Here is a 56,776-nt window from a genome sequence, read left to right as displayed (position 1 = left end):
TGAAAAGCGATAGGTCGCCGGTTCGACCCCGGCCCCAGCCACCAGCAGTGGGAAAAGGCCCCGATCTTCGGATCGGGGCCTTTTTCATGCTTCGGATCTCATGCCTCGGGGCTCATGCCTCGTACCGGGTGGCCGAAGCGGCCGCCCCGTAGGACGGCCGCCCCCGTACCCGTACCGCGCGTCAGGCCCCCGGCGCGCCCGCCCGGTGCACGCCCGAAGCGAGCGCCCCCACCTCGCGCCCGCCCGGATGCCGGTGCCGCCACGTCCAGAAGACCGCGCAGGAGACCAGCGCCCAGCCCGCCAGCACCAGGAACGGGAAGGCGTGCTGCGAACCGCCGAAGTAGACGGCGGTGTGCTGCGCGTTGACCGAGGCGCCGGGCGGCAGCCAGCGGCCGATGTGCCCGAGGACGGACGGCAGCAGCGGCCAGGAGACCGCGCCGCCCGAGGACGGGTTGCCCAGCAGCACCATCAGGCCCCATGTCGGGATCATCGCCCAGCGCCCGATCAGGGTGTTGAACATCGTGAAGACCATGCCGGACGTGAACATCGTCAGCGCCAGGATCAGCCAGGACTCCACGAAGGGCAGGTCGAGCGCGCCCAGCAGCCAGTCCACGACCGCGGCGATCGCAAAGGCGCCCAGCAGCGCGTACAGCACGGTGAAGGCGATCCGTTCCAGCGGATTGAGCCCGCGCGCGTGCACGCTCAGCTGGATCGCGCCGACGAACCCGATGATCACCGCGGCGAGCGAGATGTAGAAGAGGGCGAGCCCGCGCGGGTCGCCCTCCTGTAGCGGCTTGAGGTCCTTGACCTCCACCGGTACGCCGACCGCCTTGCCCACCTTGGGCCCCGCCTGTTCGAGCACCTGCGCCACCTGGGCCCCCGCCGCCCCGGCCACGTCCAGTTCCACGCTCCGCTCCCGCACCCGCAGGATCGCGAAGACCTCCTGTTCGTCGATGCCCTCCTCGGCCTCGGCGTACGAGTCGTACGCGTGCAGTTGGAGGGAGGCGTTCAGGGCCTTCTCCATGCCGCCGACGAACGCCTTGCCGTGCGGGGACTCCGGCGGGCCGACCACGGCGGTCGGGATGTGCCGCGGGGTCGGGTTGGCCATGGTGTAGGTGTACGAGCCCGCGAAGAGGCCGGCGGCAATGGCGAGGATGAAGACCAGCACGGTGGCGGGCAGGAACGGCGACTTCTTGAACGCGGCCCATCTCTCGGCCTTGGTGGGAGGCCGTCCATGGGCGCCGTGCGGTTGGGGAAGGTCACCGTGCTGATCATCCATAAGGCCACGCTAAAGCACCTATCCCGGACATTCCCCTGGTGGTCGGCCCACGGTGTGGGGGATGGGCGAAGGGGGTGCGGGGGCTGCGGATGTACGGGTCCGGGCCTGATGGACGCCTCCCGGCCGCGTACCGCGCGCCGCTCCCCCGTCCGCCCCGGCAGCAATTCGTTCGCCACCGTATTCGCGGAGGTGAGATCCTGGGTTGCGTATGTCCAGTCAGCCTGCCTCCGCCCGGCCCGACGGTGCCGCCCCCACCCTGCCCGCTCTCCTGGAGCGGCTGCCCGAGCTGATGCTGCGCGACCAGCAGCGGCTGGGGCGCCGGCTCGACGGCGCGCGCCGGATCCGCAAGCCCGAGGCCCGCGCGGCCGTGCTCGCGGAGATCGCCGACGGGATCGAGGAGGCGGAGCTGCGGGTCGAGCGGCGCCGCGCCGCGGTGCCCGCGATCACATATCCGGAGCAGCTGCCGGTCAGCCAGAAGAAGGACGAGATCCTCGAAGCGATCCGCGACCACCAGGTCGTGATCGTCGCGGGCGAGACCGGCTCCGGCAAGACCACCCAGATCCCCAAGATCTGCCTGGAGCTGGGCCGTGGCGTACGGGGTCTGATCGGGCACACCCAGCCGCGCCGGATCGCGGCCCGTACGGTCGCCGAGCGGGTCGCCGAGGAGCTCAGGACTCCGCTGGGCGAGGCGGTCGGCTGGAAGGTCCGCTTCACCGACCAGGTCGGCTCCGACACCCTCGTGAAGCTGATGACCGACGGCATCCTGCTCGCGGAGATCCAGACCGACCGCGAGCTGCGCCAGTACGACACGATCATCATCGACGAGGCCCATGAGCGCAGCCTCAACATCGACTTCATCCTCGGCTATCTGGCGCAGCTGCTGCCCCGGCGGCCCGACCTGAAGGTCGTCATCACCTCCGCGACCATCGACCCGGAGCGCTTCGCCCGGCACTTCGGCTCCTTCGCCTCCGTACAGGCGCAAGGGGACGGGGACGAGCCCCCGAGCGCGCCGATCGTCGAGGTCTCCGGCCGTACGTACCCGGTCGAGGTCCGCTACCGCCCGCTCCTGGAGGAGGGCGGCACCGACAGCGACCGCGACCAGATCACCGCGATCTGCGACGCGGTGGACGAGCTGCGGGCCGAGGGCCCCGGCGACATCCTGGTGTTCCTCTCCGGCGAGCGCGAAATCCGTGACACCGCGGACGCGCTCAACAAGAAGAACCTGCCGCAGACCGAGGTGCTGCCGCTGTACGCGCGCCTGTCGCACGCCGAGCAGCACCGCGTCTTCCAGCGCCACACCGGCCGCAGGATCGTTCTCGCGACCAACGTCGCGGAGACCTCGCTGACCGTGCCGGGCATCCGGTACGTGATCGACCCCGGCATGGCCCGGATCTCCCGCTACAGCTACCGCACCAAGGTCCAGCGGCTGCCGATCGAGCCGATTTCGCAGGCCAGCGCCAACCAGCGCAAGGGCCGCTGCGGCCGGACCAGCGACGGCATCTGCATCCGGCTGTATTCGGAGGACGACTTCCTCAGCCGCCCGGAATTCACCGACGCCGAGATCCTGCGGACGAACCTGGCCTCCGTCATCCTCCAGATGACCGCGGCCGGCCTCGGCGACATCGAGAAGTTCCCGTTCATCGACCCGCCGGACCGCCGCAACATCAAGGACGGCGTCGACCTGCTCAACGAGCTGGGCGCGCTCGACCCCCAGCAGAAGGACCCCAAAAAGCGGCTCACCCAGATGGGGCGCAAGCTCTCCCAGCTGCCGGTGGACCCGCGGCTGGCCCGGATGGTGCTGGAGGCCGACCGCAACGGCTGCGTACGCGAAGTCATGGTGATCGCGGCGGCGCTGTCGATCCAGGACCCGCGCGAGCGGCCCGCCGACAAACAGCAGCAGGCCGACCAGCAGCACGCCCGCTTCAAGGACGAGACCAGCGACTTCCTGGCGTATCTGAACCTGTGGCGGTACGTCCGCGAACAGCAGAAGGCTTTGTCGTCCTCGGCCTTCCGCCGGATGTGCCGCAACGAGTACCTGAATTACCTGCGTATACGCGAGTGGCAGGACATCTACTCGCAGCTGCGCACGGTCGCCAAGACGATGGGCGTCCACCTCAGCGAGCAGGACGCGGCACCCGACCCCATTCACACCTCCCTCCTCTCCGGTTTGCTTTCGCACATCGGATTGAAGGACACGGACGCCAAGAACGAATACCTCGGCGCCCGCAGCGCGAAATTCGCGGTCTTCCCCGGCTCGGCGCTCTTCAAGAAGCCGCCGCGCTGGATCATGTCGGCGGAGCTGGTCGAAACGTCCCGCCTGTGGGCGCGGGTGAACGCCAGGATCGAGCCGGAGTGGATCGAGCCGCTGGCCCAGCACCTGGTGAAGCGGACGTACAGCGAGCCGCACTGGGAACAGAAGATGGCCGCGGTGATGGCGTACGAGCGGGTGACGCTGTACGGCGTACCGATCGTCGCCCAGCGCAAGGTGAACTACGGGCGGATCGACCCGGAGACCTCCCGGGACCTGTTCATCCGCAACGCCCTGGTCGAGGGCGACTGGCGCACCCACCACCAGTTCTTCCACGACAACCGCAAACTGCTCGGCGAGGTCGAGGAGCTGGAGCACCGCGCGCGCCGGCGCGACATCCTGGTGGACGACGAGACGCTCTTCGACTTCTACGATCAGCGACTGCCCGAACACGTCGTATCCGGTGCGCACTTCGACTCGTGGTGGAAGAAGAAGCGCCACGACGAACCGGAGTTGCTCAACTTCGAGCACTCCATGCTCATCAACGAGTCCGCCGAAGCGGTCACCAAGGACGACTACCCGGACTCCTGGCGGCAGGGGAAGCTCAAGTTCCGCGTCACGTACCAGTTCGAGCCGGGCGCGGACGCGGACGGCGTGACCGTCCACATCCCCCTCCAGGTGCTCAACCAGGTCACTTCCGAAGGCTTCGACTGGCAGATCCCGGGCCTGCGTGAGCAATTGGTGACCGAACTGATCCGTTCGCTGCCCAAGCCGATCCGCCGCAACTACGTACCGGCACCGAACTTCGCCGCCCGCTTCCTGGATTCGACGGTGCCCCTCCAGGGCTCGCTGACCACCGCCCTGGCGGCCGGGCTCCAGCGGATGGTCGGCGTCCCGGTCGACCCGGCCGACTTCGACCTGGCCAAGGTCCCGGACCATCTGAAGATCACCTTCCGGGTGGTCGACGAGCGGCGCCGCAAGCTGGCCGAGGCCAAGGACCTCGAAGCGCTGCGGCTGAAGCTCAAGCCGAAGACGCAGGCGGCGCTCACCAAGGCGTTCGCGCAGGCCGCCGAGCGGCCCGCCAAGGAGGGCAAGGGCAGCGAGGCCGGGGCGCCCACCGCCCTGGAGCAGCGCACCGGCCTGACGTCCTGGACGCTCGGCACGCTGCCGCGCACCTTCGAGACGCGGCGCGGCGGTCAGCCCCTGAAGGCGTACCCGGCGCTGGTGGACGAGGGCGCGAGCGTCGCCGTACGCCTCTTCGACACCGAGGCGGAGCAGCAGGCCGCGATGTGGGTCGGCACCCGCCGTCTGATTCTGCTGAATATTCCGAGCAACCCAGCCAAGTTCGCGCAGGGAAAGCTCACCAATCAACAGAAGCTCGCACTCTCGGCCAACCCCCATGGCTCCATCCAGGCCCTCTTCGAGGACTGTGTGACGGCCGCCACGGACCGGCTGATCGCCGCGCACGGCGGACCGGCCTGGGACGAGGAGTCCTTCCGCAAGCTCTTCGACGCGGTGCGCGCCGACCTGGTGGACGCGACGATGCGCACGGTCCAGCAGACCCGGGAGGTGCTGGCGGCCTGGCAGGCGTGTGAGCGCCGTCTCAAAGCCACCACCTTCCCCTCCCTGCTCCCCTCCCTCACCGACATCAAGGAGCAGCTGGCCGCCCTGATCAAGCCCGGATTCGTGACCGCGCACGGCACGAAGCGGCTGCCGGACCTGATGCGCTACCTGGTCGCCGTCGACCGCCGGCTCCAGCAGCTCCCGAACAACGCCGAGCGGGACCGCTCCCGCATGGCGAAGGTCAAGGAGATGCAGGACGAGTACGCCTGGCTGCTGGAGCAGTTCCCGCCGGGCCGGCCGGTGCCCGCCGAGGCCCGGGAGATCCGCTGGATGATCGAGGAGCTGCGGGTCAGCTACTTCGCGCACGCGCTCGGCACGGCGTACCCGGTCTCCGACAAGCGGATCGTGAAGGCCGTGGACGCGGCGGTGCCATTGCCCTCGGACTGGGTGTCCGTGGGTGATGCGACAACGCCGCGAGGTGCCGTGCCAGGCGTCGCGGGCCCAGGATGATCCGAAAGACACGCCCTAGGCATGACCGGTCCCGGCGGCCCCTCCCGTACGGGCCGCCGGGACCGAGTTCGACCGCACCCCCTGACCTGCTGTAGAGTCTTGCTTCGCAGCACCGCGCAAGCGGAAGCGGCACCAAGGTCCTGTGGAGCAGTTTGGAGTGCTCGCCACCCTGTCAAGGTGGAGGCCGCGGGTTCAAATCCCGTCAGGACCGCATCGATCGGCCCGCATCCTCGGGGATGCGGGCCGTTTGCGTTGCCCTCCGGCCGGGGAGTGTGGACGGGAGTGCCGCGTCCCCGTGGCCTGAAGGCCGGGGGCGCACGGGCCGGGGGCCGTTCCGCGTATTGACCGAGGCGTGCACCGCCGGTAGTCACGAGGCAGAGCGCGGGGCCGGGAGGAGTTGCGATGCCGACAGCCGCCAGGCACGAGATCAGAGCGCTGCTGCGGGCCCATCTCTCGGCCGCCACGGGCTATCGCCACCTGACCCGCCACTGCCCCGTGTGCGCCCGCCTGCTGCGGCTCGCCATGGAGCCCCGTAGCCGCACCGACGGCGCCCCTGCCGCCGACTCCGCCGCTCGACCGGGCGAACGGCCCGCCACGGGCCCTTCCGCGGCCTCTGGCGCCCCACCGCACACGGACCCGGTGTCCCCCGAAGCGGACCACGCGCCGCCGGCCGCGGCGGCGGAGGACGAAAGTCCCGCCGTGCGGTGACCAACGGCGCCTTTCCCACCGCCCCTGCGGTGGGAGGCTGTTGAGGAAAGAGGAGCGCGCGGGCCCTTTATCGCAGCGGCGTCGAGGCCACAAGCGTCCGCGCCTGTGACGGGTGTCACCGGACGACTTTCGGGAACCGGGAAGCTTACGGCCGCCCTACACCCGGTCAATTTAATATGTGCAATTGCACTGCCCACCCGGCAGTCCGCGGACTGGACCGGAGAACGGCGGGGGCCCGCTCCCGGCGGCCCCCGCGGGCGGTGCCCAGCCGGCCGGGCCGGCTCCGGGCCCGGTTCGGCGCGCACAAAAAAAATCGCGCTGGACCCGGCGGAGTCCAGCGCGATCGATGACGTACCCAGATGGTGCGGGTGTGGCGCCTGTTGGGGCAGACACCGCGTCATATGGAGCTTTGTGGTGCTAGATGGTGCTGAGCGGAGCCGGCTGGGGCTCCATGGGCCGGGATCGGGTTGGGGGGCCCGAAAACAGCCCGGTCATGCGGTTGTTCAGGATTCGCTGCGCTGCTGCGGAATGCCCGCGAGCAGTGCGCGAACCTCGGCCTCGCGGTAGCGCCGGTGTCCTCCGAGCGTGCGGATGGACGTGAGCTTGCCTGCCTTGGCCCAGCGGGTCACCGTCTTCGGGTCCACGCGGAACATCGTGGCGACCTCGGCGGGGGTAAGCAGCGGCTCGGCGTCAGGGGTGCGAGCGGTCATGAGCGGCCTCCTCGGGAGAACCGAACCATCACGGTTCTTTCCTCTAAATTCTGCACCTTGACCCGCGTTGCCCGAAATGGCGGACGCGGGCCGAGTCGGTTATAGGACGAACGGCTTGTCCTCGGCACTACAACTACACCATCTGTCCAGCCACGTCGGCCAAACCGATGGAATTGCCCTCTCAGGTGTTCAACCTCGGCGGAAGCCGATGGACCATGCCATAGCGGACAGTCACCCCACCGTGACGATCAGTCACACAGTGACCACCCGCCATCAGACCCACCAAGGAGCGCAATACCGAACTATCCGCCCTTACTAGGGCGGAAGGAACCCTTGTCGGGCTCCTTGTCCTATTTTGGCACGAGGGTATGGCTTGGCCGCAAGGCCCGAAGTCAGTGCTTTAGGTCACGCTTGAGGTAATCGTCCGGATCGGGACCTACGTCCTTCACCTTCGTCTCAGTAGTGTGCACGAACCTCGTCGGCTGCTGATCATTTTGTCGTTCCGCGGGAACGGCGAGGGCCGGCCGGAGCCCGTACGGGCCACGTCGGGACACCTACGAACCGCATCGCAAGACCGTACGCAGCGCAGCGGCCCCGCGCACCCCTCCCGCACCCGCCGTCTCAGCTGGCGAACTGCCGCTCGCGCACCTCACGCCACCGGTCCGACAGCTTCTCGTACGCCTCGCCGGCCCGGTCGCTGTCGCCCTCGCGCAGCGCCGCCAGCCCGTCCGCCACCTCGGCGGCCGACCGGTCCTCGGCCAGCTGCCCCTCGGGCACCGCGTGCACCAGCCCGCCGTAGTCCAGTTCCACCAGCGCCCGCGGATGGAACTCCTCCAGCCACCGGCCCACGTCCACCAGGCCGTCGATCAGCGGGCCCTCCTCCAGGGAGTCGCGCAGCGTCCGCAGCCCCCGCGCCACCCGGCGCCGCGCCTGCACCATGGGCGTGCGGTAGCGCAGCACCGGGCCCTGCTCGCTCTTGGTGTACTCCCGCTCGTCGTCGCCGAACAGCGCGAACCAGCGCACCGGTACGTGCCAGGTGGCGGTACGGATCCACGGCCGGGCGTCCGGATTGCGCTCCAGCCACTCCTCGTAGTCCGCGGCCGCCTGGCGCCGTACCACCGGCGGCAGCGCCGCGTCCAGCACCGGCGCCGGCAGCAGTTCGGACAGCTCCTCCAGGGCCTGCCAGCCGCGCAGCCGCGTCCGCCACGGACAGACGCACGTCACGCCGTCCACGACCGCGACGAAGGCGTCGCGGCTCTCGTGAACCGGCACCGGAACGGGCGGAGTGGGCAGCAAATCGGCCAGAGACCGCCGAAGTTCGTCCTGAACCGTAGGGGTCTCGGTACGCCGGGCGTAGCGCGCCCAGTAGGAGCGCTCCGGCTCGGGGAACGCTGCCAGCGGCTCGTAGACCCGTAGATATGCCGCGTACGGGACCATCACCGACGACGCCAGGGCCACGCCCGCTCCTTCGATTCCTTCACGATGCCGCCCACGGAAACAACAGCAAAGAATGGCAAAGAGGTGCAAAGTGCCGGGAGTTGGCTCACGCCGCCCGGCCCGAGGTACGGCAAATCGTCCCACGCCCGTCCCCCAGGAGAGGGTGATCCTTCGCACTGCACCGATCAGCGCCCCCTTCAGGTCTTACTCTCTTCCCGACCGGCCCTCCCGCCCTCCCCCCTGCCACAAGTAAGTGGGAGCCACCGGAGGGCGTCCTCCGCGACTTATGGGAGTCACCACCGTGACCGACGTACGTCTTCCCGTCAGCGCCGACGGCGGCGTCCTGCATACCCTCTTCCGTTCCGAGCAAGGTGGCCACGAGCAAGTCGTCCTGTGCCAGGACCGCGCCAGCGGTCTGCGGGCCGTCATCGCCATCCACGACACCGCCCTGGGCCCGGCCCTCGGCGGCACCCGCTTCCATGCGTACGCCTCCGAAGACGAGGCCGTGCTGGACGCCCTGAACCTCTCCCGTGGCATGTCGTACAAGAACGCCCTCGCCGGCCTCGACCACGGTGGCGGCAAGGCCGTGATCATCGGCGACCCCGATCTGATCAAGACTGAGGAACTCCTGCTCGCATACGGCCGGTTCGTGGCCTCTCTCGGGGGCCGTTACGTGACCGCGTGCGACGTCGGCACCTACGTCGCGGACATGGACGTCGTCGCCCGTGCGAACCGGTGGACCACCGGCCGCTCCCCCGAGAACGGCGGCGCCGGCGACTCCTCGGTCCTGACCGCCTTCGGCGTCTTCCAGGGAATGCGTGCTTCCGCGCAGCACCTGTGGGGCGACCCGACCCTGCGCGGCCGCAAGGTCGGCGTCGCGGGCGTCGGCAAGGTGGGCCACCACCTCGTCGAGCACCTCCTCCAGGACGGCGCTGAGGTCGTGATCACCGATGTGCGCGCCGAGTCGATCGAGCGCGTCCGCTCCCGGCACCCGCAGGTCACCGTGGCCGCGGACACCGGCGCGCTGATCCGTACGGAGGGCCTGGACCTGTACGCGCCGTGTGCCCTCGGCGGCGCCCTGAACGACGAGACGGTGCCGGCGCTGACCGCGAAGGTGGTCTGCGGCGCCGCCAACAACCAGCTGGCGCACCCGGGCGTCGAGAAGGACCTCGCCGACCGCGGCATCCTCTACGCGCCGGATTACGTCGTGAACGCCGGTGGGGTGATCCAGGTCGCCGATGAGCTGAACGGTTTCGACTTCGACCGCTGCAGGACCAAGGCGGCAAAGATCTTCGACACCACGCTGGCGATATTCGCTCGTGCGAAGGAGGACGGCATTCCGCCGGCCGCCGCGGCGGACCGGCTGGCCGAGCAGCGCATGGCGGACGCCCGGCGGTCCTGACCGTACGCCCGGCCGGCGGACGGCAGCGCCCGTCGGCACGGAGCGTCGAATTCAGGCCATTTCTCCGGCCGGTCGAGCGCGCGATGCCGACCGGTTCCGACCACCAATGTCCCTCAATGCTCGGGTCCGACCGAAGCTGATCGCGATCCGATCATGCTGTCGGGCGGCCCCGGGACGGCTCATATGCCCCTGCGAACGCGGCGCCGGTCACGGACCGTACCGGGCCGCGTCACGGAGGGTGTGGGGAGCGGAGGCGAGGCCGGTCGCGTAACGATCTCTGAGCGCTGCGTAAGGGATCACGGGTCGTGAAGGAGACATCCCTCACCACCCGTCGGCGGGTCGCCGGACCGAACAGGTTAAAATCGCAGCTGACCAGCGGGGACGGGGCGTCCCGCCGGTCGTGCCGAGCGGTCGGTGGTGCGGGCGACGTACCGTATGGCCGCGGAAGCAGGTACCGTTAAAGCCCTACGGGCCGGTCTCTCCGTCGAGAGTCCGCTCTGAATCATGAACGCGTGTCAAGACTCTGGGGCCGTCGAGCCCCGTCGTTGAGGGGGTCGAGCCATGGGGCGCGGCCGGGCCAAGGCCAAGCAGACGAAGGTCGCCCGCCAGCTGAAGTACAACAGCGGTGGGACTGATCTCTCACGCCTGGCCGAAGAGCTGGGTGCATCGCCGCAACAGCCGGCACAGCAGCAGCCGCCGAACGGCGAGCCGTTCGAGGATGACGAGGACGACGACCCGTACGCGCGGTACGCCGACCTTTACAACCGAGACGACGATGACGAGGACGAGGGCAACTCGTCCCAGCAGCGTCGTCGCGCCTGACGTACGGCGGCTCCTGAGTCGTACGTGCACGGTGTGCACAGCATTTCCACGGACCCGGTCCGGGGTGGCGACCTCGGACCGGGTTCTGTGCTGCCCTGAGGGCGGGCACCTCAGGCAGGGTGGTCACCGGTCAGGGTCACGGCCTCGGTGTGCGCGCCGCGCTCGACGATCTCACCGCTGACCCAGGCGTCCACACCGCGGTCCGCGAGGGTGGCCAGCGCCACGTCCACCGACTCCGGCGGCACGACGGCGATCATGCCGACGCCCATGTTCAGGGTCTTCTCCAGTTCCAGCCGCTCCACCTGGCCTGCCGTGCCGACCAGGTCGAAGACCGCGCCCGGCGTCCAGGTGGACCGGTCGACCGTGGCGTGCAGGTGGTCCGGGATGACCCGGGCCAGGTTGTTGGCCAGGCCGCCGCCGGTGATGTGCGAGAAGGCGTGCACGTCGGTGGTGCGGGTCAGCGCCAGGCAGTCCAGCGAGTAGATCTTGGTGGGCTCCAGCAGCTCCTCGCCGACGGTGCGGCCGAGCTCCTCGACCCGCTGGTCCAGGGACATCCCGGCCCGGTCGAACAGCACATGGCGAACGAGTGAGTACCCGTTCGAGTGAAGCCCGGAGGACGCCATCGCGAGGACGACGTCACCCGTACGGATACGATCCGCGCCCAGCACCCGGTCCGCCTCGACGACACCCGTACCGGCGCCCGCCACATCGAAGTCGTCCGCCCCGAGCAGCCCCGGGTGCTCGGCGGTCTCCCCGCCGACCAGCGCGCAGCCGGCCAGCACACAGCCCTCGGCGATGCCCTTGACGATCGCCGCGACCCGCTCCGGGTAGACCTTGCCGACGCAGATGTAGTCGGTCATGAACAGCGGCTCGGCACCGCAGACGACCAGGTCGTCCACGACCATGCCGACCAGGTCGTGGCCGATGGTGTCGTAGACGCCCATCCGGCGGGCGATGTCGACCTTGGTGCCGACGCCGTCGGTGGCCGAGGCGAGCAGCGGCCGCTCGTACCTCTTGAGGGCCGAGGCGTCGAAGAGGCCGGCGAACCCGCCAAGGCCGCCGACGACCTCGGGGCGGGTGGCCTTCTTGACCCACTGCTTCATCAGGTCGACGGCGCGGTCGCCCGCTTCGATGTCCACGCCCGCTGCTGCGTAGCTGGCGCTGGTGCCCTCCTGCGGGGCACGCTCAAAAGACTCGGCAGACATGGCGTTGAGATCTTTCCTGTCGGTGGGTACGAGCTCTACGGGCGGCGCAGCGCGTCGGCGCCGCCGACCCCGGCCGTCAGCGTCTCGACGCCGTCCAGGTCCGGCTTGGACCGGCCCGCGGTCTCCGATTCCAGGAGGTGCTTGCCCAGCAGCTCCGGGTCGGGCAGCTCGATCGGGTACTGGCCGTCGAAGCACGCGCGGCACAGGTTCGGCTTGGCGATCGTGGTCGACTCGATCATGCCGTCGATCGAGATGTACGCCAGGGAGTCGGCGCCCAGCGAGGTGCCGATCTCGTCCACGGTCAGCCCGTTGGCGATCAGCTCGGCGCGGGTGGCGAAGTCGATGCCGTAGAAGCACGGCCACTTGATCGGCGGCGAGGAGATCCGGATGTGGACCTCGGCGGCACCGGCCTCGCGCAGCATCCGGACCAGGGCGCGCTGGGTGTTGCCGCGGACGATCGAGTCGTCGACGACCACCAGGCGCTTGCCGCGGATGACTTCCCTGAGCGGGTTGAGCTTGAGGCGGATGCCCAGCTGGCGGATGGTCTGCGAGGGCTGGATGAAGGTCCGGCCGACGTAGGAGTTCTTGACCAGGCCGACGCCGTACGGGATGCCGCTGGCCTCCGCGTAGCCGACCGCGGCCGGGGTGCCGGACTCCGGCGTCGCTATGACGAGGTCGGCGTCGGCGGGGGCCTCGGCGGCCAGCTTGCGGCCCATCTCCACCCGGGAGAGGTACACGTTGCGGCCCGCGATGTCGGTGTCCGGTCGCGCCAGGTAGACGTACTCGAAGACACAGCCCTTGGGCTTTGCCTCGGCGAAGCGGGAGCTGCGCAGGCCGTTCTCGTCGACGGCGATCATCTCGCCCGGCTCGATCTCGCGGATGAAGCTGGCGCCGCAGATGTCCAGGGCGGCCGTCTCCGAGGCCACCACCCAGCCGCGCTCCAGGCGGCCGAGGACCAGCGGGCGGATGCCCTGCGGGTCACGGGCGGCGTACAGGGTGTGCTCGTCCATGAAGCACAGCGAGAAGGCGCCCATGACCTTGGGCAGGACGCGCGGCGCGGCCTCCTCGACGGTCAGCGGCTTGCCGTCCTCGTCGACCTGCCCGGCCAGCAGGGCCGTCACCAGGTCGGTGTCGTTGGTGGCCGCCACCTGGGTCGCGCGGCCGTTCTCCCGGGGAAGCGCGGCGACCATCTCGGCCAGCTCGGCGGTGTTGACCAGGTTGCCGTTGTGGCCCAGGGCTATCGAGCCGTGCGCGGTGGCACGGAACGTCGGCTGAGCGTTCTCCCACACCGAGGCGCCGGTGGTGGAGTAGCGGGCGTGGCCCACGGCGATGTGGCCCTGAAGAGAGCCGAGGGAAGTTTCGTCGAAGACCTGGGAAACCAGGCCCATGTCCTTGAAGACCAGGATCTGGGAGCCGTTGCTCACTGCGATGCCCGCGGACTCCTGTCCGCGGTGTTGCAGGGCATACAGCCCGAAATAGGTGAGTTTGGCGACCTCTTCACCCGGAGCCCAGACACCGAAGACGCCACATGCGTCCTGGGGGCCCTTCTCGCCGGGGAGCAGGTCGTGGCTGAGTCGTCCGTCACCACGTGGCACGACACCGAGTCTAGGGCAGGTCCGCGATTCATCCGAACCGGGGATCGAACCCGGGTGGGCGCCGGGGGCCCTGGTCCGGGTGGCGGAATGCCGGGCGTGAGCGCCCGCTCACGGGCTGAATCGCGCGCCGTGGTGGGCTCGCGGCCACGCTCTCCGCGCCCGGGACCCGCCCGATTCGGGCCCGGAGCCGGTCCTCGCCGCCTCCGCTCCGCCCGGTGCCGTACACCCCGCCGTACGGGGCCGGGGTGAGATGCGCCACTCGCATGTCGGCGCGCGGCGCTCAGGTGAACGCTTCTGGTGATTCCCGGACGTATCGGGCTGGCCTTGTCGCGCTCACTCTTCGCGAGATGACCGGTGTCCGGCCTGCCGATTGCCTGCCGGAATCAGCCCATAAGGGGCAAGTACGGTGCGAGGTCGGCCCGTTCGCCGCTGGCGCTGACCGCCGCGTCCTCGACCGCCGTCGGCCACGTCGTACGTCCGGTGGCCAGGCGCAGCCAGGTGAGCGGGTCGGTTTCGACGACGTTCGGCGGCGTACCCCTGGTGTGCCGGGGGCCCTCGACGCACTGGACGACGGCGAACGGCGGCACCCGGACCTCGACCGAGCCGCCCGGCGCCTTGGCCGCGAGGGCGTCGGCGAGCAGCCGGGTGGCGGTGGCCAGGGCCTGGCGGTCGTACGGGATCTCCAGACCGGTGGCGGCGGCCAGATCGTCGGTGTGCACGACCAGTTCGACGCAGCGGACCACCAGGAAGTCGGCCAGCCGCATCGCGCCGATACGGGCGGCCAGCAGCCGGTCGTCGGGCGCCATGGGGACGGCTTCGGCATAGCGGGCCGCGGCGCGGTCCATGAGGTCCGTCGGCGCGGCCCCGGCCGCCGTCGCGCGGGCGATCTCGTCGACCTTCCCGGCCAGCGCGCGGGTCGCGGACGGCCAGGTGGCGAGAGTGACCTCCTGGGCGGGCGGCGCCGGCTGCGCCAGCGCCGCCGGGACCTGCTCGACGGCCATGGCCAGATGGGCGACCAGTTCGCGGACCGTCCAGTCGCCGAGGCGGGTGGGCAGCGCGAGTTGCTCGGGAGTCAGACGCTCCACGGCGACGCGTACGTGACCGAACTGCGCGACGACCGCGGCACGGGTCTTGGCGGAGTCGTAGCTGCGGGCGCGGGACTTGCCGGACGGCTTGCGGGCACTGGGCATGGCGTCGAGGCTACTCGGCGGGGCGCGTGGCGTAGCCCCCCAGACCGCGCTCCACCAGCTCGAAGGCGCGGTGCGCGGCGGCGACCGCGTCCGGGTACACGGCGTCGGCGGTCTCGCCTTCCAGCAGCCTGCGGTGGTTCTCGTTGATGAGCGCGTTACGGGCGGCCATTATCTGGCCCGCGGCCACCTGGGCGTCCATCCGGTCGCCGCCGGCCTCCTCCTCCAGTACCTCGGCGAGCCGCTGGAGGCCGTGCATCCGATTGGCGTACGCGCGAAGCAGCAGGGCCGGGGTCTCCACGATCAGCCGGCGGATGCTGAGCACTTCCGCCTGATCGCACAGGCCGACGGACGGGTCCCGCAGCTCCAGCATCTCGACGAACTGGCGGCAGACCGCGGCGACCGCCGACTCGCCCCGCAGGCGGTCGCGGACGGCCCGGGCCGCGTCCCCGGCGTGGTGCTCCATCGGCTTGAGGACCAGGTCCTCCTTGGAGCCGTAGTAGTTGAAGACGGTCATCTTGGAGACATCCGCGGCCGCGGCGATCTCCTGCACGGAGACCTTCTCGAAGCCCCGCTCCAGGAAGAGTTCGAGGGCGGTCCGCCAGACGCGCCGCTCGGTCTGCAGTTTCTTGCGCTCGCGCAGCCCCAGCTCCTCAACCATGGCACCACTGTACCAGGGCAAAAAATAATACCGGGCTAAACATTGACTCGGTCCACACTTGCCGGGCATGGTGCAGCCATGACCCTTTCCACCACGTCTTCGCGGACTTCCCCGGGCGGTGCGGCCGCCGCCGGCGGGCCGTCCTCCCCCGCCGCGCCCGGCGGCATGACGCCGGCCCGGCTCCGCATCGGCTTCGTCGTCTGCCTCGTGACGATGCTGCTCACCGTCCTCGACACGAACATCGTCTCGGCCGCGACGGTCCCGATCGTCCGCGAGCTGGACCCGCTGCACGGCGTCGACCGCATCCCCTGGCTCATCAGCGCGTTCTCGCTCGCCGCCACCGCGGCGCTGCCCCTGTACGGCAAGCTCTGCGACTCCCTGGGCGCCAAGAAGGTCTTCCTCGGGGCCGTCGCCACCTTCCTGCTGGGCTCGGCGCTGTGCGGGGCCGCGCAGTCGATGGAGCAGCTCATCGTCTTCCGTGCGGTGCAGGGGCTGGGCGGCGGCGGACTGATGAGCGTCACCATGGTCGTCCTCGCCCAGCTCAAGGGGCCGGGCCAGAAGGGCACGCGGAAGGGCGCCGGAACAGGCGGGCTGGTCGCGGGGGCCGGCATGGCCCTGGGACCGGTGGTCGGCGGTCTGCTCGCCGACCACGCGGACTGGCGCTGGATCTTCTACGTCAACCTGCCGGTCGGCATCGCCGTGCTCGTCGTCTCCGCGCTCGCCCTCAAGCTCCCGCACCACGGCGAGCGGCACCGCATCGACTTCCTCGGCGCGGCGCTGGCGGCGGCCTTCTCCACCGCGTTGCTGCTGGTGACGGAGTGGGGCGGCCGGGATTACGGCTGGGGCTCGCCGGTGATCCTCGGGCTGTTCGGTGGCGCCGTCGCGCTGCTCGCCCTGTTCCTGTGGCGGCAGGCCACCGCCGCCGAGCCACTGCTCCCGCTGACCATGTTCCGCATCCCCGCGCTGCGTACCGGCTTCGCCGTGCAGGGCCTGGTCGGCGTGGCCATGATGGGCTCGCTGGTCTACGTGATGATCTATCTCCAGCTGGCCCGCGGCATCGCCCCCACCTCCGCGAGCCTGTTCATGATTCCCGTAGCGCTCGGCATAGCCGTCTCGGGCCTGCTGACGGGCCGGCTCGCCGCCCGCGGGTGGTCGGAGAAGGCGTCCGTGATCAGCGGCACGGCCTGCGCCGCCGTGGCCGCCCTGCTGCTCTCCGCCAACGGCGCCGACACCGGCCTGTGGGCCGTACGGGCCGAACTCCTCCTGCTCGGCGCCGGATTCGGCCAGACGCTGGGCCAGCTGATCGTGCTGGTGCAGCAGTCCGCGCCGCGCCACCAGCTTGGGGTGGCGACGACCGGCGTCCGCTTCTTCCAGACCCTGGGCAGCTCCCTGGGCACGGCCTTCTTCGGTACGGTGCTCGCCCGCGTCTACGCCGACCGCGGCCCCGGCGGCTCCACCAGCGCCATACCGGCCCTGAAGGGCGAGGCCCACACCCGCGCGGTGGACGCCTTCAGCTCATCCATAGGCGTGGTCTTCCTCTGCTCGGCGGGCGTGCTGGTGCTGGCACTGCTCCTGGCCTCGCGCATACGGGCCGATGCGCCGGCGGGCGCCGGGCGGAAATCCGTACGGCCGCCCGACGACGCGGTGGCCCGCCCCCGGGAAGGGACGGACCACCACACGACCGGACCGGCTCGGCCGGACCCGGCCGGAATCAGCCGAACAGCGCCGGGATCGCCGCCTCATGAGCTTCCCTGAGGTCGCTCAGCGGGATGGTGAACTGGCCCTGGACGTCGAGGACATCGCCGTCGATGACGCCGATGCGGGTGGCCGGCAGGCCCCGCGCGCCGCACATGTCGGAGAACCGCAGCTCCTCGCTGCGCGGCACCGCGACGACGGCACGGCCCGCCGACTCGGAGAAGAGCAGGACGAAGGGGTCCAGACCGTCGGGGACGACGATGCGGGCGCCCTTGCCGCCCTTGAGGCACGACTCGACCAGGGCCTGCACCAGGCCGCCGTCGGACAGGTCGTGCGCGGCGTCGATCATGCCGTCGCGGGAGGCCGAGATCAGGATCTCGGCGAGCAGCTTCTCCCGCCCCAGGTCCACCGTGGGCGGCAGGCCCCCCAGGTGGTCGTGGACGACCTGCGACCAGGCCGACCCGCCCAGCTCCTCCTTGGTGTCGCCGAGGAGGTAGATGAGGTGGCCCTCGTCGGCGAACGCGACCGGGGTGCGGCGCCGCACGTCATCGATCACACCGAGGACCGCGACGACGGGGGTGGGGTGGATGGCGGCCTCGCCGGTCTGGTTGTACAGCGAGACGTTGCCGCCGGTGACCGGCGTGCCCAGCTCCAGACACCCGTCGGCCAGGCCGCGGACGGCCTCGGCGAACTGCCACATCACCGCCGGGTCCTCCGGCGAGCCGAAGTTCAGGCAGTCGGAGACCGCCAGGGGCTTCGCGCCGGTGGCCGCGACATTGCGGTAGGACTCGGCCAGCGCCAGCTGCGCGCCGTGGTACGGGTCCAGCTTGGCGTACCGGCCGTTGCCGTCGGTGGCGATGGCCACGCCCAGGCCGGAGGCCGGGTCGATGCGGATCATGCCGGCGTCCTCGGGCTGCGCCAGCACCGTGTTGCCCTGCACGAAGTGGTCGTACTGGCTGGTGATCCAGGACTTGGACGCCTGGTTGGGCGAGCCGACCAGCTTCAGGACCTGCTCGCGCAGCTCCGCGCCGTTCGCCGGCCGCGCCAGCTTGTTGGCGTCGTCGGCCTGCAGCGCGTCCTGCCACGCGGGGCGGGCGTACGGGCGCTCGTAGACCGGGCCCTCGTGCGCGACCGTCTTCGGGTCGACGTCGACGATCTTCTCGCCGTGCCAGTAGATCTCCAGCCGGTCGCCGTCGGTGACCTCGCCGATGACGGTGGCGGTGACGTCCCACTTCTCACAGATCGCCAGGAACCGTTCGACCTTGTCCGGCTCCACGACGGCGCACATGCGCTCCTGCGACTCGCTCATGAGGATCTCCTCCGGCGAGAGCGTCGAGTCGCGCAGCGGTACGTCGTCCAGCTCCACGCGCATACCGCCGGAGCCGTTGGACGCCAGCTCGCTGGTGGCGCAGGACAGGCCGGCCGCGCCCAGGTCCTGGATGCCCACGACCAGCTTCTCGGCGAACGCCTCCAGGGTGCACTCGATGAGCAGCTTCTCCTGGAAGGGGTCGCCGACCTGGACGGCGGGCCGCTTGCTCGGCTTTGCGTCGTCGAAGGTCTCCGAGGCCAGGATGGAGGCGCCGCCGATGCCGTCGCCGCCGGTCCGGGCCCCGTAGAGGATGACCTTGTTGCCGGCGCCGGAGGCTTTGGCCAGGTGGATGTCCTCGTGCCGCATCACGCCGATGGCGCCGGCGTTGACCAGCGGGTTGCCCTGGTAGCAGGCGTCGAAGACGACCTCGCCGCCGATGTTGGGCAGGCCCAGGCAGTTGCCGTAGCCGCCGATGCCCGCGACCACACCCGGCAGGACGCGCTTGGTGTCGGGGTGGTCGGCGGCGCCGAAGCGCAGCGGGTCCACCACCGCGACCGGGCGGGCGCCCATGGCGATGATGTCGCGCACGATCCCGCCGACGCCGGTGGCGGCGCCCTGATACGGCTCGACGTAGGAGGGGTGGTTGTGCGATTCGACCTTGAAGGTGACCGCGAAGCCCTGGCCCACGTCCACGACACCGGCGTTCTCGCCGATGCCCACGAGCATCGCGTCGTTCTCGGGCACCTTCTGCCCGAACTGCCGCAAATGGACCTTGCTGCTCTTGTACGAGCAGTGCTCCGACCACATCACCGAATACATCGCGAGTTCCGCGCCGGTGGGACGGCGGCCCAGGATCTCGCGGACGCGCTCGTACTCGTCCTGCTTCAGGCCGAGTTCGGCCCACGGCTGGTCGGTGTCCGGCGTCTCGGCTGCGTGCTTGACCGTGTCGAGCGTCATGCGTTGACCAATTTCTTCAGGATCGAGGTGAAGAATCCGAGTCCGTCCGTGCGGCCGGTGCCGATCAGCGGCTCGACGGCGTGCTCGGGATGCGGCATGAGGCCGACGACGTTGCCCGCCTCGTTGGTGATGCCGGCGATGTCGCGCAGCGAGCCGTTGGGGTTGCCGTAGCCGTCGGCGGGCTCGCCCTCGGTCAGGTAGCGGAAGGCGACCCGGCCCTCGGCCTCCAGCATGTCGAGGGTGCGCTCGTCGGCGACGTACCGGCCGTCGATGTTCTTCAGCGGTACGGAGATCTCCTGGCCGGCCGTGTAGTCGGTGGTCCAGGCGGTGCCGGCGTTCTCCACCCGCAGCTTCTGGTCGCGGCAGACGAAGTGGAGGCTCTCGTTGCGCAGCATGGCGCCGGGCAGCAGGTGCGTCTCGGTCAGGACCTGGAAGCCGTTGCAGATGCCCAGCACCGGCATACCGGCCCTGGCCTGCTCGATCACGGCCTCCATCACCGGCGAGAAGCGCGAGATGGCACCCGCCCGCAGATAGTCGCCGTAGGAGAAACCGCCGGGCAGCACCACGGCGTCGACCTGCTTGAGGTCCTTGTCACGGTGCCACAGCGGCACCGCCTCGGCCCCGGCGAGCCGGACGGCGCGCTGGGTGTCGCGGTCGTCGAGCGTGCCGGGGAAGGTGATGACTCCGATGCGCGCCGTCACGATGCGGCCCGGTCTTCTACATGGACGGTGAAGTCTTCGATGACCGTGTTCGCGAGGAAGGTCTCGGCCATCTCGTGGATACGGGCGAGGGCGGCGTCGTCGACCGGGCCCTCCACCTCAAGTTCGAAACGCTTGCCCTGACGGACGTCGCGGATCCCCTCGAATCCCAGGCGTGGCAGTGCACGCTGCACCGCCTGCCCCTGCGGGTCGAGGATCTCCGGCTTGAGCATGACGTCGACTACGACGCGTGCCACTGGCACTCCCGATGGTGTGGTGCGTAAGGCGGTGCCCTCACAGTACCGTGTTCGAAAATCTACGCGCATAGATATCGTGACGGTGTGATCACGTTGCGGCATCGGCTTCGGTGAGCGGTGGGGAAAATCTCAGAAAAGACCTAGGGTCCGCATTGCGGAAGGACACGCTGAGGAAATTAACTGGGCTTCACCTTGCAATGCCTGTCGCTGTACAAATGAAAATGCATTGATCCCAATCAGCCGGATCTGCAGCATCCCTCCATGTCAGGACGGGATTGCTGCTCGAAAGGACCGATATCCGTGGCGCAGCGCGTAGTAGTCACGCTCTCCGATGACATCGAAGGCGGAGAAGCCGCAGAGACGGTCACCTTCGGTTTGGACGGTAAGTGGTACGAGATCGACCTCAATCCCGCCAATGCGAAGAAACTGCGCGGCGCCCTCGCCCCGTTCGTGGAGGCCGGCCGCAAGCGGTCGAAGTCCGGCAAGGCGTACCACCACACCTCCGTGACGCCGGACCCCGCGGCGGTGCGCGCCTGGGCCCGCTCCCACCACATGGACGTGCCCCCGCGCGGCCGGATCCCGAAGAAGGTCTACGAAGCCTTCGACGCGGCCAACAGCTGACCCGGGCCGTCCGGCGTCCGGCCGCGGGCCGGCGGACGGACGCCGGACGGACACCGGACGGACGGCGGCGGGGCGGTGGCGGGCGGGCCGGTTCGCACTGCCCAGCAGCCGAGTTGCGCAGCACCCCTGTTGATCAGCTAGAGTCTGGAGCACGCCGAGGGGCGAGGCCGAAAGGCCGAACCCCAAGGAGTCACGCGGGTGTAGCTCAGTAGTAGAGCGCCCTCTTTCCAAGAGGGAGGCGCAGTGTGCAATCCCTGTCACCCGCTCTGACAGCATCGACCGGATCTTCGGACCCGGTGGATGGTGGTCATGCGGGTGTAGCTCAGTAGTAGAGCGCCCCCTTTCCAAGGGGGAGGCGCAGTGTGCAATCCCTGTCACCCGCTCTGACAGTACCGACCGGTCTTGTGGATCAGGTAGAGTAGCTGTCGCGCCGCCCGGTGAAAGCCGGTCGGATGCCTGCGGACGTAGCTCAGTTGGTAGAGCGCAACCTTGCCAAGGTTGAGGTCGCGAGTTCGAGCCTCGTCGTCCGCTCAGGGAAAAGGCCCCGGTCATCGCGACCGGGGCCTTTCGCGTGCGCCCACGCCGTCCCGCCCGCAGGGGCGGCCACCTCCCCGCCCCACCTGACATTTGTCATCTGGGCTGATGACAAGCCGCACTGCCCCGGGCCGGATCCGGGCGGGAGCCTTGAACCATGAACATCGGGGACTTCGGCGCGAACGTGATTGACGTCACGGGTCTGCGCAGGCGGTACGGGCCGTCCGGGGGCGGCCGGAAGAACAAGAAGGGCAATGCGGGCTACGAAGCGGTGCGGGGCATAGATTTCTCCGTCGCCCGCGGCGAGCTCTTCGCCCTGCTCGGGACCAACGGGGCGGGCAAGACCTCCACCGTCGAGCTGCTCGAAGGGCTGGCCGCGCCGACCGGCGGCAAGGTGCGTGTGCTGGGCCACGATCCGTACGCGGAGCGGGCCCAGGTCCGGCCGCGGGTCGGCGTGATGCTCCAGGAGGGCGGCTTCCCCTCGGACCTGACGGCGGCCGAGGCCGTACGGATGTGGGCGGGCACCACCAGTGGCGCCCGGCCGGTCGACGAGGCACTGGACATGGTCGGTCTGGCCCGGCGCCGGGACGTCCGGATCAAGATGCTCTCCGGTGGCGAGCGGCGGCGGCTGGACCTGGCCATGGCCACGCTCGGGCGGCCCGAGGTGCTGTTCCTCGACGAGCCGACCACCGGCCTGGACACCGAAGCCCGCCACACGACCTGGGAGTTGATACGCGGGCTGCGGGCGGACGGCACGACCGTCGTGCTGACCACCCACTACCTGGAAGAGGCCGAGGGACTGGCCGACCGCCTCGCGATCATGCACCGGGGCCGGATAGCGACGACCGGCACAGTAGCGGAGGTGGTGGCCAGCCACCCCGCGCAGATCTCCTTCGAGCTGCCCGACGGCTTCCTGGCCGGCGACCTGCCGCCGTTCCCCGAACTGGGCGTCGACGGACACGAGACGACGGGCCGCACGATCCGGCTGTTCACCTCCGACCTGCAGCGGGCCGCCACCGGCGTGCTGCTGTGGGCGCGGGACAAGGGCATCGAGCTGCGGGGGCTGGACGCCCGCTCGGCGTCGCTGGAGGAGGCGTTCCTGCGGATCGCCAAGGGTTTGGAGGACAAGTGAGCGCCACCGGTATCGAGACGAGGCCCGGGGCTGCCGCCCGTACGGGCACGCGCGACCGGCTGACGGCCCTGGCCCGCGCGGAACTGACCCTGCTGGGCCGGAACAAGACCACTTTGTTCATGGCCCTGCTGATGCCCCTGATCATGGCCTTCGCCATGCACCGGGCGGTCGCCGAAATGCCGCTGGAGAAGAACGGCCTGTCGGTCGGCACGGCCCTGCTGCCGGGGACCATCGGCTTCGTGCTGATCTTCGCGGTGTACGGCACCGTCACGGGCGCGCTGGTGACCCGGCGCCAGGAACTGGTGCTCAAGCGGCTGCGCTGCGGTGAGCTGACGGACCGGGAGATATTGGCCGGGACGGCCCTGCCGACGGTGCTCATCGGGCTGGCGCAGTGCGTCCTGCTGGTGATCTGCGGCGGGCTGGCTCTGAAGGTGGACCTGCCCCGGGCCCCGCATCTGTTGGTGCTGGGAGTGCTCCTCGGCATGGTGATCGTGGTCGCGATGGCCGCGGCCTCCACGGCCATCACCAAGAGCGCCGAGGCGGCCTCGCTGACCACGCTGCCGTTCGTCTTCGTCTCCATGGCCGGCTCCGGCATGGTCGCGCCGCTGGACATCTTCCCCGACCGGGTCGCCGCGGTCCTGGAGCTGCTGCCCCTGTCGCCGGTGATGGGCCTGGTACGGGACGGCTGGCTCGGCGAGGGCGACCTCACCGACACACTGAAGCGGCTGGTCATCGCGTTGGCCTGGGCCGGGCTCGCGGTGTTTGCTGTACGTCGGTGGTTCCGCTGGGAGCCACGGCACTAAGGATGTACGGCGCTGAGGACGACGGGGGTGCGGAGCCGGTGTTCCAGGAGCAGCTGCTCAAGTTGCGGGGGCGGGGCAGGGTCGCGCAGGTCTTCCTGTGGGCGCGGTGGACGCTGTATGTCACGCCATGGCTGATGTACTGCGGCTGGCTGGTCGCACCGCTCGTCGCCACGGCGGCCCCGTCACAGCATTCCCTGCTGCCGCTCCTGCCGGTCACGCTGCTGGGGCTGGTGCAGTGCGGTGTCTACCTCCCCGGCGTACGGCGCGGGCTCTCGCACTACGTCTACGGCACCCCCGCGCCGTGGCGGCTGATCGCCGTGTCCGGGGTGCTGGCGGCCGCGTCGATGGCTCTGCTCACGAAGCTGATGACCGATGGCGGGCTGTCGACGACGAACCTGCAGTCCTGGTCGACGATGACGCTCTTCCCGACCCTGCCCATCGGCTGTCTCCTGTCCCTCGTGATCAAGAAGCGCTGGCAGGCGCTGGTGTACGTGGGGGTCACGGCGGTGACCATGACGGCGATGTCCCTCGCGGGCGTACCGCTCGTATGCGTGGCGGGACTGCCGATCACCCTCGCCTTCGCCACGGTCTTCGCCGCGCTGACGTGCCGCAGCTGGGGCTGGATCCTCGCCGCGATGCGGGAGCTGGACGAGGCCAAGGGCGCGCAGGCGCGGCTCGCCGTGGCCGAGGAGCGGCTGCGGTTCGCGCGGGACATGCACGACGTCGTCGGCCGGAACCTGGCCGTGATCGCGCTCAAGAGCGAGCTGGCGGTGCGGCTGTCGCGCAAGGGCCGGCCGGAGGCCGCCGACCAGATGTCGGAGGTGCAGCAGATGGCCCAGGACTCCCAGCGGGAGGTACGGGACGTGGTCCGCGCCTACCGGGAGGCGGACCTGGACGTGGAGATGGCGGGAGCGCGGGCGGTGCTCCAGGCGGCCGGGGTGCAGTGCCTGATGGACCAGGAGGACAGCACCGGGCTGCCGCAGCAGGTGCAGTCGGTGCTGGCCTGGGTCGTACGGGAAGGCACCACGAACGTACTGCGCCACGCCAACGCGTCCACCTGCTGGCTGACGCTGCGGGTGACGTCCGACGGCACGCCCGGCGGCGACCGGACGCGCGGCGCGGAGCCGGGACGGGCGGGCGCCGGGGCGGACACGGCGGCCCGGCCCGAACCGGCGGTGATCTTCACGATGGAGAACGACGGCGTCGTACCGGACGTGATCCGGCGCAGCGCCGGCAGCGGCATCGCCGGCCTGCGGGAACGCCTGGCCGCCCTGGACGGCACGCTGGTCGTCGGCCCCCGCCCGGACGGCCGCTTCTGGCTGCGGGCACATGTCCCGCTGGAGGAGGGTCAGGTGGCGCAGGGGGACGCGTCCGGGCTCGCCGCGAGCGGGTGGCCCGCTCGGACGTAGGAGCCCGTGCGGGTACGTACGGGCAAAGTCGGCGGCGGGCGGAATCGGCGGCGGGCCGTACTGGGCGGGCGACGATGGCCCGTGTGTGGCCGGCCGGGCACCCGGCCGGAGGGACAGAGCGACGTGAGGGAAGCGGAGACCATGGCGGAGGAGCGGCGAGCGGGAGAGCAGCGAGCGGAGGAGTGGGGGCGGAGGCCCGAGCCGGGGCGGATGTCCGAGCCGGGGCGGGAGTCCCGAGAGGTGCCGGGGTCCGGCGCGATGCCGGGGTCCGGCGCGATGCCGACGTCCGGCGCGGTGCCGACGTCCGGCCGGCAGCCCGATACGGAGGCACCTGCGGTTCCGGTGGCGGACCCTTCGAGAACCCCACCGACACCCCCGCAGCCTCCGACGACCGCGCCTTCGCAGCCCACGCCCGCGCCCTCGCCGGAACCCCAGGCCCCCCTACGCATCCTGCTCGCCGACGACGAGCACCTGATCCGGGGGGCGCTGGCCGCGCTGCTGGCGCTGGAGGATGATCTTCAGGTGGTGGCCGAGGCGGGGTCGGGGCCGGAGGCGTTGGCGATGGCGTTGGCTCATCGGCCCGATGTCGCCGTACTGGATCTTCAGATGCCGGGGGCGGACGGTGTGGCAGTGGCCACATCTCTGCGCAGCCGGCTGCCCAGCTGCCGGACCATGATCGTGACCAGTCACGGGCGTCCCGGCCACTTGAAGCGGGCCCTGGAGGCGGGGGTGCGGGGGTTCGTGCCGAAGACCGTATCGGCGCAGCGGCTGGCCGAGATCATCCGTTCGGTGCACGCCGGAAACCGGTATGTGGACCCGGAGTTGGCGGCCGACGCCATCAGCGCCGGGGACTCGCCGCTGACCGTACGGGAGGCGGAAGTACTGGAGTACGCGGAGAACGGCGCGCCCGTCGCGGAGATCGCGGAGCGGGCCGCGCTGTCGCCGGGGACGGTGCGCAACTACCTCTCCTCGGCCACCGCGAAGCTCTCCGCCGAGAACCGTCACGCTGCAGCGCGCATCGCCCGCGCGCGAGGTTGGCTATAGTGGAGCCCGCACCGCGCCGCTGAGCGCGGGGCAGGCGGACGTAGCTCAGTTGGTAGAGCGCAACCTTGCCAAGGTTGAGGTCGCGAGTTCGAGCCTCGTCGTCCGCTCAGGGAAAAGGCCCCGGTCCTCGTGACCGGGGCCTTCTTCGTCGGGACCGGCCCCAGTACGCAGGGCCGGCCCCCGTACGCAAGGACCGGCGCCCATGAGGCCCGGGTACGCGCCCATGGGGCCGGGGCGCACCCGGCCCCACTCCGCCCTACCCCCAGGTCAGCCCCGTCAGCCGCTCGTACGCCTCGATGTACTTGGCGCGCGTGCGGTCGACGGTTTCCTGGGGCAGGGGCGGGGGCGGCTGCTCGCTCCTGCGGTCCCAGCCGGAGGCCGGCGAGGTGAGCCAGTCGCGGACGAACTGCTTGTCGAAGGAGGGCTGGGCCCGGCCCGGCTCCCAGGTGTCCGCGGGCCAGAAGCGGGACGAGTCCGGGGTGAGGACCTCGTCCGCCAGCGTCAGCTGCTCCGCCCCGTCGAAGCCGAACTCGAACTTGGTGTCCGCCAGGACGATGCCGCGCTCGCGGGCGATGTCGCGGGCCCGCCCGTACACGGCGAGGGTGGCCTGCCGCAGCTGGGCGGCGGTCTCGGCGCCGATCTGGCGGGCGACCTCCTCGTACGGGACGTTCTCGTCGTGCTCGCCGACGGCGGCCTTGGTGGCGGGGGTGAAGATCGCGGCGGGCAGTTCCGAGCCGTCGGTCAGGCCCTCGGGCAGCGCCAGCCCGCAGACCGTACGGGTCTGCTGGTACTCGACGAGGCCGGAGCCCGTGAGGTAGCCGCGGGCGACGCACTCCACCGGGATCATCGCCAGCGACTTGCAGACCGTCGTACGGCCTTCCCAGTCCGCGGGGGCGCCGGGCGGCAGCTCCGTGGACAGGACATGGTTGGGGATGAGGTCGGCCAACTGGTCGAACCACCACAGCGAGAGCTGGGTGAGCACCCGCCCCTTGTCCGGGATCTCGGTGGGCAGCACCCAGTCGAAAGCCGACATGCGGTCGCTCGCCACCATGATCAGGTCACCGGCGGCGTTCTGGTAGAGGTCGCGCACCTTGCCGGTGTGGAGGTGGGTGAGCCCCGGTACCTCCACTGCCTCGGGCTTTTCTACAAAACCGGACACGCTGCCTCCGCGTAGGTTGATCCAGGCGTCGGTCCGATTCTCCCGTATGCGGGGACGGGACGGCGTCCCAGGGTCGCGGGGGGCCGCATGTGCGGGACCGGCGCCCGGTACGGGCCCGGCGGACCGTCTCCGGCCGGGCCCAGTCGGTGCCGATCGAGCCCGGTCAGAGCCGTTCACGGTGCGCCGCGCGGGCGACCGCCCCGAGAGTGAGGACGGCCAGCAGTGCCGCGGCGGCGAGGATGGCCTGCGGGGACCACAGCGCGCTGAGCAGGGTGACGCCGTACGGGGCGAAGAAGCCCAGGTAGGCGAGGGTCCAGAAGCGGGCGGTGAGCCGGGCCAGCCGGTGCGGCGGCGCCAGCGCGGCGACCTCGGTCAGGCCGTACGCCACGCACAGCCCGTATCCGGCGCCGAGCACCACCGCGGCGGCCAGCGCCACGGCGGGCTGCACGGCCATGACGGCGAGGGCGCCGACGAGGAGGCCGAGCGCGACGGCGGCCAGCCCGGCGACGGCGGTGGCCAGGCGGTGCCGGGCGGCGAGCCGGCGGGCGAGCGGCGCCACCAGCAGCCCGGCGCCGGGAGTCACGGCGGTGGCGACACCCGCGTACACCGTCTGCCAGCCGTCGAGGCGCGCGCCGACGAGCCCCGGAAGGGTCACGAAGGCGATGGTCGGCGCGGCGAAGACCCAGGGGGCCACCGGGGCGATCAGCCGCCCGAAGGAGGCGCCGCCGGCGCCCCGCGGCGCGTGATCATGTGCGGTCGGGCGCGCCTCATGGGCGGCCGGACGGTGCGCGGCCCCGGCCCGGACCGTCTCGGGCGCCCGGCCCGCGGCCACCGCGGCCACCGCGGACAGCACCAGGTGCGGCACATACGCCGTGATCATCGGATACGGCGCCCACTGGGCGATCAGCGCGGCGGCCAGCCCGCCGGAGGCGAAACCGGCCGAGAGGAAGAGGCCGGAGCGGCGGGCGGCCGTGCCGGGGGCGGTGGACGGGTCGTGCGGGGCGGACGAGAGCTCCTTGATCCAGACGCTGCCCGCGGTGAGCAGGGCGCCCGCGCCGAGGCCGGTCAGGAAGCGGCCGGGCCACAGCAGCCAGGCGGCGGCCGGGCCCGCCATCAGGAGGCAGGTCGCCACAGCGGCGGTGGCGAGCGCGGCATAGACCACGGGGCGTCGGCCGCGCCGGTCGGCCAGCGGGCCGCCCAGCAGCAGCCCCGGGATCAGACCGAGCACGTACACCGCGAAGAGTGCGGTGGTGGTGGCCGTGGTCAGGCCCAGGTCGCCGCGGTAGGCGCCGAGCAGGGCGGAGAACTGGTTGGCGCTCCAGCCGGAGGCCGTCATCATCCAGCCCGCGCGCAGCCAGTGGCGGGGCCGGGCGGAACCGCCGGCGGCACGGCCTGGCGTACGGGGCGCGGGTCGCGGCAGTACGGGGGCCGCCCCGGCGCCGGGCCCGTCCGTACGACAGACGGAGGCAGCGGAGGTGGTGCGGCGTTCGGTGGGGGACGTGCTCATGGAAGCCGTTGTACGAGGCCGGAGGGGGTCGGCGCCGCCTCCGTTCAGGAATCGTGAACGGCCCCCGGAACCGGACCCGCGTCCGATTTATCGTGGCACCTATGGACCTGCGACGGCTGTCTTCCTTCCTGGCGGTGGTCGAGGAAGGACACTTCGGGCGGGCCGCGTCCCGGCTCTTCCTGTCGCCGGCCGCGGTCACCCAGCACGTACAGCAGTTGGAGCGCGAGCTCGGCGCCCGGCTGCTGGACCGCGGCAACGGCCCCGTACGGCCGACCGCCGCCGGACAGCGGCTGGCCTCCCACGCCCGTACGCTGCTGGCCGCCGCGAACGCCGCCGTGGAGGACGTGACCGAGGCGGCGGAACGCGCCTCGGCGGCCTCGTCCCGGGCGGCGCGCGGGCTGCGGGTCGGTGTGATGGGGCACGGCTCTGCCGAGGTGACGCCGGCGGCCGTCAACGCCTTCCGCCGGGCCCGCCCGGAGATCCCGCTGAAGCTGGTCCAGCTCAACTTCACCGAGCACTGCAGCGCGCTGCGCGAGGACCGGGTGGACGTCGCGTTCGTACGGCCGGCGATCCGGAGCGAGGGCATCGAGGTGGACGTCCTGACCACCGAGCAGCGGATCGTCGCGGTCCCGGCGGCCTCGCCGCTCGCGGACGCCGCGGCGACGGGCGTACGGGTCGCGGACGTCATCGACCTGCCGTACCTGCGGCTGCCCCGGCACACACCGCGGCCGTTCACCGACTACCTGTACTTCGACGAGGGCGAGCGCCGCGCCCCGGACTGCGCGCTGACCCCGCAGGACGTGCTGACCAGCGTCGCGGCGGGCCGCGGCGCGGGCTCCGGGCTGAAGTCCTTCGCCCGCTACTACCCGTGGCCCGGGACGGTGTACGTGCCGGTGCTGGACGCGCCGTACGCGCACAGCGTGCTCGCGACGCGGGCGGGCGACCCGAATCCGGAGGTACGGATCTTCCGGGCGCTGACGGTGGCGCTGGCGCGGGAACTGGGGACGGCCGCGGGGCGTTAGGGCGCTTCTGACAGATCTCCGCGGCCTCGCGACGCCCGGCACGCACCCTCGCCGCACGGCGCAAAGGGACAGGTGGCTCCGCCACATGACCCTTCACGCCGCACGCCGAGCGCACGCACCGAACACCGCTCCGTCTTCCACGGAGATCCATCAGAAACGCCCTAGCCCCCGAGGCCGAGCCGACCCGCCTCAGTCCCGCTTGCAGATGCGGTCGAGCAGGTTGGCCGTGGCGCGCTGGACGCGCTCGTCCACGTGTCCCGGGCGGTCCAGGGCCGGGGACCAGGCGAAGGTGCCGGAGGCGAAGACCAGGGCGCCGCTGAGGGCGCGGTAGAGCGAGCTCTCCTGGTGGCGGCGGGTGCCCTCGCTGTCCTCGTACGGGGAGTGGGCCAGCAGGATGCGGTGGCTGTGCTCCGGCAGGGGCGTACGGGGGAAGTAGCGGTCGGCCTCGCCGGCGACCAGGCCGGGCAACTCGTCGCCCTCATGGGCGCCGGTGGCCTCCCACATCCAGTGGTCGGCGTTGCGGACGACCAGGGGCGCGGGCTCCGGAACCCGGCCGGCGTACTGGATGCCCATCAGCAGCTGCTCCGGGTCGCCGGCCTCGCGCCACAGGGCGGGCTTGCCGGGGCCCTGGCGCTTGCGGCAGCTGAGCAGGGAGTCCGGTCCCGCGGGCGAGGGGGCCAGTTCGACCTGCCAGTACATGGTGTTGGCGGACAGGAAGACGAGCGAGGTGCCGCTGTCGCGGGCCAGTTCGGCGGTCCGCCGCATGGACTGGGACCAGTACTCGTCGTGGCCGGGGAAGACCAGGCCGCGGTAGCGGGACGGATCGACCAGGCCGGCGTGCAGATCGCGGGCGTCGGCGTAGGCGAGGTCGTAGCCGTACCGCTCGGCCCAGCGGATGAAGTCGTAGGCGTGGCCGACGTGGAGCGGGAGGCCGGCGCCGGCGTAGGGGCGGTCGAAGGAGACGGTGGTGGCGGCGTCGGGCTCGCCGAGCAGCGAACCGTCCGCGTCCCAGGCGTGGTACAGGCTGGCGCCGGTGCGCCCGTCCTCCGGGTAGAGGTTGTACGCCTGCCAGGTGATGTCGGGCAGGAGCAGCAGGAGGTCGGCGGGGTGGGTGTCGCGGACCGTGAAGGGGACGTGGCTGCGGTGGCCGTCGGCGGTGGTCAGGACGGCTACGTAGGCGCCCAGTTTCCAGTACGTGGGGACCTGGAGGCGCCAGGACAGCCACCAGTGGTGGCAGGAGACCGTACGGTCGGCGGCGAGCGGCGCGGGCTGCACGATGCCGGCCAGCCGCGGGCTCGTGGTGATCTTGGCGGCGCCGGTGCCCGCGTAGTGGCCGATGCGGTAGATGTCGATGCTGAAGGGCTGGGGCGGGTCGACCGAGACACGGAAGTCGATGGCCTCGCCGGGGGCCACCGCGCCGGTGCTCACGAAGCCCTTGATCTGCTGGCGGACATCATCGGCGGTGCGGGGTCCCGCGCTGGAGCGGGGGGAGGGCAGGCGCTTCTCGCCGGGGGCGACCGCCGGGTCCACGTACCAGGGGACCACCTGACCGGAGTCGAAGTAGTTCTCGCTGCCGCGCAGCCAGGGCAGCGGGCCCTGTCCGAACGGATCCGTGACCGCGTGCGCAAGCGCTCCCGACTCCCAGCGCCGGATCTGCTCCGTCCCCACCTCGTACTCCCCTCCCTGCGTCCCCCCGCCGACTGAGCAGGCCGCCGCGGCACTCAGATTTCGTGCTCGATTGAACGACCGGGGCCAGTCCCAGCACATCACATTACGCACTTGCTCCGTCACCCTTCGTCGTGAATTCGCAAGGGTTCCGGCCATGAACGCCGTACTGGAGGGGAACATTCAGCCCGGTCGTGCGGGTGGTGCGGAACGCACGTCCACAACAGGCGCACTCGGCTTCTTCATGCCCCCGAATGCGCCCCCATACGCTCCTCGTGCGCCGTCGGCGCCCCTCACACGAGCCGGACCGGTTTCTCGGGCCGTACGCCGACCTCGCCGAGCCACTCGCCGAGCGGCCCCGCGTCGCCGTCGTCGACCAGCCGGAGCACCGGGTGGCCCAGATCCGAGCGGCGTACGCCGTCCACGAGCAGGATCGGCCCGTCCAGCCAGTCCAGGCCGGGGGCCGCGCCGGCGGTGTCCACGGCGGCGCAGCAGACCATCGCGGTCACATGGTCGGCGAGCAGCTCGCGGCCCGTGCGCGGGGGCTGCATCGGGAACAGCGGCAGTCCGTCCGCGAGCCCGTCGCCCCAGGTCACGCCCGCGTCCGGACCGTCGGCCGCCGGTTCGCGGGCCGCCTGGCGCGCCGCCTCCGCGCGCTCCTCGCGCGCCAGCTCGCCGCCGAGGCGCGCGGCGACGAGATCGCTCGCCCGCTCGCCGGCCGTCAGGCGCTCGATGACCCGTATCAGCGTGGGGCCGGAGCTCTCCGGACCGGCCGAGGGCTCACCGGCGACCAGGCCCTCGGCGACTGCCGGACCGTACGCGGCGGCCGGGCCCGACGGGTCCGCCGCACCGCCCGCGGCGACCAGCCCGTCCGGCTCCCCCGCGGTGCCCGGCCCTTCCGGGCTCTCCGGCTCCGCACGCCCGGGGCGGCCACCGTCCGTGACCGGCGGAAGAGCGTCCAGGACGCGGTGCAGTCGCGCCGCCTCCAGGCGCCACTTGCGGTCCACGACCTCCTCCGGATACTGCTGCCAGCCCACCGGGGACCAGTCCGGCCCCGGCTCGGCCGGGCCGCCGTGGAAAAGACGGGCGGCGAGGAGGGAGGCGGCGCGGTCCACGGCGCCGGGCTCCTCCAGGAGGTCGCACGCGGGGCGCTCGCCCAGGCGCGAGGTGAAACCTTCGGCCAGACGGTCGCGGCGGGAGAGCTCGGTGAGCGCGGAGACCACACCGGCGTCCAGCCGGGAGGGCCAGCGGCCCAGGCGCCAGGCGGGCAGCGCGACCCTGGTCAGCAGCCGGTCCCAGCCCGCGTACGCCAGGCCGACCTGCTCCTGGGCGACGATCCGCAGGCCGTAGTCCACGTTCTGGGCGCGCTCGGAGGCGGCGGCGGCCACGCAGCGCTCCATCTCCATGGCGTGCTCGCGGCAGGCCCGCAGCAGCAGACGCGCGACCCAGCCGACGAACGCGGGCGCCGGTGCGCTCAGGGGGCTCCTGGAGCGCGCGGAGACCGCCACCGCGGCGTCCAGACCGCGGACGAAGCGGCGGGCCGCGGCTATGTCCGGGTTGGCGGACGGGCCGGTGCCGGCCACGACGGGCGCCAGCAGCGCCCGCAGCTCGGCGACCCGCATCCACCACATGAACGGCGAGCCGATCACCAGGACCGGCGCCTGCACGACGCGTGCGCCACCGCGCGCTCCGGCGCCCGCACCACCCGCCGCCTTGCCGCGCGGCGGGCCGTGCGCACGGTGCGTACGGTCCTCCAGCCAGCTGTCGCAGTCGGGCGTCAGGGCTATCGCGGACGGGGCCGGGACCTCCAGGCGGTCGGCCAGGTCCCGTACGAGGCGGTACAGATCGGGGGCGGACTCCTCCGCTATGGGGACCGACGGGCTCAGCGCGGGCCGGGCCCGTACGACGACGGTCGTCACCAGCGCCGCCAGCAGCAGCACGACCAGCGCGAGGCCGGTGACCACCCAGCGCGCGGCGTCCCAGCCGGTGGAACTCGTGACGGGGTCGGCGCGGCCGATACGGCCGGTCAGTCCGCCGACGAGCAGCACCACGGCCACCGCGGCGGGCACCAGGGCCACGCCCAGCGCCGCGCCGCGTATCCGCAGCACCGCGAGCGCGCGGGCGCGCGCCGCCTCTGCTCCTGCTTCCGGACCTGCCACCAGCCTGTACACCCCCTGCTGCCCTGATCAACCGGACAAAGAGAACACGGGACGACAAGAGCGGGGCAACGGTGCCGGGGTCGCGAACGGCCTCCGACGGCGTTGCTCACTCTCCACCACTGTGGCACCGGCCACTGACATCGCAATGCCGGTGAGCCACTTGCCGGACGCCGCCGCGACGCCCGTGCCGACGGGCGGCACGGGCGCCACACGACGCATGCGGGGAACCCTAGTTGGGGCGTCCCGCCCCGTCAGCCGGATAGCGGCGCGGTCACTCGATGGAATGGCTTTGGGTAAAGCCGGGAGCCCCATCCCGGCCAAAATCCTCCGGGGTGTCCGGGAGCGGGGCGCAACGGGCAGGACGCACGCGGTTGCGGGCATGCCCGGAGCCTGCCAGGGGCGCCCGCGTGAACGGGCCAGGGCGCCCCGGCACAGGCCAGGTACGTGCCGCGAACGTCCCGGGAAGGTAAGCCCGCGGGCACCAGCGGGCCAGGTCAGCGGCGCATCAGGCACACCTCAGAGAAGCGCCGAGCACCCGCCGCGGGCACAGACCGGGCACCGGGGCGGGAGCAGGGCGCGGCGCGCGCCCTGGTCGCAAGCCGCTCAGCTCTCCCCCGCCGCCCGCGCCGCGATGTCCGTACGGTGGTGCGAGCCGTCCAGCGTGAGCCGGCCGACCGCGCGGTAGGCGCGCTCCCGGGCCGCGGCCAGGTCGCCGCCGGTGGCCGTCACGGACAGCACCCGGCCGCCCGCGCTGACGACCTCGCCGGTGGCGTCGTCCTTCTTCGTCCCCGCGTGCAGGACGTACGCGCCGGGGGCGTCCTTCTCGGCGACCTCGGTCAGGCCGCGGATCGGGTCGCCGGTACGCGGCGTACCCGGGTAGTTGTGCGCGGCGACGACGACCGTCACCGCCGCGTCGTCGCTCCAGCGCAGCGGCGGCAGGGACGCGAGCGTGCCGGTCGCGGCGGCGCGCAGCAGCGCGGACAGCGGCGTACGGAGCCGGGCCAGCACGACCTGGGTCTCCGGGTCGCCGAAGCGCGCGTTGAACTCGATGACGCGCACGCCGCGCGAGGTGATCGCCAGGCCCGCGTACAGCAGACCGGAGAACGGCGTGCCACGGCGGCGCAGCTCGTCGACGGTCGGCTGGAGCACGGTCCGCATGACCTCGTCGACCAGCTTGGGGTCGGCCCACGGCAGCGGGCTGTACGCGCCCATGCCGCCGGTGTTCGGGCCCTGGTCGGCGTCGTGGGCGCGCTTGAAGTCCTGTGCGGGCTGGAGCGGTACGACGGTCTCGCCGTCGGTGACCGCGAACAGCGAGACCTCGGGGCCGTCGAGGAACTCCTCGATGACCACGCGGTCGCAGGCCAGCGCGTGCGCGCGGGCCGCCTCGACGTCCTCGGTGACGACGACGCCCTTGCCGGCCGCCAGGCCGTCGTCCTTGACCACGTACGGGGCGCCGAACGCGTCCAGCGCCTCGTCGATCTCCGCGGGCGTGGTGCACAGGTAGCTGCGGGCGGTGGGCACCCCGGCGGCGGCCATCACATCCTTGGCGAACGCCTTGGAGCCCTCCAGCTCGGCCGCGCGCGCGGACGGCCCGAAGACCGGGATGCCCCGCTCGCGGACGGCGTCGGCGACCCCGGCGACCAGGGGCGCTTCGGGGCCGACCACCACCAGGTCCGCTTCCAGGCGCTGCGCCAGGCCGGCCACGGCCGCGCCGTCGAGGGCATCGACGGTGTGCAGCTCGGCCACCTCGGCGATGCCGGCGTTGCCGGGGGCGCAGTGCAGCGCGGTGACGTCGGGGTCGAGGGACAGTGAGCGGCACAGGGCGTGTTCGCGGGCGCCGCCGCCGATGACGAGGACCTTCACATGCGCAGCCTAGTCGCCGCGGGCGCGGGCCAGGGGCGGCGCCCCCGCGGCCCCTGTACGAGGGCGGGCCGGAGGCGCGGGCGGGACCGCGGGCGGGCCGGGGGACGAGACGGGCGCAAGGCGTGGAAACCGGTCGAGGCCGGGCAGTGACAACTCTTTCGAGTGAGAGGGGGCATGACCTTATACCTGATGCAGCACCACTTCCGGGCGGAAATAAAGCGATCTTGGGGGCGAGGCCAACCGTTCGGCGGTAGGAAGGAGGTTGCGCACCGGCCGTCTCGTACGTACCGCGCGCACCGCACGTATCTGCTTGAGGGAGTGCACGGGTGAGTCAGCCGGAGATGCAGCCCGAGGGGCCCCCTCGGGAGGAGCGCGGGCCGGGCGGCGACGACGGTCGCCGCGATCTGGGAGGCCGCGCCTTCCCGCTCGGGGACTGGGGCGAACCGGCTGAGCGCCTCGACGAGCTGTATCACTGGGTCGAGGCGGGCGCCTTGCAGGCCGCCTCCTGGTATCTGCACGACCGGGTGGCCAAGCGGCGCGGCGCGCGGGCGCTGCGGCTGGGCGCCGCCGCCGGTGTCGCGGTCGGCGGCCTGCTGCCGCTGCTGGACCTGACCGGGGTGGCTCCCGGCGGCGCGAAGTGGGGGTATCTGGCGCTGCTGCTGGCGGCGGTGTGCGTCGGCAGCGACCGGTTCTTCGGGGTGACGGCCGGCTGGATGCGGGACGTGGCGACCGCGCAGGCGGTGCAACGCCGCCTGGATACGCTCCAGTTCGACTGGGCCTCGGAGAACGTACGCGAAGTCCTCGGCCCGACGGAGGGCACCGCCAGCGAGGCGGCCGAGCGCTGTCTTGGCGTGCTGCGCCGCTTCAACGAGGACATCGCGGAGCTGGTGCGGGCCGAGACCGCCGACTGGATGTCGCAGTTCCGGCCGGGCCCGCTGCCGCCCGGGGCCCGCGCGACGGCGCAGTGGGGGCAGCGGCCGGAACCCGGCGGTCCGCAACCTGGCCGGATCACGCTTCCGCCGGGCACCCGCCCGAACATGCCGCGGCAGCGGCCCCCCGAGCCGCCGCGCTGAGGGGCGCGCCGCCTACGCGCCCGCTCGCACGCCCGCTCGACTCGGCCCCGTGCGCCGCGCCGGGCGCGTCCGGCGGCCGGGCGCGCCCGGGGCAGCCGTCAGCTGAAGACGATCATCGACCCTTGGCCCAGGCTCCGCGTGGCCGCCGCGTGCAGCCCCAGCCACACATGCCGCTCCCGCGCGAACGGACTGTCGTCCAGGGGCACCCCGCTCACCCGCTCCTCCAGGGTGGTGGGCCGGGACGGCGCTTCGGGCGCGGCCGGCGGATTGGCCGGATCGATACCGATGGACGGCGCGACGAGTTCGAGGTCGCGCAGCAGGCCGTGGGCGGAGCCCAGCGGTCCGCCGCCCTCCAGGAGCTCTTCGGTGGCCAGCGGGTGCGGGAAGTCGACCGGAACGTACGCCCCGGCGTGGTCGTAGTGCCACACCAGGTGCGACTCCTGGGCCGTGGTCTCGAACATCTCCAGCAACTGCTCGTAGTCCCCGCCCAGTCCGTCCACCGGCGTCACTTCGAGACCGCAGATCCGCAGCAGGTAGGCGCGCCGCAGGAAGTGCAGCGCGTCGTAGTCGAAGCCCGCGACCGGGGCGACGTCCCCGGACAGGCCCGGCATGTAGCTGAAGACGGGGACGGGCGGCAGTCCCGCTTCCGTGAGGGCCTTGTCGTAGGCGGCGATCTCTTCGGAGAAGGGGTTGTCGGGGCTGTGGCACAGCACATCGACAAGGGGGACCAGCCACAGGTCACATGCCACGTATGAGCTCGCTTCCGGTCGGGTGGGGGGCGGACGGACAGGGTAGTGCTAGCAGGCGCCGCCGACGAGGGCGAGGGAGTGCTCGTTGTATTCGCGCACCAGCCGCTGCGCCTCGGCCAGGTCGTGCCGTACGACGGCGCTGACCAGGTCCCGGTGGCCGTGCCACAGCCGGCCGCGCAGATCCGTCGCGCGGCGCAGCAGCGGCACCGCGAAGACCCAGCTCTGCACCCGTACCCGGTCCAGGAAGTCACTGATGTACGGGTTGCCCACCAGGCTGCCCAGTTCACGCCAGAAGCGCAGGTCGTATCCGATCAGTACGTCCAAGTCGCCCGCCCGCGCGGCCCGTTCCGCCTCCTCGGCGCGGCGCCTGATGGACATCAGCACGGCGGGGGGCGCGGTGCTCAGCGCGCGCTCCGCACGGGTGCGGAAGATGCCCTCGACGATCAGGGTCCGGGCCTCGACCATGGCCCGGTAGTCGGTGGCCGTGAAGGCGTGCACCCTGAAGCCGCGGTGCTGCTCGACGTCCAGGAGCCCCTGGGCGCACAGGTCGAGCAGGGCTTCGCGTACGGGCGTGGCGGAGACCCCGTACTGTTCGGCGATCTCCTTGACCGTGAACTGGTGTCCGCAGGGCAGCCGCCCGGCCAGCACCTCGTCGCGCAGCGCGTCGGCGATCTGCTGGCGCAGGGTGTTGCGCCGTATGACTCCGCTGCCTGGGCCGGCGGGCATCGTGTCCGTCTCCTTCGGCGGCCTCGTGGGCCGGCTGGTGCGTACGACCGCATGCGAGGAGAGCGGCCCTGGCCTTCACGATAGGCGAGGGGGACGGACGGGGCGACGGTGGCGCCTGTGTACGGGGCCGGACGCGGCCCCGTACACAGGCCGGGCACGGGTACGGACCGGCTCAGGCCGTGTGCGCGTCCGCCACCGCCAGCGCCGCGTCCAGGGCGGCCAGGCCCTCCTTGGCCTCGGCCTCGGTGACGGTGCAGGGCGGGACGACGTGGGTGCGGTTCATGTTCACGAAGGGCCACAGGCCGCCGCGCTTGCAGGCCGCCGCGAACTCCGCCATCGGCGCGTTGGCCGTGCCCGACGCGTTGTACGGGACCAGCGGCTCGCGCGTCTCCTTGTCCTTGACCAGCTCCAGCGCCCAGAAGACGCCCAGGCCGCGCACCTCGCCGACCGACGGATGCCGCTCCGCGAGGGCGCGCAGTCCGGGCCCGATGACCTTCTCGCCGATCTCCGCGGCGTTCTCCACGATCTTCTCCTCGGCCATCGCGTTGATCGTGGCGACGGCGGAGGCGCAGGCCAGCGGGTGTCCGGAGTAGGTCAGGCCGCCGGGGTAGGGGCGCTGGTCGAAGGTGGCGGCGATCTCGGCGGAGATGGCGACGCCGCCCAGCGGCACATAGCCGGAGTTGACGCCCTTGGCGAAGGTCAGCAGGTCCGGGGTGACGCCGAAGTGGTCGGCGGCGAACCAGTGCCCCGTACGGCCGAAGCCGGCCATGACCTCGTCCAGGATGAGGACGATGCCGTACCGGTCGCAGATCTCCCGGACGCCGGCCAGGTAGCCGGGCGGGGGAACCATGATCCCGGCGGTGCCGGGGACGGTCTCCAGGATGATCGCGGCGATGGACTGCGGGCCCTCGAAGGCGATCGTGTCCTCCAGGTGTGCGAGGGCGCGCTCGCATTCCTGGGCCTCGTTCTCCGCGTGGAACGGCGAGCGGTACAGGAAGGGGCCCCAGAAGTGCACGACACCGGCCGAGGCGGTGTCGGAGGGCCAGCGGCGCGGGTCGCCGGTGAGGTTGATCGCGGCGGCGGTGGCGCCGTGGTACGAGCGGTAGGCCGACAGGACCTTGGCGCGGCCGGTGTGCAGCCGGGACATGCGGACCGCGTTCTCCACGGCCTCGGCGCCGCCGTTGGTGAAGAAGATCTTGTCGAGGTCGCCCGGGGTGCGCTCGGCGACCAGCCGGGCGGCCTCGGCGCGTACGTCCACGGCGAAGCCCGGCGCGAGCGTGCACAGCTTCCCGGCCTGCTCCTGGATCGCGGCGACGACCTTCGGGTGCTGGTGGCCGATGTTGGTGTTGACCAGCTGGGACGAGAAGTCCAGGTAGCGGTTGCCGGCGTAGTCCCAGAAGTACGAGCCCTCGGCGCCGGCGACCGGCAGCGGGTCGATCAGGCCCTGCGCGGACCAGGAGTGGAAGACGTGCGCACGGTCGGCGGCGTGCACCGCCGCGCCGGCTGCCGGGTCGGGTTGCGTCGTGGTCACGGTCACTACCTCGGATCGCTCGGGCCCGCCCGGGGACACGGTACGGCGGACGCCCTCAGCCTAGGGACCGGCCCTCCGCCGCAGGTACCGACACTGTGTATGGCGCTCACCACGGGCGCGGACAGTGTGTCGGTGGGGCTGTAGGAACCTCCAGGGCGGGCCGGGGCCACCGGAGTCGGCCGTGAGCCTGACGGGGCCCGTCCACACCCGCCTACGCCGCCTCCCGGGGAAACGCCGTCCGCACCGCCCGCCGCCACTGATGCCCCGTCAGGCCCGGCCGCAGCGCAGCCATCGCGCCGCAGTACTTGGTGAACTCGGCGGGGCGCAGCCCGTAGGAGCGCAGCAGCCGGTCCTCCTCCGACAGCGGGCCGGTCACCGCGCTCTTGGTCTCGACGAGGACCAGGCCGCCGTCGGCCCGTACGCTGCGCCCGGTGCCCGCGTCCCGGCAGACCAGCCCGGCGTCACAGGTGACGCGCCGGCCGTCGGCGACGAACGTGGCGCGCCGGTAGTCGGTCACCAGCGACGGGACCAGTTCCCCGGGCGCGGCGATGCCGTACGTACCGTGCAGTACGGAGGCCAGGAAGCCGCGCGGACCGCGCCCCAGCGTCGCCTCGCCGGGCAGCAGCGGCCGCCGCCGCTTGACCGTCTCGCCGCGCCGCCCCTTGAGCTTGATCTCGAACTGCCGCTCACCGGAGTCCTCGTACAGCCGCTCGCGGATCTTGTAGCGGTGCCGGCGCCCCTGCCGGTGGTCGTGGAAGGCCCGCAGGTCGGGCGTGTCGTAGTGGACGGAGTGGTAGCCGAACCAGCGGCGGCCGTTGATGCACAGCGCCTGGAACGGGCCGCCGGGCCGGTGCGGGTCGGTCAGCCGGGCCGCGAAGTCGGCGAAGACCTCGACCGGTACGAGATAGCTGTGGTCGACGCGGGTCATCAGCTCCGCACGGGCCTGGAGTTCGGCGAGGGGTATCGGACGTGCGGCCATGGCGGCGCGGGCGATGGCCCGTAAGGCGGGAATCACACGGTCTCCTCGGACAGGGTGCGGGGCCGCGGGTGCGCGGGGGATCGGTGATCGTGCGGGGACGGCTGCGGTGGCCGCGCTCTGAGGTCGTACGAGCGGGGGTGCGGAAAGGTTCCGGGAGGCGGGGGCGGGCGGGCCAACTCCCTCCGACTTTGCGGGGTGACGCGCGTCCGGCCTGTCCGGACGGCGGAGCCCGCCTTGACGGCGGAAGCCCCCCTCAGCAAATGGGCCATTGACAGCCTCCTGTCGTTACGACAGCATACTGTCATCGGGCACGGCGCCGCGGCACGCGGCACGGCCCGCTCTCCAGGGGAGTCACCATGACCCGTACGACCGCACGGCCCCGCACCACCGTCCACCTCGCCGTCTACGACACCCTCGCCGACTGGGAGTACGGCCACGCCGTGACCCGCCTCCGTACGGGCGACGCCTTCCGCTCCGGCCGGACCGGCTTCGGCATCGTGACCGTCGGCCTCGGGGACGGGCGCCCGGTGACCACCATGGGCGGGCTGCGGATCACGCCCGACCTCGCGCTCGACGCCCTGGACCCCGAGGACAGCGCGCTGCTGATCCTCCCCGGCGCCGTCCTGTGGGACGCGGGCGAGAGCCTCGCCCCGTTCGCCCGCAAGGCCCGCGCGTTCCTGGACGCGGGCGTTCCGGTCGCCGCCATCTGCGGCGCCACCGCCGGACTGGCCCGCGAGGGGCTGCTCGACGGCCGTACGCACACCAGCGGCGCCGCCGACTACCTCGCCGCGCAGGACGGGTACCGGGGCGGCGCCCACTACCGCGACGCGGACGCGGTGCGCGACCGCGGCCTGATCACCGCCGGGCCGACCGAACCGGTCGCCTTCGCCCGGGAGATCCTCGCCGAACTGGACGTGATGGAACCGCAGGTGCTCGACGCGTGGTTCCGCCTCTTCCGCCACTCGGACGCGAGCGCCTTCCCCGTCCTGATGGCGGCCGGGCAGGCGGCGGAGGGCCGGACGACGGAGCCCACGACATGACCGGGCCCGCACCGGAGCCGGGCACCGCACCCGAGGACGCCCCGCCCAGCACGCCGGACCTCCTCAGCCGCACCGCCCTCGGCGTCTTCCGTCTCAACGGCCAGTTCCTCGCCGTGTCGGAGAAGCTGGCCCGCCCGGCCGGGCTGACCACCGCCCGGTGGCAGGTGCTCGGCGCCGTTGCGGGCGGGCCGCTGCCGGTCGCCGGGATCGCGCGGGCGATGGGCATCACCCGGCAGAGCGTGCAGCGGGTCGCGGACCTGGTGGTGGCCGAGGGGCTGGCCGAGTACCGGCCCAACCCCGCCCACCGGCGCGCCAAGTTGCTCGCGCTCACGACTGACGGTCTGTCCGCTTTGCAGCGGATCACCCCGGATCACGGCGAGTTCGCCGCCGAGCTGTCCGAACAGCTGGGCGGACCCGCACAGTTCCGTACGGTCATGGAGGCGGTGGAGACGCTCTCCCGGGCGCTCGATAACCTCGGTTACTGAGGTCTCGTCCCGCGTCCTGCCTGCCGTCCCGAAGTCCCCTCCCGGCCCGCCCGGCCGACCGACCCCTTCCGCCACGCACCACGCGCCACTCTGCCCGACCACGGCCGGTACGGACACCGGGGAACCGAACCGAAACCGGCGGCGTCGTCCAGAACGTTCGCGTCTGCGGCACCGTCCCCGCAGGGAACGTCCGGGAGCACAGGGCGAACAAGGTGAAAGGGCAAGCGGAACGTGAATGAGCGCGCAGAGCGCGGCCGCCTCGGGCAGCTCGGCCCCCAGGACCCGCCGCGGATCGGGGCGTACCGGCTGCTGGGACGGCTGGGCGAGGGCGGGATGGGCCGGGTCTACCTCGCCCGCTCCGACCGGGGCCGCACGGTCGCCGTCAAGCTGGTCAAGACCGAGCTGTCGGGCCAGGACGACTTCCGGGCCCGCTTCCGGCACGAGGTGCAGGCCGCGCGGCGGGTCGGCGGCGAGTGGACGGCGCCGGTGCTGGACGCCGACACCGAGGCCGAGACGCCGTGGGTCGCCACCGGGTACATCGCGGGCCCCTCGCTGCGGCAGGTGATCACCGAAGGCCGTACGCCGCTGCCCGAGCGCTCCGTACGCATCCTCGCCGGCGGCCTGGCGGGCGCGCTGCGCAGCATCCACGCCGCCGGCATCGTGCACCGCGACCTCAAGCCGTCCAACATCCTGCTCACCATCGACGGCCCGAAGGTCATCGACTTCGGCATCGCGCGGGCCCTGGAGGCGGTGACCGTCGGCGGCGGGCTCACCCGCACCAACCAGGCCGTCGGCTCCCCCGGCTTCATGTCGCCCGAGCAGGTGCGCGGCCGGCCGGTCACCCCGGCCACCGACGTCTTCTGCCTCGGCTCGGTGCTGATGTTCGCTGCAACCGGGCGGCTGCCGTTCGGCGGGTCGGACAGCGGTGTCCACGCACTGATGTACCGCATCGCCCAGGAGGACCCCGATCTGACCGGGCTGCCGTACGGGCTGCACAGCCTGGTAGCGGCCTGCCTGGCCAAGGACCCGGCGCAGCGCCCGACGCCGGACCAGCTCATCGCGTACACCAGATCCGACGACGACGCGCACGAGCCCTGGCTGCCGGGCGCGCTGATAGCCGAGCTGGGGCGGCACGCGGTCGAACTCCTCGACGCGGAGAACCCCAACGGGGCGTACGAGGACTCCGGCGCGAGCGACGGGAGCCACCAGGACCACGGCGGGTCCTACGGAGCCCCCGGCCGCTCCTGGGAGAACGGCGAGAGATCCTGGGGCCACCACGACGCGGCCCAGGAACAGACGCCCACGCCCGCCCCCACACCCGCCGCGGCTTTCGCGTCGGCCCCCACCACCGTCCAGGCGGCCCAGCCCGCGTACGCACCGGCCCACGCGCCCTCGCCGGCCGCCTCCGCCGCCACCCCGCCCCCGCGCGGCGGCGCTTCCCACGCCCACGCCCACCGCCGCAAGAGCCCCGCCGGCCGCGGCGGCACGGGCCGCTCCGGCCGCACCAGCCGCACCCGCGCCGCCGGTCTGGCCGCCGCCGTCGGCCTCGGCCTGGCCACCGCCGGCATCGGCATCGCCTATGTCCTGTTCAGCCCCGACGACGAAGAGGCGCCCGCGAAGGCCGACGGCAGTACGGTGGCCGCGGACGGCAAGGTCGGCAAGGCGGCCGGCAAGGAGCCCGGCAGCATCCCGCAGAAGTTCCTGGGCGAGTGGGAGTCCAAGAGCGTCAAGGGCAGCCCCGCCTACCGCTTCACCCTCACCCAGGGCGGGACCGGCGACACCGTCATGGCCATGGAAGCCAACGGCGCCACCTTCCACTGCGAGTTCAAGGCCATCCTCATGAACGCCGGCCCGCCGCTGCGCCTCGGCCCGACCACGGTCGTGGCGGGCCCGGCGACCGCCTGCCAGCCGGGCTCCCCCAGCACCCTGCGCATCCACTCCGACGGCAAGCTCCGCCGCGTCTTCGACAACGGCAAGGCGACGCTGACGTACACGAAGAAGAGCTGAGCCCACCGCGCACGCGAAAGCCGCGTCCCCGCTCCGGAGCGGAGCGGGGACGCGGCCTGCGACCGTCGGTCCGGTCCCGTCAGTCCACGAACGAGTTGATCTGGATCGTCTCGTCCCGGCCGGGGCCGACGCCGATCGCGGAGATCGGGGCGCCCGACATCTCCTCCAGCGCCTTGACGTACGCCTGCGCGTTCTTCGGCAGCTCGGCGAAGGTCTTGGCCTTGGTGATGTCCTCGGACCAGCCCGGCAGCGTCTCGTAGATCGGCTTCGCGTGGTGGAAGTCGGTCTGCGAGTAGGGCAGTTCCTCGACGCGCTTGCCGTCGATCTCGTAGGCGACGCAGACCGGGATCTGCTCCCAGCCGGTGAGCACGTCCAGCTTGGTGAGGAAGAAGTCGGTCAGGCCGTTGACGCGGGTCGCGTAGCGGGCGATGACCGCGTCGAACCAGCCGCAGCGCCGGTCGCGGCCGGTGGTGACACCGCGCTCACCGCCGATGGTGCGCAGCGCCTCGCCGTCCGCGTCGAACAGTTCGGTCGGGAACGGACCGGCGCCGACCCGGGTCGTGTACGCCTTGAGGATGCCGATGACCCGGCTGATCTTCGTGGGGCCGACCCCCGCACCGGTGCAGGCGCCGCCCGCGGTCGGGTTGGAGGAGGTCACGAACGGGTAGGTGCCGTGGTCCACGTCGAGCAGCGTGCCCTGGCCGCCCTCGAAGAGGACGACCTTGCCGTCGTCGATCGCGTTGTTCAGCAGGAGGGTGGTGTCGGCCACGTAGCCACGGATCTGGTCCGCGTAGCCGAGCATCTCCTCGACGACCTGCTCGGCGACCACCGCGCGGTGGTTGTAGAGCTTGGCCAGCACCTGGTTCTTGAAGTCGAGGGCCGCCTCGACCTTCTGGTGCAGGATCGACTCGTCGAAGAGGTCCTGCACCCGGATGCCGGTGCGGTTGATCTTGTCGGCGTAGGTCGGGCCGATGCCCCGGCCGGTCGTACCGATCTTCCGCTTACCGAGGAAACGTTCCGTGACCTTGTCGACGGTGATGTTGTACGGGGTGATCAGATGCGCGTTACCGCTGATCACCAGCTTGGACGTGTCGACGCCGCGCTCGTTGAGTCCGCTCAGCTCGGAGAGCAGGACCGCCGGGTCGACGACGACACCGTTGCCGATCACCGGGGTGCACCCCGGCGAGAGGATTCCGGAAGGGAGAAGGTGCAGCGCATATTTCTGGTCGCCTACGACAACCGTGTGACCGGCGTTGTTGCCGCCCTGGTAACGCACCACATAGTCGACGGACCCACCGAGCAGATCGGTGGCCTTTCCCTTGCCCTCATCACCCCACTGAGCACCGAGCAGCACAAGTGCGGGCACAGGCGTACACCCCTTCCGGGCGGGGCATGTCCAACGTGCGCGAGGCCGTATGCGTGCGGATGCATGCGTACGACACCGCTGAAGCCGTCGAACCGGTGCCCCGGAATAGACGAAGCCCCTGGCGCAATCGCGCAAGGGGCTCTTGCACCGAGATGCTACCTGAGGAAGGACCGAGGTGTCGGCGCAGCCATCTGGGCACTGCTTTCCGGACGGGGTCCGGGGGCGCCCCCTGCTCGTGGTCATCGACCCGGTCGCCCGCAGAACGGACGGGGAATCCGTACGCATCGCCAAGGACGTCCTGTGCGCGGGCGCGGCCGCGAAGATCTGCCTTCCGGACGGCCCCGAGGAGTACGCGCGGGCGCTGGCCCGCCGCGGCCATCGCCGCCCCGTGGTGATCGGGGACGACCGTGCCCTGCTCCGGGCGGTGGCGTTGCTGCACAAGGAGCGCGATCTGGCGGGGGTGGCCCTCGCGGTCGTGCCGGTCGGCGCGCCGGGCGCGGTGGCGCTGTCGCGCGCGCTGGGCGTGCCGACCGACACCGTCGCGGCGGCGCGGACGGTCCTGGACGGTACGGAACAGAGCCTGCACCTGCTCACGGACGACAGTGACGGCATCGTGCTGGGCGGCCTGGACATTCCGTCCGGGACGGAGGAGGACAGGCGGCCCCGCCGCCGCAAGCGCTCCGGTGTGGTGCGGCTGCCGGGCCCTCGGGAAGGGCCGGACGAGGCGGCTCAGGACATGTCACACGAGTCGGGCGAGGCCGTGACGCCAGGAGCGGGACCTGTTCCGCCGGAAGAAGGGCCGGGGGCCGACGCCCGCCCGGACGCTTCCGCCGCGTGGTGGCGGGCACCGCTCCGTATGGCCCGCGCGGCCCTGGCGCTGCTGACCGCACGAACCCGCCCGGCGGCCGGCGGCCCGACGGCCACGCCCGGCCACCGGCTGCGGGTCGAGGCGGACGGCGTGGTGCTGGCCGACCTGGACCGGCCGGTGCGGTGGGTGTCGGTGACACCGGGCGACGGCGCGGACGGCAGCGGGCTGGCCGAGGTCGTCGTCCACTGGCAGGCGGCCGAGCCGCCGGTACGGGCCCGCGCGCGGTCGGTGACCGTGTCCGGCGCGGACTTCCGCTACCGGGCGGACGTGGTGGTCGGCGGCCCGGTCAGGACCCGTACGTGGACGGTGCAGCCGGACGCCTGGCGGCTGACGCTGCCGCACGGCTGAGGCGGGGGGGGCGGCGCCGTGCGGCGGCCGTGCCTCAGCCTTCCTCCGCCAGCCGCTGCGCCCGGTGCTCGCGCCAGCGTTCCAGCAGTACGTCCAGCTCGCCCTGCATGAACTCGAAGAACTCGACGGTCTCGGCGACCCGGGCGCCGGCCGGCGTGTCCGGTCCGAGGGTCTTCGCGCCCTCCCGCAGCACTTCCTCCCAGCGGGTCAGCACCTTCTCGCGGTTGCCCAGGGTCTCGTACCAGAGCTCGTTGTAGAGCCGGTAGCGGTCCCGCCGGGTGCCCGGTTCGCGCTCGCGGCGGACCATGTTGACCTGCGTCAGGTAGCGGACCGCGCCGGAGACGGCGGCGGGGCTGATCTGCAGCTGTTCGGCCAGTTCGGCCGAGGTCAGGGTGCCGGAGTCGGACGCGAGCAGCGCCGCGAAGACCCGGGAGGCCATCCGCTGCATGCCCGCCTCGGTCAGCTCCGCCGCGAAGCGTTCCACGAAGCGGGAGACCGCCTCCTCGTCCCGCCCGGTGTTCCGGCCCTGCTGCTGCTCTGCCTGCTCGCTCACCGTCTCATCCTCTCCCCTGCTCCCCCGGCCCGGAACGTTCCCTCAACTTTATACGGTTCCTTAACTTCACAATTTTGTGAAAGAAGCGTACGTTCAGAACCATGACGAAGGCAATCACGGTGTCCGGCCTCCGCAAGGCATTCGGCCGGACCCAGGCGCTGGACGGTCTCGACCTCGACGTCGAGGCCGGCGAGGTGCACGGCTTCCTCGGGCCCAACGGCGCGGGCAAGTCCACGACCATCCGCGTTCTGCTCGGCCTGCTGCGCGCCGACGGGGGTGGCGCGCAACTGCTCGGCAAGGACCCGTGGCGCGACGCCGTCGCGCTGCACCGCCGCATCGCGTACGTCCCCGGGGACGTCACGCTGTGGCGCAACCTCTCCGGCGGCGAGGTCATCGATCTGTACGGACGGCTGCGCGGCGGCCTGGACCCGGCCCGCCGTGCCGACCTCCTGGAGCGCTTCGAGCTGGACCCCACCAAGAAGGGCCGGACGTACTCCAAGGGCAACCGCCAGAAGGTCGCCCTGGTCGCCGCGTTCGCCTCCGACGTGGACCTGCTCATCCTCGACGAGCCCACCTCCGGGCTGGATCCGCTGATGGAGGAGGTCTTCCAGGACTGCGTCGAGGAGGAGCGCGACCGCGGCCGTACGGTGCTCCTCTCCAGCCATGTGCTGTCCGAGGTCGAGGCGCTGTGCGACCGCGTCAGCATCATCCGCAAGGGCCGCACCGTCGAGTCCGGCTCCCTCGCCGACCTGCGGCACCTCACCCGCACGAGCGTGTCCGCCGAACTGGCCGGCGCGCCCGACGGCCTCTCGCGCCTGCCCGGCGTCCACGATCTCGACATACAGGGCCACCGGGTCCGGCTCCAGGTGGACACCGACAAGCTGGACGCGGTGCTGCGCTCGCTCAGCCGGTCCGGCGTCCGCAGCCTGACCAGCACACCGCCGACGCTGGAGGAGCTGTTCCTGCGGCACTACCAGGACGACACCCGGAGCGACCGGGCCCCGGCATCCGCCTCCTCCGTTCCCGAGAAGGCGGCCCTGCGATGACCGCCGTGACGCTTCCCGCGACCGCCCGCACCGGCGGCTCCCGCGACCTGGCCGGCACCGGCACCCTGTTGCGCCTGGCGCTGCGCCGCGACCGGCTGATGATCCCGGCCTGGGTGGTGCTGCTCGGACTGACCGTCGTCAGCATGAGCGGCGCCCTCAAGAAGCTCTACGACACGCCCGCCGAGCGCGCCGACGTGGCGAGTTCGATGACCGGCAACGGCTCCCTGCGCGCCATCTACGGTCCGGTGTTCGGCGACTCCCTCGGCGGCCTGACCGCCTGGCGCATCGGCGGCATCGCCGCGCTGCTGGCCGGCGTGATGAGCCTGCTGATCGTCGTGCGCCACACCCGCGAGGAGGAGGAGACCGGCCGCCAGGAACTGCTCTCGGCGGCCATGGTCGGCCGGCGTGCCCCGCTCACCGCCGCCCTGCTCGCCGCGCTCGTCGCCGACGCCGCGCTGGCCCTGCTCATCGCGGCCGGCCTGGCCGGGTCCGGGCAGCCGGCCGGCGGCGCGCTGGCCCTCGGCCTCGCCGTCGGCGGCACCGGCCTGGTCTTCGCGGGCCTGGCGGCGATCACCGCCCAGCTCACCGAGAGCGCCCGGGCCGCCAAGGGGCTGGCCGGGGCCGTCCTGGGCGCGGCCTTCGTCCTGCGGGCCGCGGGCGACGCCGCCACCGAGGACGCCTCCTCCCCGCTGACCTGGGCCTCGCCGGTCGGCTGGGCCGAGCAGCTGCGCGCGTTCGCCGACGAGCGCTGGTGGGTCCTGCTGCTCTTCCTCACCGCTACGGCCGTCACGGTCGGCGCGGCGTACGCGCTCACCGCCCGCCGCGACCTCGGCATGAGCTTCCTGCCCGCCCGGCCGGGCCCGGCCCGCGCACCCGCCTCCCTGAACGGCGCCACCGGCCTGGCCTGGCGGCTCCAGCGGACCACCCTGTTCGGCTGGTCGGCCGGCTTCCTGGCCGCCGGTGCCGTCTTCGGCGGCATCATCGACGGCGCGTCCGACCTGGTCGGCGACAACGAGCAGGCCCGGCAGATATTCGAGCGGATGGGCGGCCGGCAGGGCCTCTCCGAGGCTTTCATGTCCGCCCTGACCGGCATGCTCGGCATGGTCGCGGCGATCTATGCGGCGGGGGCGGTGCTCCGGCTGCGCGGCGAGGAGACCGGCGACCGCGCCGAACCGGTGCTGGCCGGCGCCGTCGGGCGGCTGCGCTGGGCCGCCGGGCACCTGGCCGTCGCCTTCGTCGGTACGGCCCTCATCCTGCTCCTGGGCGGCCTGGGCCTCGGCCTCGCGTACGGCCTGACGACCGGCGACGTGAGCGGGCAGCTCGGCCCCGCGGTGGGCGCGGCACTGGCCCAGGTCCCGGCGGTCTGGACGCTCACCGGCCTGGCGGTGCTGCTGGTCGGCGCGCTGCCCAAGGCCGCGGTCGGCACCTGGGCCGTGGTCGGCGGCTGCCTCGGCATCGGCTGGACAGGCCCGGCCGTACAGCTCCCCCAGTGGGTGATGAACCTGTCCCCGTTCAGCCACCTGCCGAAGCTGCCGGGCGGCGAGGCCACCGCGGCACCGTTCCTGTGGCTGCTCGCCCTGACGGCGGTGTTCGTGACGGTGGGCCTGACCGCCCTGCGCCGCCGCGACATCGGCTGACCCACGGGGCCCTGGCTCTCGACACCGCAGAGCTTCACGGCCGTAAAACCCGCCCGCCCCTCCTACGTGCGGCGCCGGAGCTGTAGCGGACTCCGGCGCCGCACTTCCCCGTACGGCACCGATGCGTCGTACGGCGGGAGCGATCCCCGCCCGGGGGCGTACGCCCGCCCGGCGCCCGCGCTCCCGCCCCGCTCCAACTGGTAAAGACCTCCTGCCGCCACCGCTGCTCCCCAAGCGCCCGGAAAAGACCAGAGGAGCGAGAGTGGAACATTCCGCGCCCATGTGCTCCGCACCACGCCACCGGACGCGGTTGTCCACGTTTCCCCTTGGGCACAACCCCCGCGAGCGGCGATGGCGGCGCTTATCCGGCCGGCACGCCGCGGTTTCACGCCTAGGGGCGGGCGGAGGTATCCGTGAATCGAATGGGATCACGCAAGGCGATTTGGGTACTGCAAAATCTGGGGGTTGTCCTGGCGGCCGGAGCGGCTTGTGTGCTGCTGAGCCTGATCATGACGATGGTGCCCGGACTGCGCACCCCGGGCAGTGGGAACGCGGGCCAGGCTTATGGCGCCGCGGCGTCCTCCACTGCCGTACTGGTGCTGTTCTACATGGCGAGGACGCTGCGCCTGCAGCGTGACGAGACCTCGCTGCAACGCCAGGAACTGGAACTGCAACGCGCGGAAATGCGGCTGCAACGCACCGAACTGGAGCTCCAGCGGGACGAGATGCGCCGGTCGGCGGGCGAACTGCATCGCAGCGCCGAGGCCGGTCTGCGGCGCCTGCACATGGACCTGCTCAAGATGAGCATCGCCGACCCGGAGCTGGCCGAGGTCTGGCCCAAGTTCGCCCCGGACCTGACGGTGAAGGAGAACCGCCAGTATCTGTACGCGAATTTGATCTACTGCCACACCATGCTCGCGCACAAGCTGGAGATGGCGAACGACCGGGAGGCCCTCGGCCATCTGCGGTACATCGTCACCTCGCCGGCTTTCCGCGGCTACTGGGAATCGGCCCGCTTCATGCGTGCCGAAATGGACCCCGACTCGCACGAGAGCCGCTTCGCCACCCTCGTCGACGAGGCGCTGATCCAGACGAACGGACAAGCACCACACGCACCGAACCTGCGTTTGATCGAGGGTCAACACACCGAGCAGTGAAACGCTCACAGGTGTAACCGTCTGCGCCGAAAGGAAAAACTTCCGCAATTCGGCTGGCGCCGCCGCACACCGCCGAGGTATTCCGGCCCGGTGACAGCACCAGAGATTTCCCGACGGTTGGGCGCCACCCCTCAGGAGCGCGGCAGCATGGGCAACGGAAGCTGCCCCGACCTCTTCGAGCTGAGCGACGGCCGCTTCGCCGTCATCGGCACCGACATGACAGCCGACCTGGACCCGAAGCTGCCGGGCGACGCGAGCCGCGGCGACCACGAGAGAATCGTGGTGATCACCCGCGACACCCTGCTGCGGGCCCGGGCCGACATCGCCGCGCTGTGACCCGGCGGCCCGGCCCGCGGCTCCTCAGCCGCCCGGCGTGACCAGCCGGGCCTCGTACGCGAAGACCGCCGCCTGGGTGCGGTCGCGCAGTCCCAGCTTCACCAGAATCCGGCTGACGTGCGTCTTCACCGTCGACTCGGCCACGACCAGATGCTCGGCGATCTCACCGTTGGACAGGCCCTGGGCCACCAGCACCAGGACCTCGGTCTCCCGCTCGGTGAGGTCGCCGACGCGCTCCTGCGTCGGCGCCCGCGGCGTACCGAGCTTGGAGAACTCCGAGATCAGCCGCTTGGTGACGGCCGGCGCGAGCAGCGCCTCGCCGTTCGCCACGATCCGCACCCCCTCCGCGAGCTGCCCCGCCGAGGCGTCCTTGAGCAGGAAGCCGCTGGCCCCGGCCCGCAGCGCCTGGTACACGTACTCGTCGAGGTCGAAGGTGGTCAGCACCAGCACCTTGGCGTCCGCGTCCGCCGCGACGATCTCGCGGGTCGCCTCCAGGCCGTTCATCTGCGGCATCCGGATGTCCATCAGCACCACGTCCGGGCGCAGCTCGGCGACCTTGGCGACCGCCTGCCGCCCGTCCACCGCCTCGCCGATGACCTCGATGTCCGGCATCGCGCCGAGCAGCACCGAGAAGCCCTCGCGGACCATGACCTGGTCGTCCACGATCAGTACGCGGATCATCCCGCCGTCTCCCCCTTCGCGCCCGGCGTCGCCGGAACCGGTATGAACGCCGCGACCTCGAACCCGCCGTCCTCGGTGTGGTCCGCGGTGATCTCGCCACCCAGCATCTGCACCCGCTCCCGCATGCCCAGGACACCGTGCCCGGCCCCCGGCGACGGCTTGGCCAGCCGGCTCGGCACCCCGTTGACGATACGCAGTCCGAGCCCGCCGAGCACGTACGAGATCTCCACCCGCGCCTCGGCGCCCGGCGCGTGCCGCAGCGTGTTGCTCAGCGCCTCCTGGACGATGCGGTACGCGGACAGCTCGACGCCCTGCGGCAGCGGCCGCGCCGAGCCGGTGATCACGGCCTCGACGACCAGTCCCGCGCTGCGCACGCTCTCCAGCAGCGCATCGAGGCTGGCCAGCGTCGGCTGCGGCGCCTCGGGGTCGGCGTCGGCGAAGGCGTCCGGGTCCTCGGACCGTACGACGCCGAGGATGCGGCGCAGCTCGGTCAGCGCGGCCACCGCGTTCTCCCGGATGGTCGAGAAGGAGGTGGCCAGCTCGGGCGGGGTGTCCTTGACGCGGTACGGGGCGGCCTCCGCCTGGATGGCGATGACCGACATATGGTGCGCGACCACGTCGTGCAGCTCCCGGGCGATCAGGGCACGCTCCTCCAGCAGCGTGCGCCGCGAGCGCTCCTCGGCGGTGGCGGTCCGCGTCTCGACGACGTTCTGCCGCTCCTCGCGCCAGGCGCGGATGGCGGCGGCGGGCACCAGCACGAACACCGACACCACCGCGAACGGCGCGACGGTCGAGACCGCCCGGGGCATCAGCAGCGTCAGCACCCCGGCCCCGGCCATGGTGAGCAGCCACATCTCCAGGGCGAGCCGCGGCCGAGTGCGCAGCACGACCAGCGCCATCACCGCGAGGTGCGCGACCAGGCTGATCTCGAACCACTCGTGCCCGGCCCCGGCCACGGCACCGGCCAGCATCGCGAACAGGAGCGACCCGACCGAGATCCAGAACGCGCCGACCGGCCGGAAGAGCGTCAGGGCGATCGGCGTGGCGGTCAGGAAGCAGTAGGCCACCGCGATGAAGGACTCGATCGGCCCGCCGCCCGTCGTCTGCGCGACGATCACGAGGAACACGAAGGCGGCGATCCCGCCGAGCGCCAGGTGCGGTGCCCAGCGCACGTAGCGCCGCAGCCGCTGCGGGAACCACGCCCATCCGGACACCCGGGCGTCGTCCAGGGGCAGCATCGGGCGGAAGGCGAAGGCGTCCACGATCAGGTCCTGGCGCAGCCGGTGCAGCGCGCCGCGGACGAGCCGGGCTTCCGAGCGCAGGTCGTCGCGCCGCGGGTGAGTCGTCTGGTTCACGCACACCACCGTAAGCAGCGCGGGGCCCGCGGGCGTCCCCTCCTGAGCGGATCTCCTGGCCTCCTCCTCAAGTACTACGGAGGGTGGCCAGGAGGACGCGGAAGGCGGCGGTGCTGGGGGTGACGGGCGCGTAGTGCCCCGTTCCGGCCCGTTCGCGCAGCTCCGGTACGACGCCGCCGGCGGCCTCGGCGGCCCGTACATAGCGCCGGGACAGCTCCACGGGCACCTCGGCGTCCTCGGTGCCGTGCAGCACCGTCACCGGCACCGCGCCCGGCAGTCGCCGTACCGGGTCGGCGGCGGCGAGCCGGTCCGCCCACCCGGGCCCGGCGCCCAGGAACTCCGCCACCGCGCCGTCGCTCAGCCCCAGCTCATGGGCGCGCGCGAGGTCGGCGACAGGGGCCAGGGCGACGATCCGCCGCGGCGCGTACGAGGCGCGGCGGTCCGCCAGGAGCAGCGCGAGGTGCCCGCCCGCGGAGTGCCCGACCGCGAGCACGGGCCGCTCCAGAGCGGCCACCGCCGCCGTCACATCCTCGTACGTCCGCGGCCAGCCTCCGCCCGCCCCCGCCCGTCGGTACTCGGCGAGGGCGACCGGCAGCCCGTGCCGCGCCAGCTCGGCCGCGAGCGGCGACAGGTGCGTACGGTCGTACGCCGCGCGCCAGAAGCCGCCGTGCAGCAACAGCACCACCGGGCCGGCGGCCTCCGGCCCGTACAGGTCGATCACCTGGTCCGGATGCGGCCCGTACGCCAGCGTCGCGTCGGGCGCCACGGGCGCGAGGCCGAACAGCGCCGCCTCCTCGCCCCCGGCGCCCGCACCGCTCACTCCAGGACCTCGCCCAGCACCCGCGCGGCGCGCGCCACGTCCGCGAACGACGTGTAGAGCGGCGTGAAACCGAAGCGCAGCACGTCGGGGTGGCGGAAGTCGCCGATCACCCCGCGCCGGATCAGCTCCGTCATCACCTTGCCCGCGTCCGCGCAGGACAGCGCCACCTGGCTGCCGCGCAGCCGGTGCTCGCGCGGCGTGACGCAGCGCACCCGGCCCTCCGGTACGCACGCCTCCACGCACTCCAGGAAGAAGTCGCCGAGCGCCAGGCTCTTGTCCCGTACGGCCTCGATGCGCACGCCGTCCCAGACCTCCAGGGCCGCTTCCAGGGCGAGCATCGACAGGATGTCCGGGGTGCCGACACGGCCGCGGGTGATGCCGTCGGCCGGGGCGTACGCGGCGTGCATGCCGAAGGGCACCGCGTGCGAGTTCCAGCCGGGCAGCGGCGAGTCGAAGCATGCCTGGAGCTCTTCGCGCACATACAGGTACGCGGGCGCGCCCGGGCCGCCGTTGAGGTACTTGTACGTACAGCCCACCGCGAGGTCCACGCCGTGCGCGTCCAGCCGGACCGGCAGGGCGCCCGCGCTGTGGCACAGGTCCCACACCGCCAGGGCCCCGGCCTCGTGCAGCGCGGCGGTGAGGCCGGGCAGGTCGTTGAGCCGGCCGGTGCGGTAGTCGACGTGGTTGACCAGCGCGAGCGCCGTACGCGGGCCGGCCTCGTCGGGGATCCGCTCGGCCGGCAGGGCGCGCAACGTGCAGCCCGTCATACGGGCCGCGGACTCCGCGATGTAGCCGTCGGTCGGGAACGACGCCTCGTCCGCCAGGATCTCGTCCCGGCCCGCACCGGCCATGCGTACCGCGCCGACCACCGCCTTGAAGATGTTGACGCTGGTCGAGTCGCCGACGACCACCTGCCCCGGAGCGGCGCCCAGCAGCGGGGCGATCCGGTCGCCGACCCGCTCGGGCGCGGCCCACCAGCCCGCCTCCTCCCAGGAGCGGATGCGCAGTTCGCCCCACTCGTGGGCGATCACGTCCGCGACCCGGCCGGGTACCTGGCGGGGCAGGGCTCCGAGGGAATTGCCGTCCAGGTACACGCACCCGTCGAGGACGAACCTCTCCCGTACGGGTGCGAGTTCGTCCCGCGCGTCCAGCGCCGCGGCCCGCTCCGCGGCCGTCTCAGACATGGCTGCGCGCCGTCCACAGCTCGGGAAAAACGTTCTTGCTGGCTCGTTTCTCCAGCCAGGCCACGCCCGCCGAACCACCGGTACCCATCTTGGCCCCCATCGCCCGCCGCGTCGCCACCAGATGATCGTTGCGCCACCGCCACACCAGCTCCGCGACGTCCGTCAACGCCTCGCCCAGCCGCACCAGTTCCCCGTCGCGCGGGCCCGCGTAGATCTCGGCCCACACGGCCTCCACCCGCGCGTCCGGCTCGTACCGTGCCGTCGTCTCGCGCTCCAGAACCTCGGTGGGTATCGCGTAGCCGCGGCGCGCCAGCAGCCGCAGGACCTCGTCCCACAGACTGGGCTCCTGCAACGCCTTCTCCAGCTCCGCGTACTCCCGCGGCGCCCCGCGGTGCGGCACCAGCATCGACGTGGACTTCTCCCCCAACAGGAACTCCAGCCGCCGGTACATCGCCGACTGGAACCCCGAACCCTCGCCCAGCGCCCCCCGGAACGCGTTGAACTGCGCCGGCGTCAGCCGGGCCAGCGGCCGCCAGGCCGCGTTCAACGCCTCCAGCTCATGCGCCGAACGCTCCAGCGCCTCCATCGCCACCGGCAGATCGTCGCGGCGCAGCGCCTGGGCGGCGGTGTGCCACTCGTGCACGATGACGGTGAACCACAACTCCATCACCTGCGTCGTGACCAGGAACGCCATCTCGCCCGGATCGTCCGACAGCGGATGCTGGAGGTGGGTGAGCACGTCCGCGTGGACATAGTCCTCGTACGGAGTCGTGCCCGTGCTGCCGATGCTCAAGTCGGGCCGCCGCGGGCCGGCGGCCTCCGGCTCGGCCGGTTCTTCCTGCGGGGCGGCTTGCTGCGACATGAGGAACTCCTCGATGTGCTGGCTTCCGGGTAGCGGTCCGCTCCTTCCCGTCGGCAAACGGAGCCCCGGTCCCCTCGGGCGCGGACTCTCCCGGCCCATGGGCATCATCCGTGCTCCACGGAAGGCGCGCAAGAGGCCGGCCGCGCGTGCGACGGGCCGGTCGCGCCTGCGCGACCGGCCCGCTGATTCCCCCGGCCCTCAGCCGGAAGCGCAGCTCAGCGCCCTACGAAAGCGTGTCCGCCGCGGTCGGCGACGAGTCACGCAGGAACGTCGTGCAGCGCTCGTACTCCTCCTGCTCACCGATCGCCTGCGCGGCGCGGGCCAGCGCGTGCAGAGCCCGCAGAAAGCCGCGGTTCGGCTCGTGCTCGAACGGCACCGGGCCGTGCCCCTTCCAGCCGGCCCGGCGCAGCGCGTCCAGCCCCCGGTGGTAGCCGGTACGGGCATACGCGTACGACTCGACCGTACGCCCCGCCTGGAACGCGTCATCCGCAAGCTGCGCCCAGGCCAGCGAGGACGTCGGATACTTCGCCGCGACGTCGGTCGGCGCGGCCCCCGAAGCGAGGAGCTCGCGGGGCTCGGGGTCGTCGGGCAGTTCGGTCGGGGGCGGGCCCCCGAGAAGATTTTCGTGAATGGCCATGTGACCAGTATTCCCGGGGGGTCGCCGAAATTGGGCCTGTGGGGTCGCGGCGTAGCCGCGGTGTGGGGGTTCTGGCCCGCGCTTCGCGCGGATACGCATTGGGTTTGTCGTGGGGCGGGGGTGCGCAGGGGGCCATCTCCTCGGCGCCTGGAGCGGCCGAAGTGTATGGACGCAA

General features: G+C 72.1%; 47 protein-coding genes and 6 tRNA genes (1 of these 53 cut by a window edge). 26 read left to right on the top strand and 27 right to left on the bottom strand.

All coding sequences use genetic code 11. The annotated features are described in order from the left end of the window. A tRNA-Phe gene (locus ADK86_RS28540) sits at positions 1 to 44 on the top strand (it extends 33 nt beyond the left edge of the window). 137 nt (positions 45 to 181) lie between these two features. Here ADK86_RS28540 and ADK86_RS28535 read toward each other — a convergent pair. Next, complete coding sequence (locus tag ADK86_RS28535; protein WP_053699189.1) at positions 182 to 1,279, bottom strand: hypothetical protein; 1,098 nt, start codon at positions 1,277 to 1,279, stop codon at positions 182 to 184. A gap of 208 nt (positions 1,280 to 1,487) precedes the next feature. Here ADK86_RS28535 and hrpA point away from each other — a divergent pair, with 208 nt between their 5' ends. The 3 genes from hrpA to ADK86_RS28520 all read left to right on the top strand — a co-directional run bounded on the left by hrpA (position 1,488) and on the right by ADK86_RS28520 (position 6,308). Beyond that, positions 1,488 to 5,600, top strand: a complete 4,113-nt coding sequence (gene hrpA, locus ADK86_RS28530) for an ATP-dependent RNA helicase HrpA (RefSeq protein ID WP_234346073.1) — start codon at positions 1,488 to 1,490, stop codon at positions 5,598 to 5,600. Positions 5,601 to 5,736: 136 nt separating this feature from the next. Then, positions 5,737 to 5,811, top strand: a tRNA-Asp gene (locus ADK86_RS28525). Between the two features lie 191 nt (positions 5,812 to 6,002). After that, positions 6,003 to 6,308 carry a DUF6274 family protein gene (locus tag ADK86_RS28520; protein WP_053699188.1) on the top strand — a complete coding sequence of 102 codons (306 nt, stop codon included), beginning with the start codon at positions 6,003 to 6,005 and terminating at the stop codon, positions 6,306 to 6,308. Between the two features lie 503 nt (positions 6,309 to 6,811). Here the strand turns inward: ADK86_RS28520 and bldC are convergent. After that, positions 6,812 to 7,018 (bottom strand): developmental transcriptional regulator BldC, encoded by a 207-nt coding sequence (gene bldC / locus ADK86_RS28515; RefSeq protein WP_003980577.1) that lies wholly within the window; start codon positions 7,016 to 7,018, stop codon positions 6,812 to 6,814. A gap of 621 nt (positions 7,019 to 7,639) precedes the next feature. Then, positions 7,640 to 8,476: a hypothetical protein gene (locus tag ADK86_RS28510; protein ID WP_030372985.1), complete on the bottom strand. Its 837-nt coding sequence runs from the start codon at positions 8,474 to 8,476 to the stop codon at positions 7,640 to 7,642. Positions 8,477 to 8,741: 265 nt separating this feature from the next. Here ADK86_RS28510 and ADK86_RS28505 point away from each other — a divergent pair, with 265 nt between their 5' ends. Beyond that, positions 8,742 to 9,857 carry a Leu/Phe/Val dehydrogenase gene (locus ADK86_RS28505; RefSeq protein ID WP_053699187.1) on the top strand — a complete coding sequence of 372 codons (1,116 nt, stop codon included), beginning with the start codon at positions 8,742 to 8,744 and terminating at the stop codon, positions 9,855 to 9,857. A 561-nt stretch (positions 9,858 to 10,418) separates the two neighbouring features. Further along, positions 10,419 to 10,679, top strand: coding sequence for a DUF3073 domain-containing protein (locus ADK86_RS28500; RefSeq protein WP_030372983.1), 261 nt, complete (start codon positions 10,419 to 10,421; stop codon positions 10,677 to 10,679). 110 nt (positions 10,680 to 10,789) lie between these two features. Here ADK86_RS28500 and purM read toward each other — a convergent pair whose 3' ends face one another. The 4 genes from purM to ADK86_RS28480 all read right to left on the bottom strand — a co-directional run bounded on the left by purM (position 10,790) and on the right by ADK86_RS28480 (position 15,327). Continuing rightward, entirely contained in the window at positions 10,790 to 11,884 is a 1,095-nt protein-coding gene (gene purM, locus ADK86_RS28495) for a phosphoribosylformylglycinamidine cyclo-ligase (protein WP_053699186.1), read from the bottom strand. 35 nt (positions 11,885 to 11,919) lie between these two features. Next, positions 11,920 to 13,479: an amidophosphoribosyltransferase gene (gene purF, locus ADK86_RS28490; protein WP_003980572.1), complete on the bottom strand. Its 1,560-nt coding sequence runs from the start codon at positions 13,477 to 13,479 to the stop codon at positions 11,920 to 11,922. 383 nt (positions 13,480 to 13,862) lie between these two features. Next, positions 13,863 to 14,669, bottom strand: a complete 807-nt coding sequence (locus ADK86_RS28485) for a maleylpyruvate isomerase family mycothiol-dependent enzyme (RefSeq protein ID WP_053699185.1) — start codon at positions 14,667 to 14,669, stop codon at positions 13,863 to 13,865. 10 nt (positions 14,670 to 14,679) lie between these two features. Beyond that, positions 14,680 to 15,327 carry a TetR/AcrR family transcriptional regulator gene (locus tag ADK86_RS28480; protein ID WP_003980570.1) on the bottom strand — a complete coding sequence of 216 codons (648 nt, stop codon included), beginning with the start codon at positions 15,325 to 15,327 and terminating at the stop codon, positions 14,680 to 14,682. A 165-nt stretch (positions 15,328 to 15,492) separates the two neighbouring features. On the opposite strand from ADK86_RS28480, the gene ADK86_RS28475 reads away from it, so the two are divergent. Further along, the gene (locus ADK86_RS28475) at positions 15,493 to 17,082 is read left to right on the top strand and encodes an MFS transporter (RefSeq protein WP_053699208.1); all 1,590 of its coding nucleotides are present in this window, start codon (positions 15,493 to 15,495) and stop codon (positions 17,080 to 17,082) included. Here ADK86_RS28475 and purL read toward each other — a convergent pair. From purL to purS, 3 genes are read right to left on the bottom strand one after another with little or no spacing between them, the layout of a single operon-like run. Then, entirely contained in the window at positions 17,039 to 19,288 is a 2,250-nt protein-coding gene (purL, locus tag ADK86_RS28470) for a phosphoribosylformylglycinamidine synthase subunit PurL (RefSeq protein WP_033022844.1), read from the bottom strand. The two genes, ADK86_RS28475 and purL, sit on opposite strands and share 44 nt — an antisense overlap. Further along, a complete protein-coding gene (purQ, locus tag ADK86_RS28465) occupies positions 19,285 to 19,989 on the bottom strand; it encodes a phosphoribosylformylglycinamidine synthase subunit PurQ (RefSeq protein WP_053699184.1) in 705 nt (234 codons plus the stop codon). The genes purL and purQ overlap by 4 nt, the downstream gene beginning before the upstream one ends. After that, positions 19,986 to 20,243, bottom strand: a complete 258-nt coding sequence (purS, locus tag ADK86_RS28460) for a phosphoribosylformylglycinamidine synthase subunit PurS (RefSeq protein WP_003980566.1) — start codon at positions 20,241 to 20,243, stop codon at positions 19,986 to 19,988. Before purS ends, purQ begins: the two co-directional genes overlap by 4 nt. 300 nt (positions 20,244 to 20,543) lie before the next feature. On the opposite strand from purS, the gene ADK86_RS28455 reads away from it, so the two are divergent. From ADK86_RS28455 to ADK86_RS28415, 9 genes are all read left to right on the top strand, one after another. Further along, positions 20,544 to 20,864, top strand: a complete 321-nt coding sequence (locus ADK86_RS28455; protein WP_003980565.1) for a histone-like nucleoid-structuring protein Lsr2 — start codon at positions 20,544 to 20,546, stop codon at positions 20,862 to 20,864. 194 nt (positions 20,865 to 21,058) lie between these two features. Beyond that, positions 21,059 to 21,130, top strand: a tRNA-Gly gene (locus tag ADK86_RS28450). A gap of 45 nt (positions 21,131 to 21,175) precedes the next feature. Next, positions 21,176 to 21,247: transfer RNA gene (locus ADK86_RS28445), tRNA-Gly, on the top strand. Between the two features lie 75 nt (positions 21,248 to 21,322). After that, positions 21,323 to 21,395: transfer RNA gene (locus ADK86_RS28440), tRNA-Gly, on the top strand. Positions 21,396 to 21,555: 160 nt separating this feature from the next. Continuing rightward, positions 21,556 to 22,530 carry an ABC transporter ATP-binding protein gene (locus tag ADK86_RS28435; RefSeq protein WP_053699183.1) on the top strand — a complete coding sequence of 325 codons (975 nt, stop codon included), beginning with the start codon at positions 21,556 to 21,558 and terminating at the stop codon, positions 22,528 to 22,530. Next, entirely contained in the window at positions 22,527 to 23,333 is an 807-nt protein-coding gene (locus tag ADK86_RS28430) for an ABC transporter permease (RefSeq protein WP_053699182.1), read from the top strand. Before ADK86_RS28435 ends, ADK86_RS28430 begins: the two co-directional genes overlap by 4 nt. Before the next feature lie 2 nt (positions 23,334 to 23,335). Beyond that, complete coding sequence (locus ADK86_RS28425; RefSeq protein ID WP_053699181.1) at positions 23,336 to 24,742, top strand: sensor histidine kinase; 1,407 nt, start codon at positions 23,336 to 23,338, stop codon at positions 24,740 to 24,742. 447 nt (positions 24,743 to 25,189) lie between these two features. Continuing rightward, a complete protein-coding gene (locus ADK86_RS28420) occupies positions 25,190 to 25,786 on the top strand; it encodes a response regulator transcription factor (RefSeq protein WP_030600749.1) in 597 nt (198 codons plus the stop codon). A gap of 34 nt (positions 25,787 to 25,820) precedes the next feature. Then, a tRNA-Gly gene (locus ADK86_RS28415) sits at positions 25,821 to 25,893 on the top strand. A gap of 149 nt (positions 25,894 to 26,042) precedes the next feature. Here ADK86_RS28415 and ADK86_RS28410 read toward each other — a convergent pair. After that, entirely contained in the window at positions 26,043 to 26,945 is a 903-nt protein-coding gene (locus ADK86_RS28410) for a phosphoribosylaminoimidazolesuccinocarboxamide synthase (RefSeq protein WP_053699180.1), read from the bottom strand. 163 nt (positions 26,946 to 27,108) lie between these two features. Continuing rightward, positions 27,109 to 28,452 (bottom strand): MFS transporter, encoded by a 1,344-nt coding sequence (locus ADK86_RS28405; protein WP_234346072.1) that lies wholly within the window; start codon positions 28,450 to 28,452, stop codon positions 27,109 to 27,111. Between the two features lie 101 nt (positions 28,453 to 28,553). Here ADK86_RS28405 and ADK86_RS28400 point away from each other — a divergent pair, with 101 nt between their 5' ends. Next, the gene (locus ADK86_RS28400) at positions 28,554 to 29,474 is read left to right on the top strand and encodes a LysR family transcriptional regulator (RefSeq protein WP_053699179.1); all 921 of its coding nucleotides are present in this window, start codon (positions 28,554 to 28,556) and stop codon (positions 29,472 to 29,474) included. A gap of 189 nt (positions 29,475 to 29,663) precedes the next feature. On the opposite strand, the gene ADK86_RS28395 is transcribed toward ADK86_RS28400, so the two are convergent. The 3 genes from ADK86_RS28395 to purD all read right to left on the bottom strand — a co-directional run bounded on the left by ADK86_RS28395 (position 29,664) and on the right by purD (position 35,161). Continuing rightward, positions 29,664 to 31,142, bottom strand: coding sequence for a N,N-dimethylformamidase beta subunit family domain-containing protein (locus tag ADK86_RS28395; protein ID WP_053699178.1), 1,479 nt, complete (start codon positions 31,140 to 31,142; stop codon positions 29,664 to 29,666). 290 nt (positions 31,143 to 31,432) lie between these two features. Next, positions 31,433 to 33,301 carry a hypothetical protein gene (locus ADK86_RS28390; protein ID WP_234346076.1) on the bottom strand — a complete coding sequence of 623 codons (1,869 nt, stop codon included), beginning with the start codon at positions 33,299 to 33,301 and terminating at the stop codon, positions 31,433 to 31,435. Positions 33,302 to 33,901: 600 nt separating this feature from the next. Further along, entirely contained in the window at positions 33,902 to 35,161 is a 1,260-nt protein-coding gene (gene purD / locus ADK86_RS28385) for a phosphoribosylamine--glycine ligase (protein ID WP_053699176.1), read from the bottom strand. Positions 35,162 to 35,487: 326 nt separating this feature from the next. On the opposite strand from purD, the gene ADK86_RS28380 reads away from it, so the two are divergent. Further along, a complete protein-coding gene (locus ADK86_RS28380; RefSeq protein ID WP_030600766.1) occupies positions 35,488 to 36,234 on the top strand; it encodes an SLATT domain-containing protein in 747 nt (248 codons plus the stop codon). Positions 36,235 to 36,332: 98 nt separating this feature from the next. Here the strand turns inward: ADK86_RS28380 and ADK86_RS28375 are convergent, their stop codons facing one another. From ADK86_RS28375 to ADK86_RS28360, 4 genes are all read right to left on the bottom strand, one after another. Further along, complete coding sequence (locus ADK86_RS28375; protein ID WP_003986964.1) at positions 36,333 to 36,983, bottom strand: hypothetical protein; 651 nt, start codon at positions 36,981 to 36,983, stop codon at positions 36,333 to 36,335. Positions 36,984 to 37,031: 48 nt separating this feature from the next. Beyond that, positions 37,032 to 37,709, bottom strand: coding sequence for a GntR family transcriptional regulator (locus tag ADK86_RS28370; RefSeq protein WP_030180689.1), 678 nt, complete (start codon positions 37,707 to 37,709; stop codon positions 37,032 to 37,034). Between the two features lie 172 nt (positions 37,710 to 37,881). Then, a complete protein-coding gene (locus ADK86_RS28365) occupies positions 37,882 to 39,240 on the bottom strand; it encodes an aspartate aminotransferase family protein (RefSeq protein WP_053699206.1) in 1,359 nt (452 codons plus the stop codon). A gap of 211 nt (positions 39,241 to 39,451) precedes the next feature. After that, on the bottom strand, positions 39,452 to 40,255 hold the full coding sequence (locus ADK86_RS28360; protein WP_053699175.1) for a polyphosphate polymerase domain-containing protein: 804 nt from the start codon (positions 40,253 to 40,255) through the stop codon (positions 39,452 to 39,454). Between the two features lie 320 nt (positions 40,256 to 40,575). Here ADK86_RS28360 and ADK86_RS28355 point away from each other — a divergent pair, with 320 nt between their 5' ends. The 3 genes from ADK86_RS28355 to ADK86_RS28345 all read left to right on the top strand — a co-directional run bounded on the left by ADK86_RS28355 (position 40,576) and on the right by ADK86_RS28345 (position 43,751). Beyond that, positions 40,576 to 41,259 carry a DJ-1/PfpI family protein gene (locus ADK86_RS28355; RefSeq protein ID WP_053699174.1) on the top strand — a complete coding sequence of 228 codons (684 nt, stop codon included), beginning with the start codon at positions 40,576 to 40,578 and terminating at the stop codon, positions 41,257 to 41,259. Beyond that, positions 41,256 to 41,744 (top strand): MarR family winged helix-turn-helix transcriptional regulator, encoded by a 489-nt coding sequence (locus ADK86_RS28350; protein ID WP_053699173.1) that lies wholly within the window; start codon positions 41,256 to 41,258, stop codon positions 41,742 to 41,744. Before ADK86_RS28355 ends, ADK86_RS28350 begins: the two co-directional genes overlap by 4 nt. A 231-nt stretch (positions 41,745 to 41,975) precedes the next feature. Continuing rightward, the gene (locus ADK86_RS28345) at positions 41,976 to 43,751 is read left to right on the top strand and encodes a serine/threonine-protein kinase (protein ID WP_053699172.1); all 1,776 of its coding nucleotides are present in this window, start codon (positions 41,976 to 41,978) and stop codon (positions 43,749 to 43,751) included. 79 nt (positions 43,752 to 43,830) lie between these two features. Here the strand turns inward: ADK86_RS28345 and ADK86_RS28340 are convergent, their stop codons facing one another. Beyond that, complete coding sequence (locus tag ADK86_RS28340; protein ID WP_053699171.1) at positions 43,831 to 45,117, bottom strand: adenylosuccinate synthase; 1,287 nt, start codon at positions 45,115 to 45,117, stop codon at positions 43,831 to 43,833. A 235-nt stretch (positions 45,118 to 45,352) separates the two neighbouring features. Between ADK86_RS28340 and ADK86_RS28335 the strand changes: the two genes are divergently transcribed. Continuing rightward, the gene (locus tag ADK86_RS28335) at positions 45,353 to 46,333 is read left to right on the top strand and encodes a hypothetical protein (protein WP_078952321.1); all 981 of its coding nucleotides are present in this window, start codon (positions 45,353 to 45,355) and stop codon (positions 46,331 to 46,333) included. A gap of 34 nt (positions 46,334 to 46,367) precedes the next feature. Here ADK86_RS28335 and ADK86_RS28330 read toward each other — a convergent pair whose 3' ends face one another. Continuing rightward, positions 46,368 to 46,886: a GbsR/MarR family transcriptional regulator gene (locus tag ADK86_RS28330; RefSeq protein WP_030600797.1), complete on the bottom strand. Its 519-nt coding sequence runs from the start codon at positions 46,884 to 46,886 to the stop codon at positions 46,368 to 46,370. A 101-nt stretch (positions 46,887 to 46,987) separates the two neighbouring features. On the opposite strand from ADK86_RS28330, the gene ADK86_RS28325 reads away from it, so the two are divergent. The 4 genes from ADK86_RS28325 (at position 46,988) to ADK86_RS28310 (ending at position 51,062) form a co-directional block, all read left to right on the top strand. Continuing rightward, on the top strand, positions 46,988 to 47,932 hold the full coding sequence (locus tag ADK86_RS28325; protein ID WP_053699170.1) for an ABC transporter ATP-binding protein: 945 nt from the start codon (positions 46,988 to 46,990) through the stop codon (positions 47,930 to 47,932). Then, positions 47,929 to 49,569, top strand: coding sequence for an ABC transporter permease (locus ADK86_RS28320; RefSeq protein WP_053699169.1), 1,641 nt, complete (start codon positions 47,929 to 47,931; stop codon positions 49,567 to 49,569). Before ADK86_RS28325 ends, ADK86_RS28320 begins: the two co-directional genes overlap by 4 nt. A 422-nt stretch (positions 49,570 to 49,991) precedes the next feature. After that, entirely contained in the window at positions 49,992 to 50,726 is a 735-nt protein-coding gene (locus ADK86_RS28315) for a DUF6082 family protein (protein ID WP_159393988.1), read from the top strand. Positions 50,727 to 50,873: 147 nt separating this feature from the next. After that, positions 50,874 to 51,062 (top strand): hypothetical protein, encoded by a 189-nt coding sequence (locus ADK86_RS28310; protein WP_050507017.1) that lies wholly within the window; start codon positions 50,874 to 50,876, stop codon positions 51,060 to 51,062. A gap of 24 nt (positions 51,063 to 51,086) precedes the next feature. Here ADK86_RS28310 and ADK86_RS28305 read toward each other — a convergent pair whose 3' ends face one another. The 6 genes from ADK86_RS28305 to ADK86_RS28280 form a co-directional block, all read right to left on the bottom strand. After that, positions 51,087 to 51,743 (bottom strand): response regulator, encoded by a 657-nt coding sequence (locus tag ADK86_RS28305; protein WP_030650902.1) that lies wholly within the window; start codon positions 51,741 to 51,743, stop codon positions 51,087 to 51,089. Then, positions 51,740 to 53,098, bottom strand: a complete 1,359-nt coding sequence (locus ADK86_RS28300) for a sensor histidine kinase (protein WP_053699204.1) — start codon at positions 53,096 to 53,098, stop codon at positions 51,740 to 51,742. The genes ADK86_RS28305 and ADK86_RS28300 overlap by 4 nt, the downstream gene beginning before the upstream one ends. A gap of 67 nt (positions 53,099 to 53,165) precedes the next feature. Then, positions 53,166 to 53,918: an alpha/beta hydrolase family protein gene (locus tag ADK86_RS28295; protein WP_053699167.1), complete on the bottom strand. Its 753-nt coding sequence runs from the start codon at positions 53,916 to 53,918 to the stop codon at positions 53,166 to 53,168. Beyond that, positions 53,915 to 55,102: a kynureninase gene (kynU, locus tag ADK86_RS28290; RefSeq protein WP_053699166.1), complete on the bottom strand. Its 1,188-nt coding sequence runs from the start codon at positions 55,100 to 55,102 to the stop codon at positions 53,915 to 53,917. The genes ADK86_RS28295 and kynU overlap by 4 nt, the downstream gene beginning before the upstream one ends. Next, positions 55,095 to 55,964, bottom strand: a complete 870-nt coding sequence (locus ADK86_RS28285; protein ID WP_053699165.1) for a tryptophan 2,3-dioxygenase family protein — start codon at positions 55,962 to 55,964, stop codon at positions 55,095 to 55,097. Before ADK86_RS28285 ends, kynU begins: the two co-directional genes overlap by 8 nt. Before the next feature lie 223 nt (positions 55,965 to 56,187). Continuing rightward, positions 56,188 to 56,601, bottom strand: coding sequence for a DUF3151 domain-containing protein (locus tag ADK86_RS28280; protein WP_003979917.1), 414 nt, complete (start codon positions 56,599 to 56,601; stop codon positions 56,188 to 56,190). Between the last annotated feature and the right edge of the window lie 175 nt (positions 56,602 to 56,776).

The organism is Streptomyces sp. NRRL F-5755 (assembly GCF_001279365.1).
GTDB classification, from domain to species: Bacteria; Actinomycetota; Actinomycetes; order Streptomycetales; family Streptomycetaceae; genus Streptomyces; species Streptomyces rimosus.
Note: the sequence above shows the minus strand (reverse complement) of the source record. Positions and strands in the feature narration are given on the sequence as shown.

What these genes read in the sequence shown, in the direction of transcription:
- ADK86_RS28505 (WP_053699187.1), top strand. Translation starts at nt 8,742, where the DNA reads ATGGGAGTCACCACCGTGACCGACGTACGTCTTCCCGTCAGCGCCGAC.
- ADK86_RS28475 (WP_053699208.1), top strand. Translation starts at nt 15,493, where the DNA reads ATGACGCCGGCCCGGCTCCGCATCGGCTTCGTCGTCTGCCTCGTGACG.
- ADK86_RS28425 (WP_053699181.1), top strand. Translation starts at nt 23,336, where the DNA reads ATGTACGGCGCTGAGGACGACGGGGGTGCGGAGCCGGTGTTCCAGGAG.
- ADK86_RS28370 (WP_030180689.1), bottom strand. Translation starts at nt 37,709, where the DNA reads ATGCCCGCCGGCCCAGGCAGCGGAGTCATACGGCGCAACACCCTGCGC.
- ADK86_RS28310 (WP_050507017.1), top strand. Translation starts at nt 50,874, where the DNA reads ATGGGCAACGGAAGCTGCCCCGACCTCTTCGAGCTGAGCGACGGCCGC.
- ADK86_RS28355 (WP_053699174.1), top strand. Translation starts at nt 40,576, where the DNA reads ATGACCCGTACGACCGCACGGCCCCGCACCACCGTCCACCTCGCCGTC.
- ADK86_RS28535 (WP_053699189.1), bottom strand. Translation starts at nt 1,279, where the DNA reads ATGGATGATCAGCACGGTGACCTTCCCCAACCGCACGGCGCCCATGGA.
- ADK86_RS28350 (WP_053699173.1), top strand. Translation starts at nt 41,256, where the DNA reads ATGACCGGGCCCGCACCGGAGCCGGGCACCGCACCCGAGGACGCCCCG.
- ADK86_RS28325 (WP_053699170.1), top strand. Translation starts at nt 46,988, where the DNA reads ATGACGAAGGCAATCACGGTGTCCGGCCTCCGCAAGGCATTCGGCCGG.
- ADK86_RS28280 (WP_003979917.1), bottom strand. Translation starts at nt 56,601, where the DNA reads ATGGCCATTCACGAAAATCTTCTCGGGGGCCCGCCCCCGACCGAACTG.
- ADK86_RS28285 (WP_053699165.1), bottom strand. Translation starts at nt 55,964, where the DNA reads ATGTCGCAGCAAGCCGCCCCGCAGGAAGAACCGGCCGAGCCGGAGGCC.
- ADK86_RS28400 (WP_053699179.1), top strand. Translation starts at nt 28,554, where the DNA reads ATGGACCTGCGACGGCTGTCTTCCTTCCTGGCGGTGGTCGAGGAAGGA.
- ADK86_RS28485 (WP_053699185.1), bottom strand. Translation starts at nt 14,669, where the DNA reads ATGCCCAGTGCCCGCAAGCCGTCCGGCAAGTCCCGCGCCCGCAGCTAC.
- ADK86_RS28500 (WP_030372983.1), top strand. Translation starts at nt 10,419, where the DNA reads ATGGGGCGCGGCCGGGCCAAGGCCAAGCAGACGAAGGTCGCCCGCCAG.
- ADK86_RS28520 (WP_053699188.1), top strand. Translation starts at nt 6,003, where the DNA reads ATGCCGACAGCCGCCAGGCACGAGATCAGAGCGCTGCTGCGGGCCCAT.
- purL (WP_033022844.1), bottom strand. Translation starts at nt 19,288, where the DNA reads ATGACGCTCGACACGGTCAAGCACGCAGCCGAGACGCCGGACACCGAC.
- ADK86_RS28480 (WP_003980570.1), bottom strand. Translation starts at nt 15,327, where the DNA reads ATGGTTGAGGAGCTGGGGCTGCGCGAGCGCAAGAAACTGCAGACCGAG.
- bldC (WP_003980577.1), bottom strand. Translation starts at nt 7,018, where the DNA reads ATGACCGCTCGCACCCCTGACGCCGAGCCGCTGCTTACCCCCGCCGAG.
- ADK86_RS28405 (WP_234346072.1), bottom strand. Translation starts at nt 28,452, where the DNA reads ATGAGCACGTCCCCCACCGAACGCCGCACCACCTCCGCTGCCTCCGTC.
- ADK86_RS28305 (WP_030650902.1), bottom strand. Translation starts at nt 51,743, where the DNA reads ATGATCCGCGTACTGATCGTGGACGACCAGGTCATGGTCCGCGAGGGC.
- ADK86_RS28320 (WP_053699169.1), top strand. Translation starts at nt 47,929, where the DNA reads ATGACCGCCGTGACGCTTCCCGCGACCGCCCGCACCGGCGGCTCCCGC.
- purM (WP_053699186.1), bottom strand. Translation starts at nt 11,884, where the DNA reads ATGTCTGCCGAGTCTTTTGAGCGTGCCCCGCAGGAGGGCACCAGCGCC.
- kynU (WP_053699166.1), bottom strand. Translation starts at nt 55,102, where the DNA reads ATGTCTGAGACGGCCGCGGAGCGGGCCGCGGCGCTGGACGCGCGGGAC.
- ADK86_RS28315 (WP_159393988.1), top strand. Translation starts at nt 49,992, where the DNA reads ATGGGATCACGCAAGGCGATTTGGGTACTGCAAAATCTGGGGGTTGTC.
- hrpA (WP_234346073.1), top strand. Translation starts at nt 1,488, where the DNA reads ATGTCCAGTCAGCCTGCCTCCGCCCGGCCCGACGGTGCCGCCCCCACC.
- ADK86_RS28435 (WP_053699183.1), top strand. Translation starts at nt 21,556, where the DNA reads ATGAACATCGGGGACTTCGGCGCGAACGTGATTGACGTCACGGGTCTG.